The following is a 57671-nucleotide window of genomic DNA, read 5'->3' as shown; positions in this document are numbered from 1 at the left end:
TCGGCCACCCTGTAGCATCGCAGTACTGCATCGTGAAGCAGATCGGCTCCCAGACCTTTTCCCCGGAAAGAAAGGTCCACTGCCAGACGCGCAAGTATAATAACGGGTATTGGGTCCGGCATATTACGACGAAGACCACCCGTAGCTTCGGTATGGTTGACACTTCCAGTTGCCAGTGAGTAAAAGCCCGCTACTTGTTTCGATTCCTTCTTACAAATGACAAACGTCCTTGCAGCTCCGTAAGCGTGGTTTTTTAACCCTCTTTGCTTTAACCAATCATCAAGAACTGACTCTCCACTCACGAATTCCGCTAGCTGATGAGAACTTGTCAGAGGCTCAGGAGCTGTTACTAGTCCCACTGAGGCTTCCTTGCGAGTAATTTCTTAACGGCTGGGTCATCTGAAAGCGGAGCATCAAGCATATCTATGAACTCAGCGTATTGTTCGTCATTAAAATTGAATACACGTCGATCAAGTATCACATTCTCTGCCGCCTGACAGGCCATTTCCAATATAAAGTCTGTTCGCGATTTATGGAGGATCTCGGCGGCTGCATCAATGAGCGCCCGCTGGGATTCCTTAGCTCTAAGGTTGAGTTGAACATCTGATTTCATATAAAAACTCCATGTGTGGTGATTACTTTATCAGCATAACACAAGAGCAATGTATAGCAATTGCTATACATGTAAGTTGGCAGAATACCAGTGCTTCATCTGAGCTCGCATGAATCAAGATAATTACTTATTTTTGAAAGATAAAATCCAAATTTAGCTGCCCACCTAAGGCAGGCAGCTTTTCCACACTTTTGAGAGTTAAAATACTTTTGATGAAAAATCGGATTTCACTTCACTTTCTATATAAGTGTTCAGGCCCCAACCAGCACGCGCCAACTCTTTCATCTTCTCCAGGCGCTCGGGTCCAGGGTGGCGAAGATCGTAGAGATACACATGATTATTTTTGAAGCGCACTTTAATTGAGTTGGCATCAATCTGGAAACTGACAACCTGTGAGTCACCACTTATGTTCGCGTAATTTTCCATACTGCATCCTGTTGGCTAAAGCGCCTGAACTTGGCGAGTTACCTATTAACCACGTTCCGCGTTGTTTTACAGGGTGATAGCTCACGATTTGGTGAGAAGCCCGTTGAAGTGACTAACTCAACGCCACTATCTCTTCATATAACGCCAGCGGCAACTCCACACCGAACTGCTCACTGTGTTGACGCGCTTTAAAACGCCGCTCGCCTGGGATTCTGGCTCCTTGTGCGGCCATATCGTTAAAGAGAACTTCTGCTCGGGCTAAATGCATCTCTTTATCCGCACCCAGAAAACGCTCAGGATCCATGGCAATAATCAGTTCTCCGCCATAAGGCGAAGAACCGCTCTGTTGGTCGTATGCCAAAGATTCTTTACTGGTCATATCACCAATCAATGGCCCGGCAATCAGTTCGACCATCGCCGCCAATGCCGAGCCTTTATGCCCCCCAAATGTCAGCATGGCACCTTGCAGCACACTGGCGGCGTCGGTAGACGGTTGTCCATGGCTGTCGATTCCCCAGCCTTCAGGTAACGGTTTATTCGCCCGGCGATGCAGTTCAATTTCACCGCGTGCGGCAGCGCTGGTCGCCATATCAAACACAAACGGTGCTTTACCCTGGCGTGGCCAACCAAAAGCTATCGGGTTGGTGCCAAATAGCGGTTGGTTCCCGCCAGCGGGTGTAACCCAGGCATGGCTTGGGGTGCAGGCCAGCGCCACCAATCCTTGCTCGGTCAGCGGCTCAATGTCTGCCCACAGCGCAGAAAAATGAACGCAATGGTTGATAGCCAGCGCAGCAATACCGCAGTGACGTACTTTATCGATAAATACAGGCAATACCGCTTGATAAGCCAGCAACGAGAAACCACCCTGCGCATCGACACGTAAAATCGCTGGCGCGTTGTCGATGAGGGTCGACTCCGCATCTGCTGCTACCTTCCCTGCTTTCAATGAGCGAACGCATCCCAGCACCCGATACAAACCATGAGAATGGCAGCCATCGCGCTCTCCGGCGGTGACGTTCTTTGCCACCGCGTCGGCATGTGCGGCGCTGAAACCATTACGCAGCAAAGCTTGATACGCCAGTTGATAAGCCTCTACCAGAGTCAATTTAACGGTTGATGTCATTGCCCTTTCCTCCCTTAGCATCACTCTTCTTCATCCCCGACGAAATTCGCCTTAGGCAAACAAGTGTAAGCACCCCAGTAATAAATCAGCAGTGCGATGCCCGCCACCAGTAAGGTATCCCACGGGTGACCAATCGCATTAATGCCGCCAAAACTGCCCAGATAAGAAGCCACAATGATCAACGCGTAGAACGCGATCAACCACAGTGAGGACCAGACCTGCTGCTTAAGGCTAACGTTATGAGTCGGCACTTTATTTTTAAACAGAATATAGACAAAGAACATCACGATTTGCAGGCCAAGCAGCCAGGACACGGTATTCCAGCCAGACCAGTAAACGATCAATGCCGAAATGATGAACGACACCGGCCCTAATACACAAAAGCCTCTGACAAAGAACGGACGCGGCATATCCGGCGCATTGCGGCGCAAACCAGCGGCGGTAACCGGAGCAATGGCATAGCTCAGAACCAGTGCGGCAGAAACGACGCCAATTAACTTTTCCCATGACGGGAACGGCAACGTCCAGAAGATAGAAAGCCCGAACGTTAACCACAGCGCCGGACGCGGAATACCCGACTCGCCATCAACACGGGTGAAAACTTTGAAGAATGTCCCTGCCCGCGCCCAGCCATAGATCACGCGCGGCGTGGCATTCATATAGATGTTGCCAGTACCGCTTGGCGAAACAATCGCGTCGCTCACCACCAGGAAGGCCAACCACCCCATCCCTAGCGTCACGGCAATATCACGGTACGGCAGCGAAAAGTGCTGGCTGATACCTTGCCAGCCACCACTCAGCAAATCGGCAGGAATACTGCCGAGGAAGGCCAGTTGCAACAGCACATAGATAATCGTGGAAAGCACCACCGACAAAATCAGAGCGATCGGGATAGTTTTCTGCGGGTTTTGTACTTCGCTGGCCACCGAAATAATCGGCGTCAGCCCCAGATACGCGAAGATGATGCCACCGGCAGAAATTGCCGCTTCCACTCCGGCCGAACCAAATGGCGCAAAGCCCTGGCTGTGTAAGTTTTCAGGTTTGAAGAATGTGAACAGCACCACGATCACCAGTACCGGCACAATGAACTTGAGGATGCTGATCAGGTTATTGGATTTAGCAAAGGTTTTGACACTGTAGTAATTCAGCACAAAGAAAATACACAGCAAGATGAATTGCGCCACCCAACCGATCATTGTGGGGTCACCGGAACCAGGCTTACTTAGCGACGGGAACCAGGCCGCGGCATATTGCCGGGCGGCAACGATCTCTATCGAGATCAGGCTGGAAAATGCAATCAGGGTGATAAACCCCAACAAATACCCCATCAGTTCCCCGTGGGAAAATACCGGATAACGAATGATGCCACCGGCGCGAGGAAGTGCAGCACCCAGTTCGCAATAAACAATGCCGAGTAACAGCACGGCCACGCCGCCAATCAACCACGAATAGATCCCTGCCGGCCCCGCGATGGAAGCAACATGACTGGCGGCGAACAACCATCCGGAACCAAAAATTGCACCCAAACCGATAAACGTCAGATCGGTAAGGGTCAGCTGCTTTTTAAATTTGCCCTGTGTTGTCATGGTAGTACCTTTCCAATGATTTATTGACCGGCAGGCGAATGGAGGGCTGCGCGAGTGTATTCACCGTTAACTAAGCGCAGCAGATTCAGCGGATTGCTGTCCTGCAATGCTGGCGGTAACAGTGCGGCCGGGTAGTTTTGCAGGCAGACCGGGCGCAAAAAACGCTCGATGGCCAGGGTTCCGACCGAGGTACCACGCGCATCGCTAGTCGCCGGATAGGGGCCGCCGTGCACCATGGCTTCACAGACTTCCACACCGGTTGGGTAGCCGTTAAACAACACTCGCCCCGCTTTACGGGTGAGTAATTGCGCCAGTGAACTCGCCTCAGCCAGGTCTTCTTCATCGGCCAATAACGTGGCGGTCAGTTGCCCTTGCAGGTTATCCAGCGCGGCAAGCAACTGCTGCCGGTCGGCAACTTCCACCACTATGGCCACCGGGCCAAAGACTTCTTGCTGCAACAAAGGGTCGGCGTTGAGAAGCAAATTGCTTTCGGCCTGATACAACTGAGCGACCGCCAGATGGGCTTGTTCTTCCCGGCTCCCTGCCAAATGCCGAAGCTGCGGATGCCTTTCTAATGCTTGCAAACCACTCAGATAATGGTCGCGGGTACCGGCATTCAACATTGGTTGTGGTGAGCAAGCACTAACATGGTTTTGCAAATCGGCGATCAACTGGCTGAAGGCCGCGCTGCGCTGGCCAATAATTAGCCCTGGCTTAGTGCAGAACTGGCCGCAGCCCAGCGTGAAAGAGGCAACCAACTCCTGGGCTATCTGTTTGCCACGCTGAGCCAGCGCTTGTGGCATAACCACCACGGGGTTGATGCTCGACATTTCGGCAAACACCGGAATCGGTTGTGGGCGCTGCATCGCTAAATCAAATAATGCCCTGCCACCTTGCAATGAACCGGTAAAACCCACCGCCTGGATTGCCGGGTGTTTCACTAAGTCTGCGCCGATACTGCCGCCGAATACCATGTTGAAAACGCCCGCTGGCATCTGCTGTTTTTGCACTGCACGCTCAATCGCTTGCGCGGTCAACTCAGCGGTGATCATATGGCCGCTATGTGCCTTGAACACCACCGGGCAACCGGCAGCCAACGCAGCAGCGGTATCGCCACCGGCGGTAGAAAACGCCAGCGGGAAGTTGCTGGCACCAAACACTGCAACTGGGCCAAGTGCAATGCGGTACTGCCGTAAATCAGGTCGCGGCAACGGAGTTCGGTTTGGTAATGCGCAATCAATCCTTGCCGCGTGCACGCGGCCACTGCGCAACAGTTCGGCAAACAAACGCATCTGCCCGCTGGTTCTGCCGCGCTCACCGTTCAGACGAGCGAGAGGCAAAGCGGTTTCCTGTGCGGCAAAAGCAAAAAAGTCTTCTCCCAACGCATCCAGCTCATCGGCGATAGCCGCCAGAAAATCAGCGCGCTGCTCGGCACTGGTTTGTGAATAAATATTGAATGCCTGGGCAGCAGCTTGTGCTGCGGCATCCACCTCTGCCGGGCTGGCTTGATAAAAACGATAACCAGTTGGTTGATTATTATCGGCCCGCAGGCTGATGAGTTCGGCGTCACCACTGGCTATCCGCTGCCCGGCAATAAACTGTTTACCGCTAAGGTTGTAAGTGCTGTGAGTCGGCATCGGTTTCCCCTGTTCGATTGCCCGATAAAGCCCGGTGAAATGCCGGGCCGTCATGGAGGATTACAGGCCGACGTCAGGCAGAGTCGGACGGTTAGCCAGAGCGGCGTCGATAATTGCCGTCACCTCTTGCAGAGTTTCACCCTGCAATGCCAAACGTGGTGGGCGGGTCACCGCGCTGCCACGGCCCACGCGCTCTTCGCACAGTTTGATACACTGCACCAGGTCCGGACGGGCATCCAAATGCAGTAACGGCATAAACCAGCTATACAGTGCCAGGGCTTCTTCGAAGCGTTTTTGCTTCGCCAGGCGGAACAAGGTTTCCCCTTCGCGTGGGAAAGCATTCGACATGCCAGAGATCCACCCTTCTGCACCCACGGCAAGGCTTTCCAGTACCACATCGTCCAGTCCGGCGAATAGCACGAAGCGGTCACCTACCGCATTGCGTAAATCGATAAAGCGGCGGGTATCGCCAGAGGAGTCTTTGAAACAGACGATGTTGTCGCAATCGACCAGCGTGGTCAGGATGTCTGGCGTGACATCGTTTTTATAAATTGGCGGGTTGTTGTAAACCATGATCGGCAGGTTGGTGGCACTGGCTACACTGCGGAAATGTGCGGCGGTTTCGTGTGGTTTGGATGAATAAACCAGTGCTGGCATCACCATGACGCCGTCGACACCGGCTTTTTCTGCTTCACGCGCCATATTCTGTGCAAAGGCAGTGGTGAATTCGGCAATCCCTGCAATAACAGGCACTTTGCCTTGTGCGGCGTCTTTCGCCACCTCGATCACTGCCAGTTTTTCCTGCATCGTCATGGAGGTGTTCTCACCGACAGTGCCGCAAACCACCAGGCCAGACACACCGTCTTTGACCAGGTTTTTAATCACCGCATGGGTGGCATCAAGATCCAGAGAATAATCGTTACGAAATTGAGTACTGACCGCAGGGAACACACCGCTCCAGTTAATCGCTTTATGGCTCATCGTGTTTGTCCTTTCGCCTGAATTGTTAATTGATGGTTAATATTTGGTGAAATTCGAGAACAGATTGACCTGATTTCTCAGTAGCGGCTTGACGGTTTTCACCGAATGCGAGGACGAAATTGGCACAATGCTAGCGGGCTGCGCGCAGCAAAAGCACTGACGCAGCCACATCATAAAAGTATTAACTTCAGGGGATTAGGGAACTAACGTGGCACGAAAATCGCGAGGGGTGGAGCCGGTCATGGCTTTAAACTGGCGGCTGAAGGCGCTGTGATCGGTATAACCGCACTGGATAGCGATATCGGTAATCGGCAGATCGCTGGCTAACAGTTCGGTGGCCTTCTCCAGCCGGACTTTGTGGATCATCTGGCGCGGCGTCAGGTGGAAAATACGTTTGCAGTAACGCTCAATTTGCGCAACCGAAAGACCGGTCAGCGCCCTTAACTCATCCATTGCGATTGGCCGGTCATAATGCTGGCGGATATAGACATCCAGTGCCGCCAGGCGTTGATAAGCCGGGTGATTGGCCTTCGCTTCCTGCAAGTCGTGTGAAATCCCGGCCATGCCGATAATCTTGCCCTGCCGGTCATACAGCGCCAGCTTTTGCGTCAGACACCAGCCGGTTTCACGGCCACTGTACAGGTGCATTTCAAGCTGATCCTGAATCTGCACACCGTGATGTAATACCCGAAGATCTTGCTCGGTATAGCCTGAACCTAACTGGGTCGGGAAAACATCTGCCGACGTTTTACCTAATAGCGGTGTCACCGTTTTAAAACCACAACGTTTGGCTAATGTGAGGTTCGCCAGCAAATAGCGCGCCTGCTTGTCTTTAATAAAGAACACCACATTGGGAATAGCGTTTAGCAGCGGGGCAATCAATGCCAGTGAATTCAACATACTACGTAACGAACTGGGGCGCTGCTGTGCCAGTCCATCACAGAGCAATTTGAGTTGATCGACAGCAAAGCACTCTTCCGCTTCTGGCTCAGGAAGACAGGGAGCCTGCGGAGGAGCCTTCAAACCAGGGATTAATTGCATCGCAATACCTTTTCCCGCGAGTGGTTGCAGTGGGTTATTTTTAACTCCATTGGATCAATATTAACTTTTCTTTAACTTATCAAGCGCGTTATAGCGAATATGCGGATTGCCACAAACTTTTGTTCTTTCAATGGTGAGTTACGTGATGTGGGCTTAGGCCATTTTGCATTGTGCTGATTTCGGCATCGCCGTTGCCGAAAAAGGTCAAGCCGTGATGGCGGGATTCGGTCAGTCTTAATCTATTAGTAACATTTAATTAACCATTGAGAGACACCCATGACACCTGCATCCCCTTTCATCGCATTACGCGCGATTGACTCCCACACCGGTGGTGAACCTACCAGGTTGATTATCGATGGTTTTCCCGACCTGGGCCGTGGCAGCATGGCTGAGCGTAAAGCGCTTTTCGCTGAACATTATGATGACTGGCGTAGTGCTATCATTCTGGAACCGCGTGGCAACGATGTATTAGTGGGCGCGTTGCTCTGCCAGCCCTGCTCTCCACACGCCGCCGCCGGGGTGATCTTCTTCAATAATAGCGGCTATCTCGGCATGTGCGGCCACGGCACCATTGGGCTCATCACCTCTCTGGCGTATCTTGGTCACATTGCTGTGGGCGAACACCAGATTGAAACCCCGGTTGGCACGGTGAGCGCAACGTTGCATGAAGATGGCAGTGTAACTATCGAAAATGTCCCCGCTTATCGTTACCGCCAGCAAGTCGCCGTGTCTGTTGAAGGCTATGGCGAAGTTACCGGAGATATTGCCTGGGGGGGAAACTGGTTCTTCCTCATCAGCGACCATCACTTGAGCATCGCCACTAACAATATTGAAGCCCTAACCGCCTTCAGTTGGACGGTACGCCAGGCGCTAGAAAACGCGGGGATTTACGGGGAAGACGGCGGAGTTATCGATCATATTGAACTCTTCTGCGACGACGAACAGGCCGACAGCCGCAATTTTGTTTTATGCCCTGGCAAAGCGTATGACCGCTCGCCGTGTGGCACCGGAACCAGTGCCAAACTGGCTTGCCTGGCCGCAGATGGCAAATTATTACCAGGTGAAATCTGGCGCCAGGCCAGCGTGATCGGCAGTGAGTTCAGCGGTTATTACCAGCCCAATGCCGGAAACACAGTGACACCGTTTATTCGCGGGCAAGCTTTTGTCTGTGCCGATAGCCAATTGTTACTGGATGAACGCGACCCGTTTGCCTGGGGGATACGTTAATGGCGACCGCCGATGCGATTGTCATTGGCGCGGGTATTATCGGTACGGCCTGCGCATGGCAGTTAGCACAACAAGGGTTACGGGTGTTGCTGGTTGACGACCAACGCCCTGGCGCGACCGCTGCTGGCATGGGGCATTTGGTGTGTATGGATGACAACCCCGCTGAACTTGCGCTGAGTAGTTATTCGTTGAATTTGTGGCGCAGCGTGGTCGACCGTATGCCGGAAGACTGCGCCTGGCGCGACTGCGGTACCTTGTGGCTGGCAGAAAAGCCCGAAGAAATGGCGATTGCGGAAGTTAAACAGCAACGGATGGCCGCATTTGGCGTGAACAGTGAACTTCTGACCCCACAACAGGTGGCACAACTTGAACCGATGCTACGTGGCGGATTAGCCGGTGGTTTGCGCGTGCCGGGAGATGGCATTATTTACGCCCCGAATGCGGCCCGTTGGTTGGTTGACGATGCGGGGCAAGCCGTCCAGCGGATTTACGGTGAAGTCGTAGCACTGGAACAGCAGTCGGTGGTTTTGGCGAGTGGGCAGCGATTTAGCGCACCGGTTATCACCTTAGCCTGTGGTTTACAGGCCGACAAACTGCTGGCAACGCCGCTACTGCGAGCCAAAAAAGGCCAACTGGCGATCACCGACCGCTATCCACACACGGTAAAACACCAACTGGTGGATCTAGGTTATGGAGCCAGTGCGCATGCTTCCGACGGCACATCCGTGGCCTTTAACGTGCAGGCTCGCCCAACCGGCCAATTGCTGATTGGTTCCTCACGCCAGTTTGACACCCTCAACCCAGCCATCGACATGCCTTTGCTCGCCACCATGCTTAAACGCGCTACAGACTACCTGCCCGAGCTGGCAAAAATGAACATCATCCGCTGCTGGGCGGGGTTTAGGGCAGCGTCGGCCGATGGCCTTCCCTTGCTTGGTCCCCATCCGGATTATTCATGGCTGTGGTTGGCGCTCGGACATGAAGGTCTTGGCGTCACCACGGCGATGGGCAGTGCGGCATTGATTGCCGCGCAAATCCAACAACAGCGCACCGCCATTGATGACACTCCTTATCTGGCTGCGCGTATGTTCGCCACAGACGAGTGCCTCTTATGAAACTGATCTCCTTAACCCTCGCCGGACAACCTTATCAGGTACCAGAAGGCATCACCGTGGCGGCAGCACTCAGCTTAAGCGGGCAAGATTACTGCCGAATTTCCGTCAGCCAACAACCGCGAGCGGCTTTCTGTGGCATGGGTGTGTGTCAGGAATGCCGGGTCATCATTGATGGTGTGCAACGACTGGCCTGCCAAACTTTGTGCCAGCCCGAGATGAGAATCGAACGGAGTGGGAATAAATGAATAACCTGCAATGCGACGTGTTGATTATCGGCGCTGGCCCTGCCGGAATGGCCGCTGCGCTGGCGGCAGGTGAAAGCCAGCAACGAATCGTGATGCTTGATGATAATCCGCGTCCTGGCGGGCAAATCTGGCGCGATGGGCCTGAAGTCGAGTTACCCGCTCTCGCCCGCCAATATCGGCAAGCCATTGATGCGTTAGAACACTTTACCCTGCTCAACGGCAGCAAAGTGGTGGCGCAAAGCGGGCCACAGCAACTGTTGTACGAAAATGACAAAGGTTGCGGGACTATCGACTACCAACGGTTAATTTTATGCTGTGGCGCGCGCGAACTGTTACTGCCCTTCCCTGGCTGGACTTTACCGGGCGTGACAGGTGCCGGTGGCTTACAGGCACAAATCAAAAACGGCTTATCGTTGCGTGGCGAACGGGTGGTGATAGCCGGAAGCGGGCCGTTGCTACTGGCGGTTGCCGACAGCGTCAGTAAAGCGGGCGGTAAAGTCACGTTGCTGGCCGAACAAGCCGCGATGAGCAGACTCGTCACATTCGCCAAAGGGCTGTGGCAGTGGCCTGCGAAAGTGCGGCAGTCATTAGGTTTAATTAACCGATGCTATCGCCCAAACAGTTATGTGCTGGAAGCGCAAGGCCAGCAGCGGCTTGCCGCCGTTCGTGTCCAACAAGGTGGACAAATTCGAACCATAGCTTGTGATCGTTTAGCCTGCGGATTTGGGCTGGTAGCCAATATCGAATTAGCCATGTTGTTGGGGTGCCGGATAGAAAATGCAGCCATTTCCGTTGATGAATGGCAGCAAACCAGTATTGCCAACCTGTATGCGGCTGGTGAATGCACCGGTGTGGGTGGAAGTGAACTCGCTTTGGTGGAAGGCACAATTGCCGGATATGCTGCCAATGGTAATACAGCGGCTGCGCAAGCATTGCTGGCAAAACGCAGCAAATGGCAACGTTTTGCCACCGCAGTCAGCCAAACCTTTTTGCTAAATCCGGCACTTAAAACTCTGGGTGCCGCAGACACTTTTATGTGCCGCTGTGAAGATGTGACGCTGGGGCAAATCAATACCCAGGCCGGTTGGACTGCCTGCAAACTCAATAGCCGCTGTGGGATGGGGTCGTGCCAGGGGAAAATCTGCGCCACCGCCGCCCGTTACCTGCTTGACTGGCCGATACCGCAGCCGAGAGTGCCGTTAACACCAGTGCGGCTTGAAACACTGGCGGTACTCACTCCCCGGCAGGCTGATGATGTTGAATAATTGAATGTTTCATTTCCCTGTCCGGAAAACTGGAACGTTATTCAGGGGGCTCAATATCCACCCCCTATTTTTCTATTTTAAAAATACGACCAATACCCTTTTATGGTTATTCTGGTTATAGGTTATTAATAAAGCAGCGTACAAAAAACAAACTTTAAGTTAAATGCGAATGTAAAGAAATGAAAAGCCCTTCTTTTTCACAGCGAATGAGACTCTTTCCTATTTGGGTTTTCAATGAATGATGATATTTATTAAGACCAGTTGGTAAAAACAATAACCAATAAAAATCAATGTGATAGATTAAATATTAATTAGCCATCACCCCTGTTTTATTTAAATAACGTCCTCTTAGCATCGACCTCGCTGATACTAAAAAAACCTTTCGTGTAAGCTGTGTGACAAAATAATTACAGATTTAATTATTTGTAATAAAAAAGTATGAGAGACGTAATTCAAAGAAAAACCATAGTTATAATTATAAAAAAATGTAACGTGAGATTGAAATCTCAATACGCCATCAAGCTCGGTAATGTTTATCTTTATAAATCCAATCGCTTTGAATTCATTTGCAGATTCAAAGGGCTGAAGCCGCCTGGAACTTGCCTGAATGCTTGTCGTAAATGGATGAAATAAACTTACCGCGCTAAGTATTATACAAGGAGAATTACTCAAAACAGGTCGTCGATATTCTAAATTAAATAAAAAGGAATTTAGCCAATTTATTACACACAGCTAATTTGTTTTATGAATACGGTTCATTCATCTGTCAATTTTCAAACATGGCGGAAACGAGTGATGATAGCTTATAAAAGGTAAACATAGGGGTAATTATCTATGGCCTCACAATATGACTTTACTGTCACACTTCACGATCTTGCTTTTATCCTTAAGCAGATAAAAATATCTGAAGCCGCGACAAACCCAGATGGCACTATCAATGGTGATGTACTACGCGATGCTGTTTCCAGCCCATTATTGCCGTATGGATTGCGCACCGTCGATGGTTCCTGGAATAACCTTCTGCCAGGTCAGGAGCTCTACGGTTCCGCCGACCAAACCATGCCAAGATTAACCGCGTTAAACTGGCAAGATGCGGATGCGTCAACCAGTTATACCCAAATCGGAGGCATGGTTGTCGATGCAGACCCACGTATTATCAGTAACTTAATATCCGATCAAACCAATTCAAACCCCGCAGCAGTCGAAGCACACGAAGGTCTAGCTGATGCCCCAGGGGGTGGTACAGAATCCGATAATGGCAGCTTGTCGATTCCTAACTTGTCTCCCGATGTCGGGCTATCCCCCGCTTTTAATGGCTGGATGACCTTCTTCGGCCAGTTCTTTGACCACGGTTTGGATCTGATACCCAAAGGAGGAAACGGAATTGTCTTTATTCCGTTACAACCTGATGACCCTTTATGGGTTAAAGACTCACCCACTAATTTCATGATATTAACCCGGGCAGAAGTTGATGCTAATCATGAAACGAAAAACCTCACTACCCCATTCATCGATCAAAACCAAACTTACACTTCCCACCCTTCACATCAAATATTCATCCGCGAATATCTATTAATTGATGGTAAGCCTGAGCCTACCGGTAATTTATTAGGTGGTGTTAATGGCGGACTGGCAACCTGGGCTGATGTAAAATTCCAGGCTGAACATATTCTCGGTATTAAACTCACCGATCAAGACGTGTTTAATGTTCCGCTGCTGGCAACCGACCGCTACGGTAATTTGATCCTAAGTGAAAACGGTAAAGTGCAGATTGTCACCACCGCTGGGTTGGTTGAAGCCAACGGTGAGGCTTTATCCGCGAATACCTTCCGTACCGGACACGCGTTTCTTGATGACATTGCCCACACGGCGACGCCAAAAGGACTGGTGGCTGATGACGACAATGTGATTGGTGGCGAGCAGGCTGCGGGCACCTACGATAATGAACTGCTCGACCGACACTTTATAACTGGTGACGGGCGCGGCAATGAAAACATTGGTTTAACCGCAGTACACGCGGTATTCCACAGCGAACATAACCGCCTGGTGGAAGAGTATAAAACCACGATTCTGGGAACCGGCGATATTGACCTTATCAACCAATGGTTAATGCCGTCACACCAGATAACTGAGTTGCCAGCCGATACCGGCACCCTGGTGTGGAACGGCGAATACTTATTCCAGGCGGGTCGTTTCACCACAGAAATGCAGTATCAGCATTTGGTCTTCGAAGAGTTTGCGCGTACTGTGCAACCCGCCGTTGACCCGTTTGTCTTCTCCAACAGTGCGGATATTAACCCAGCTATCTTTGCTGAGTTTGCTCACGTGGTTTACCGCTTTGGCCACTCAATGCTGACAGAAACCGTCGCGCGTACCGATATCGCTATGCAAGATGGTGATATTGGCCTGATTGAAGCGTTCCTCAACCCGCTGGCCTTTAATCAGATCAACAGCGAAGCGGTTTCTGATGAACAGGCGATTGGCGCGATTGTGCGCGGTATGACGCGGCAAGTTGGTAACGAAATTGATGAATTTATTACCGATGCCCTGCGTAATAACCTGATTGGCCTGCCGCTTGATTTAGGCGCACTGAACATTGCCCGAGGCCGTGATACGGCGATGCCGACCCTGAATCAGGCTCGCGCACAATTCTTTGAATTAAGCGCTAACAGTGAATTACGGCCTTATACCAGCTGGGCTGATTTTACCACTTACCTGAAAAATCCGGCTTCCATCATCAACTTTATGGCCGCTTACGGGCAGCATGAGTTGATTCTGAGTGCCACCACCATCGAAGGCAAACGTGCCGCGGTGAACTTCCTGCTGTTCGGCGATGGACCGAACACCCCACCACCTGCTGATGCGATGGATTTCTTCAACAGTACCGGTGCCTGGGCGACCAAAGAATCCGGCCTGAATATGGTCGACTTCTGGATTGGCGGGCTAGCGGAGCGCAAAAATGAGTTTGGCGGGATGCTCGGCTCAACCTTCAACTTTGTCTTTGAAACGCAAATGGAATTGCTGCAAGACGGCGACCGCTTCTACTACCTGAGCCGTGCTCAGGGGCTGAACATGCTCAATGAGCTGGAAGCCAACTCGTTTTCCGCACTGGTGATGCGCAACAGCGATCTGGGCGAAATCGGTTCATCTCACCTGCCCGCTAACCTGTTCCAGACCCCAGACCATATTTTCGAAGTGAACCAGGCGCTGCAAACCGAAGCCGACCCAACCTGGGGTAACCCGCTTAAAGACTTGTTGACGCCGCTGATGACACGGCGCGCTGCCTCTCAGGATGTGGACGGTGATGGTGCGGCTGACGGCGGTTATCTTAAATACACTGGTGATGGGCACGTGGTACTAGGAGGGTCCGCGGGCAACGATACGTTAATCGGCGGTAAAGGCATCGACAGCCTGTGGGGTGACGCTGGTGATGACCGGCTTGATGGTGGCGATGAAGCCGACGTAGTTCACGGCGGTGACGGTGATGACATTATTACCGACACTGGCACACCTGTGGGTGATGCCGACTTCCTGCATGGCGATGGCGGCCACGATGTGATCTTCTCCGGTAACGGCAACGATCTGGTCTTCGGCGGCAGCGGCAGTGATTTTGTGGTGGTAGGCGAAGATGCACAGGAAGTGTTTGCTGGCCGGGATAATGACTTTGTGCTCGGTGGTTCGGGCGGTGATGCGCTGCTGGGTAACGAAGGCGATGACTGGCTCGAAGGCGGTGACGGGTTTGACTCGCTAACCGGTGAAAACTCCGAACTGTTCTTCAACAGCACGATTATCGGCCACGACGTACTGAACGGCCAGGGTAACGACACTGACTACGATGGCGAAGCCGGCGACGACATCATGGTTCAAGGTGCGGGGATTCAGCGCAACAATGGCATGGCCGGTTTCGACTGGGCAATCCATAAAGGCGACACGAACGGCGCAAACTCTGACCTCGGTATTCCAATTTTCGTCAACCAACAAGAGTTTATTCTGCGCGACCGTTTCGACCTGGTTGAAGGGTTATCGGGATGGAAACATGACGATGTCTTAGTCGGGACAGAACGCCCTATCGGCACCGCGCCAGTTCAGGGCGCCCCGCTCTCCAATAATCTGACCCAGGAAGGTGCAGACAGGATCACCGGGCTACAGAGCATTCTTGGTGTTGAACACTCCGCTGACCCCAATGCGGTGCTGTTTAACCCTGATGATGGCAGCGATATTTTACTCGGTGGCGGCGGTAGCGACCGCATGACGGGTAAAGAAGGTAACGACATCATTGATGGTGATGCGTGGCTGAACGTGCGAATCGCAGTCAGCGGGATGCCGGGTGTGACCAGTGCCGACAGCATGAACGAGCTGAAATCCTACATGCTCAACGGTACCTTAAAGCCCGACCAGCTCTCGATTGTGCGCGAAATCCTCCAAGAAGGTGATGGCAGTGAAACTGATGTTGCGGTGTACCGCGATGTCAGCAGCAACTACGCCTTTACCCGCATGGCGGATGGCAGCCTCAGAGTCGACCACGCCACCCCGAATGCCGCATTGAATCTCAATGATGGTATTGACCGCCTGCTGAACATCGAAAAACTGGAGTTTGGTAACGGTGAGCAGTTATGGGTCACGGCGCAACAGGGCGTCGGCGATCTCACCATCAGCAGTGCTACGCCACAGGTGGGCGATCTGCTGCGGGTTAACGTCGCTAACTTGCAGGATGGCAACGGTCTGGCGGCGAATGTGGCGATGACGTTGACATGGCAGGCATTTGTCGGTGGCACATGGCTGAATCAGGCAGTTGGCGCAGAGTTCAGAGTTCCTGGAACCATTCAGGGTGCGCCACTGCGCGTGGTTGCCAGTTTCAACGACCGAATGGGCGATGCTGAAACCTTAGTGTCCGGGCAAACACAGGCTGTGATGCCACGAGATCAAGCAACCACCGGTACTCCGGTTATCAACGACCTAACGCCAACAGAGAGCATAACGCTGACCGCCGTTGTCTCCGGTATTGCTGATGCTGACGGCCTGAGCGGCGGTAACTTTAGCTACCAATGGCGAATGAGTAACGGGAACGGCTTTACCAATATTGCCGGTGCCACTGCCGCGACTTACACGCCAGGCCAGGGGATGGTTGGCCGGACTTTGCAGGTGGTGGTGACCGTGGTTGATGATGAAGGCAACGCCCCTGTTGTCCTGACCTCTTCCACCACCCAGCCTATTGGCGACCTTATTGTTGGCACGAATACCGGGAACACCCTCGTCGGAACCGCGTGGAGCGATATCCTGCGTGGTGAAGGTGGCAACGACACCTTGCAAGGTCGTGCAGGCGACGATCTGTTAGCCGGCGGTGTGGGTAACGACAGTCTTGATGGCGGCCTGGGTGCCGATAGCCTGGCTGGCGGTGCCGGAAACGACACTTATATCGTGGATGATGCTGGCGACATGGTCATTGAAGAGGTGAATGGCGGAACGGACGTCGTCCAGACCAACCTTGGCAGCTACGACTTAACCGATAACGTTGAAGATCTGACATTCACCGGGCAAGGCAGTTTCATCGGCACCGGGAACGCCCTTTCCAACACTATCACCGGTGGCAACGGCAACGACTTCTTGTTCGGCATGGGCGGAAACGACCAGTTGCTGGGCGGGCAAGGAAATGACTTCCTCGATGGTGGTGACGGTGTCGACAACCTACAAGGCGGCAATGGCAACGACGTCATGATTGGCGGCGCGGGTGCTGATGTGCTGGCTGGCGGCGTCGGCAACGACATCCTTAATGGTCAGGCTGGCAATGACAACATGGACGGCGGTACGGGTGACGACATCTTCGCCTTCAGCGCAAGCTTCGGGCAAGACCGTATTACCGGTTTCGACAGTAATGCCAATGGCGGGCAGGATTACCTCGACCTGAGTTTGCTGGGCATCACTTCCGATACTTTTGCCGGCAGCGTGGTCATTAACGGAAGCAATGGCAACACCATTGTGACCGTTGGTACTGATGCCATCACGTTAGTTGGCATCAACGCCACCACCGTCAATATTGGTGATTTTATCCTGGAATTACCGAACACCTTTGCCGCAAACAACGGCAATAACTCACTGATCGCGTAAGGAGAAGACTATGTCGCGCCAGCATACGCCAACAGAACTGAAGAATGCGTTAAAGGGAACGAAGCCCACATTTATTACGCTGCTGTTTTTTAGTTGTGTGATTAATATGCTTATGCTGGCGCCGGCAATCTATATGTTGCAGGTTTATGACCGTGTTCTGGTGAGTAAAAACACCACAACCTTACTGATGTTAACGTTATTGATTGTCGGCTTATATATCGTGATTGCGTTAATTGAGTCTGCCCGTTCCAGTGTGATGGTCCGGTTGGGCAACAGACTTGATGTAAAATTAAGCCAGTTAGTCTTTAATGCGGCGTTTAAACGCAAAGTCGCAACCGGCGAAAATAACCCTGCGCAAGCGTTGGCAGAATTAGACCAAATTCGTCAGTTTCTTTCCGGTAACAGCTTATTTGCGCTACTGGATATTCCATGGACTCCGGTTTATTTGTTTATCGCGTTTATTGTCCACCCACTGCTGGGGTACCTGGCGCTGGGCGGGATACTGATATTATTTATCCTCACCTTAGTGTCTGAATTTTCCACTAAGCGCCCTATTCAGCAAGCCCATTCATTGACCATCAATAATGCCAGCCGACTCAATAAGCAATTACAAAACTCCGATAGCATTGAAGCGATGGGCATGCTCGCTACGCTGAAACTCAACTGGCAGGAACAACACAGCAAAGTCCTGGTACTGCAAACGCAGATTGCCGATAAAACCGTCAACTTAAACAGTTTGAGCCGCTTTGTTCGCGTGTTGCTGCAATCCGTGGCGCTGGGAGCCGGTGCCTTACTGGTGATTGGGGGTCAAATTACCCCAGGGCTGATGATTGCCGCCTCCATCATTCTTGGCCGCGTCCTCAACCCGGTGGAACAAATCATCGGTAGCTGGAAACAGTTTGTGCAATTTCGCAGTGCGTGGCAGCAGCTATCGACATTGCTGAAGGAATACCCGGCACCGAAGGAAATTCTCACGTTGCCACGCCCAAAGGGCAATATCAGCGTCGAAGCGTTGTTTGCCGCAGCACCTGGTCAACGTAGCCCTCTGCTGCGTAACATCTCATTTCAACTCGAACAAGGTGAAGTGCTGGGCATCATTGGCCCTTCCGCATCAGGGAAAACCTCGCTGGCTAAGCTGTTAGTCGGCGTCTGGAAGCCGCTCTCCGGTAAGGTTCGCCTGGATGGCGCGGATATTTGCCAGTGGGATAAAGAGTTACTTGGCCCGTCAATCGGCTACCTCCCGCAAGATGTTGAATTGTTTGACGGCAGCATCGCGCAAAACATCGCGCGTTTTACCAAAAGCGACAGCGAACTTATCGTGGCCGCCGCCGTTCTGGCGGGTGTTCACGAAATGATTTTGCGCCTTCCGCAAGGCTACGACACGCCGCTGGGCGCGGGCGGGCACCAGTTGTCCGGTGGGCAACGGCAGCGTATTGGGCTGGCGCGCGCGGTCTATAACAACCCCGCTTTCCTCGTGCTGGATGAACCGAACGCTAATCTGGATGACGCGGGTGAATTCGCGCTGGTGAAAGCGATTAATACCCTGCGAACCCAGGGGCAAACCACCGTAATTATCTCGCATCGTCCGACGCTGCTTGGCGTCGTAAATAAAGTCTTACTGCTCAATGAAGGAGCGGTGCAGGAGTTCGGCACCCGCGACCAGGTCTTTGCCAATCTACGCCAGGCCAACGTTTTAAAACCGGTGGCAACCTCTGGCTCATCGAATAACGAACAGCAACGAGAGGCCTGAAGATGAAAAAGATTAAAAGCGAAATTCTGGGTTCTGGCAGCGTAGATACGCAAATTTGGCCGCCGATCCTGCGGGGGATCGTCGTCATTATGCTTGGCGTCGGTGGCTTCTTATTGTGGGCGGTACAGGCTCCTTTAGATGCGGGTGTGGTGGCTGACGGTACAGTCACGGTTTCCAGCAACCGCAAAACCATTCAACATCTGAGCGGTGGACGCGTTACCGATATTTTTATCAGAGAAGGCGATATTGTTAAAAAGAACCAGATATTAGTGCGGCTGGATAAAATGCAGCTCGACATGCGTTACAGCGCATTAAACGCACAATATATCTCAGCCAAAAGTAATGAAGATCGTTTATTGGCCGAAAGAGATGGCCTGGAAACCATTGCCTTCGACAAAGTGCTGACACAACAGTTTTCAACCAACAAACGCCTGATAGAAGTGAGAAACCTGCAAGAAAAATTATTTGATACGCGCCGCAAAAATATCCAGGACGAAGTGTCGATGATTCAGGAAACACTCGTTGGCCTTGTCGAGCAGACTGATAATTTAAATAAAATAAAGAGCTATCGCGATCATCAGTCTAATCTGATCAACCGTGAATTGGGTGCTATTCGCGCACTCAGTGAGAAGAACTACTACCCCAAAGCGCAATTACTGGTACTTGAACGCGAAGCTGCGGAAATATCCGGCAGTGTCTCGGAAGATATTCTGAATATTGCCAGACTCAAATCGCAACAAAATGAATTGAAAATAAAGGCCTATCAAGTGCGCCATCAATACCTGCGCGAAGTGGAATCTGAATTAACAGAAAAACAAAAAGAAGTGGCGATGCTGGAAGATGAACTGGTGTCAACCCGCCATGAGCTGGATAATACGGAAATCCGCTCGCCGATTGATGGCATCGTTCTGGATGTCAAAGTCAGCACCGTGGGCGGCGTTATTCAGCCTGGTGAACATTTAATGGATATTGTCGCGGCCGGACAACCTCTGCAAATTGATGCCAAAATCCCGGTGCATGCCATTGATAAACTGACCCCGGGGCTGATGGTTGATGTGTTATTCCCGGCTCTTAACCATGCTTTACTGCCATCGGTTCCTGCGCATGTGTTGACTATTTCAGCCGACCGTTTGATCGATGAAACTACCCAGCAGCCCTATTATCTTGCCGAAGTACAAGTCTCGACAGAAGGCGTGCATTTACTGGGAGATTACAAAATTAAAGCCGGTATGCCCGCCAGCGTGACAATAAAAACCGGCGAGCGGACATTCCTGAGCTACCTGTTTAAACCTTTGCTCGCCCGCCTGGAACTGGCCTTTAAGGAATACTGACACTCTGTTTGTTTACTGATAATCTTGCTAGCTCCAGATTTCTGACGCCATAAAAGAGCGAACACACGATGATGCCACACGTTAAACGAACAGGAGCGCTCGTTGCGTTTGCTCTTTTACTTGCAAGTTGTTCATCTAAACCCCCACAGTCTTTAGTCACGCCGCTCCAGCCGGGGGTTAAAAATTCACTACCTGGAAAATCGAAAAGCCAGGAACCTGTGCGTGGTGTGTGGCTGGCGACGGTTTCCCGTCTCGACTGGCCTCCAGTGTCATCGGTGAATATCAGCAGCCCAGAGCTGCGTATCAACCAGCAGAAAAAAGCGCTGACCGACAAGCTGGATAATCTGAAAAGTCTCGGGATTAATACCGTCTTTTTCCAGGTTAAACCGGATGGCACCGCCCTTTGGCCGTCAAAAATTTTACCGTGGTCTGACGTGCTTACCGGTAATATTGGTCAAGACCCAGGTTACGACCCGTTGCAATTTATGCTCGATGAATCACACAAGCGCGGCATAAAAGTGCATGCCTGGTTTAACCCCTATCGTGTCTCGACTAACACTACTCCCCGAACCCTTGCGGAACTGAACCAGACATTGTCGTTGAATCCGGCGAGTGTTTACGTCCTGCATCGTGACTGGATTCGTACTGCGGGCGACCGTTACGTGTTGGACCCTGGCATTCCGGAAGCACGCGACTGGATAACCAACATCGTGGCGGAAGTCGTCAAAGGCTATGATATTGATGGTGTCCAGTTTGATGATTACTTCTATACCGAATCACCAGGTTCTGCGCTTAACGATAACCAGACATTCAAAAAGTATGGCCTGGCATTTAACTCAAAAGCTGACTGGCGACGCCACAATACCCAGCAGTTAATCGAACAAGTTTCTCGCACCATTAAACAGCTGAAACCGGGCGTTGAATTCGGCGTTAGCCCTGCGGGCGTATGGCGCAATCGCTCATTCGACCCAATGGGTTCCGATACGCGAGGTGCTGCCGCATACGACGAATCATTTGCTGATACCCGCAAGTGGGTGCAACAAGGGTTGCTGGATTACATTGCGCCGCAGTTGTACTGGCCTTTTGCCCGCGATGCCGCGCGTTATGATGTGCTGGCAAAATGGTGGGCAGATGTGGTGAAGCCAACTAACACCCGTCTTTACATCGGCGTGGCGTTGTACAAAGTGGGCGAACCGTCAAAGAATGAGCCGGACTGGATGGTTCGTGGCGGGGTGCCGGAGCTGAAAAAACAGCTCGATTTGAATGAGTCGACGCCACAAATTAACGGCACGATTTTGTTCAGAGAGAACTACCTCAACCAGCCGCAAACCCAGGAAGCAGTTAACTATCTTAAACAGCGCTGGAACCAATCTTAATTGATTGAATTTAATAGCTTCATGTAAATCTGGCGTTTATATTTATTTAATGACACAGCTATTGTTGATTTTAATACTCATTGTAATAAACGGGTTTTGTAGGGTGGATAAGCGATAGCGTCATCCACCATTTTGAAGTGAACCCCGAAAGATTTCGGGGTTATTTATTCTAATAACGCACACAAATCGATTTTGTTTCCGTATAAGCATCCAGCCAGTCCGGGCCAAAATCTCTGCCTGAACCGGATTGTTTCATGCCGCCAAACGGCAAATTGGCATCAATAAGCGTATGGCTGTTTACCCAAACGGTTCCCGCCTGAATGCGTGAGGTATAACTCATCGCCGCCTGCATGTTGTTGGTCCACAGACTCGCCGTTAAGCCATACTCTGTGTCGTTTGCCAGGCGCAACGCTTCTTCGGCATCTTTGACGCACACCAGGTTTACTACCGGCCCAAACACCTCTTCATGATTCAGGCGCAAATCCGCTGACGGATTCACAACCAGCGTTGGCGTGATGTAATAACCCTCGCCTTTTGGCGCGGTGTTCCCGGTGATCAACTCCGCATGTTTGCGCTGCGCATCATCCAGATAACTGGCGACTTTTTGCTGATGCGCTTTTGAAACCAGTGGGTTGATGTGCGTACCGGTATCCATACCTGCGCCTACAGAGAGTGATTTCACCGCCTGCTCAAAGCCGCTGACTAATGTGTCAAACAGTGGCGATTCAATGTAAATGCGTGAGCTGGCGGCGCAAACCTGCCCCTGGTTCAGGAAACTACCCGCCATCAACCCGCCAATCACCATCTCAGGGTCGGCATCTTTCAGTACGATCGCCGGGTTTTTGCCGCCCAGTTCTAGCGTGACGCGAGTCAGACGATCCGCAGCCGCGCGCGCAATGCCTTTGCCGGTGGCGGTCGAACCGGTAAAGCTGACTTTCGCAACCAATGGATGTTGTGACAGCGCACGCCCACAAACCGCGCCGCTGCCGGTGACAACGTTAAATACGCCATCAGGAATACCGGCTTCGCTGGCTAATTCCGCCACACGTAGCAACGTTAGCGGCGTGGTTTCCGATGGTTTCACCACAATCGAGCAACCTGCCGCCAGTGCGGGCATCACTTTCCACATGCCAATCAGCAGCGGGAAGTTCCACGGCACAATGCCTGCGACCACACCGACCGGCTCTTTGCGGGTCCAGGCCTGGTAACGCGCCCCTTCCGGCATTGGAATCGATACATCCAGCGTGCGTCCGCTGATTTTGGTGGTCAGCCCGGCGGTATAACGCATCCAGTTCAGCGCGCAGCCCACTTCAAAAGCACGGGAAATGTTAATGGATTTACCTTGTTCCAGCGTTTCAAGTTGCGCCAGTTCTTCGGTATTTTGTTCAACCAGGTCAGCAAATTTCAGCAGAATTCTTTCGCGTGCGGCAGGCAACATATTCGCCCACACGCCGCTGGTAAACGCACGCCAGGCCGAAGTGACAGCTTTGTCGACATCGGTTTCACTGGCATCGGCACTGGTGGCAATTTGTTGGCCATCTGCCGGGTTAAAAACACTCAGGCGTGATGAGGAAGCCGACGCATGCCAGCTTCCGTCGATATACAGCCCATGCTGGCGCGCCAGAAAACGTTGAACCGACTCGAGAACAGCAACAGCGTTAGCAGACATAGTTTCTCCTTATCATCGTATTGGCAACAAGCCCTGGTAAGCAGTCTAGGGGCTGGCTGCGTAAAAGGTTTGCCTGTGCCTGACAATTACTTTGTTCCCTGTGACAGCACACGCATTTGGCGACAAAGCTCGCCGTTTTATTGGCCAATTTATCTATAGTGAATTCCTATACCAGACGCGAAGGGCTTCTCCCGTATCGCGCAAGCTGTAACAATGAATTAACACGTGGCACCCCTGGTGCAATTGGTGAGGTGAACAATGGCAGATTCGGCAAATCACGAGCGTTTCGATAGTTGGTTGGATCATATCAACCGTGCCTGCGGGCCTTTCGCCGGGCAAGTCACGGATGGTGGATTCCACGGCAGTTTGCAGGAATATCACGCCAATGCCATGAAGCTGAGCATCGTCGATGCCGCTCATTCACGTCTGTTCCGTACCCAATATGAAGTCGCTCGCAGCAACGACGCCTGGTATTACGCGGTGTTTCAACTCGATGGTGAAACCGTTCTGGAGCAAGGCAACAACCAGGCGGTGATGCACAGCGGTGATATCACGCTGATTGATGCTTCACGCCCGTGCAGCATCAATTACACCCAACAAACCAAACAAATTTCATTGCTGGTTCCGCGCCATATGCTGGAGCAAAACCGTCGTTCAGGTGAACTCCCTTGTGCCTATCGCCTCAACGCCGAAATGCCAGTGGTGAAAATGAGCCAGCGTCTGCTGCATGAAAGCATGAAAAACCCGACGCTTAACGCCTGCGAAAGTGAAGCCGCGCTGGAAGCACTTATTTGCCTGCTGCGCCCGGTATTGCAGGTGCGCGATGCCCTGCCGTCCAAACGTGACAAGCAACTTGAGCGGGTAATGGGGCTGATTGATAACAATATTCAGTCGGAAGATTTACGCCCTGAATGGATTGCCAGTGAAGCGGGAATGTCAGTGCGCAGTCTGTACCGCATGTTTGCCGATAAAGGTCTGGTGGTGGCGCAATACATCAAAAACCGTCGACTGGATTTGTGCGCCCAGGCGCTGCGCACCGTCAGCACGACCGAGAAATTAGCCGGAATTGGTTATAACTGGGGATTCACCGACCATAGCCACTTTTCGACGGCATTTAAGTTGCGCTTCGGTGTTTCGCCTGGGGAATATCGCAAACGCTGGCAGTAAACTAGCGAGGGATAACGCAGCCGCGATTCCCCCACTGGCGCGACTTTTACGCTTTTGGCTGGTGCGCACTAATTATGGTTTTTTCATCGCGATTCGCTTCCACTTCGCGCAACGGTTCCACCTGGTGCATAGTTTGCTGGCAACGGATCACCAGTTCCTGATATTCACGCGTGCCCTGCTTTTTCCACTCAATCTCCTCGGGGCGCAATTCACGCACCAACTTCGCCGGGCTGCCGAGGATCATTTGATTCGCGCCAAACTCGGCGCGCGCTTTCACAAACGCCGTGGCACCGACAATACTGTTTTCGCCAATTTGTGCGCCATCCAGAATCACCGCATTCATACCAACCAGCACATTTTTGCCAATTAAGCAGCCGTGCAAAATAGCGCCGTGACCAATATGACCGTCCTCTTCGACTACGGTATCCTGTTCCGGGAAACCGTGCATCACGCAATTATCCTGCACGTTCGCCCCATCTTTGACGATAATGCGCCCAAAGTCGCCACGTAAGCTGGCATTCGGCCCGATATAAACTCGATGGCCGATAATCACATCGCCAATCAGTACCGCTGTCGGGTGCACGTAGCTGTCTTCCGGCACCACGGGGGTGAGTCCATCAATTTGATACACGGGCATAGTTTCTCCTTACGGGTTCAGATTGATTCCACCAAAACGCTGAAAATAGCCGCTTCCCGGTTGTGGCAAATCACCCACCGAGGTTTCCCCATGCTCGCTGACAAACAGCAGCGCACCGGGCGCAACGCGTTGGTAAATGTTGATGCACAACTGGCGAGCGCTTTGCCCCTGCCAGTGTGGCGGCAGTAACTCATCAGGAAGCAGTGGGTCTTTAAGCACCACGCGACGATAAAAGTGGATAAGCAGAAGTTGGATCTGGAAACAGCGCAGCGGCGTCAGTTCACTTTCATCGGCCTCACGTAATAGCGGCAACAACGGGCGAAACGAGTTAATAAATTCACCGTAGCGGTCGTTTTTATCGGTCAACAACCAGCATTCTTCGACGCGCGCTTTAAGTGCAGTTTTTGATGCCTGCAACGGCGAACTGGCTTCAAAACAGATTACGTTATCGGCAACTCCGGCTTCATGCAGCAGGTTCTGCACGTCCGCCAGATTTTGCGACGGCGACGCCATCAGGCTCGGTGCCAGCGTACCAAACCCTTGCCAGATAAGTTGTTTCTTCACTTGCAGGAGGGTGTTTTTCTCAAGCCCTTCCGAGAGTAACAGCAGCCATTTACCGTCCCATTCTGGTTGCCCGGCACGATAGATTTTGGCTTCTGCGCGGCGCGTCATACGCTGCCCCATTTCGGTGAGACGATAGAAACTGCGTCGCCCGACGCGTTCCACGTCAAGCCAGCCTTCTTTGTTGAGTCGGAATAGCGAGGTACGCACAAAACGTTCGCCAAAGCCTAACGATTCAAGCATCGTCGCCAGGCTTCCCAGCCAGATTTCTCCGCCACGATGCGCCAGCGCATCACCGTACAAAGAGACAATCAGCGACGTTCCGCTAATGGGAACGGCGCTGACCGCCTGCTGAATAAACTGTTCCAGTTTGTTGCTCATCGTCAGACTAAAATTCCGTTTAAAACCGTTAAGACATAAAACATAGCACAACAAAGATAATAAAAATCATGTCATTAACAATGTGATTCACATTTTTCGAAAATACAGATTTCGTAGGTCGGATAAGCGCAGCGTCATCCGACATAACCGTTTTGATTTTAGTTTTGCGAGGCGTTTCCACAATATTAAGTCTCTGTATTGTACTGCCATTTTTTCCCCATCATTCTTCCATTGCATAAAAATCAAACTAATATTATGATTCGGTCATAAGTAAGGATTTTACTCGATGGAAAGAGAAGATTTTGGCTTGCAGTGGTTACTCGAACTTCACGGGGTCTCGGTCCAAATGGACGACGGTTATTGGTGGAAAGCGGAAGTCTGGCAGGTCGCCCCTACGGTCCTTTGCCCACATGGTGTTCGTTATTCGTTAACTTTGCATAACAAGTACAACACACGCATTTTTGGTTATGACAATGCACATGGCATCAGAGCAGCCGGCAAAGGGAAGTTTGGTAGTCGAATCGTCCGTGACCACGTTCACCTTACGGCGTCCGATAAAGGGCATGTATATGAATTTTCCTCTGCGGCACAACTGCTGGAAGATTTTTTTAAACACAGCGAAGAACTAATCAACCGAAGGAAGCAACAATGAAAGCAAGAATCGGCATCATGTCGAATGCACTGGTTCAAAAGTATATGCTGGCTATTGTGTCCGGTAAGTATCTCCGGGCAGAGGATGAACCTAAAATATGGTTCGTCTCAATCAACGCCTTAGGGCAAATATTGAATCCTGAAAACATCGCACTCTTGCGACTCATGGTCGAACATCAACCGGAAACTATCTCCGAACTTGCGGCGCTGTCCAACCGCCAGCTCAGTAACCTGTCTGTCACTTTGCAGGCGCTAAACAGGCACGGATTCGTTGAGCTAATCAAAACCGGTCGCAAAGTAAAACCTAAAGCGCTGTATACCGACTTTGAAATCATTGTCGACAGCGCTTTTGAAGCCCGCATTAACGCAGCCTGAACCGCATGTTAATGCGGGATATTGTTACTGATTCGCCGCTGTGCGCAAATCACACACGCGAATCGCTTTGCCTTCCGAACGTGGCAGGCTACCGCAATTCACAATGCTGATATCGGTAGAAATCCCGACCATCGACTTAATGCGATGACGTAACTGGTGGCACACCGAGCAACGTTGTTCATGGCTCAGATACAAGCTGCTCTCTTTCAGCTCCACCTTGACAGAAAGCGTGTCGAGATGGCCGTCGCGGTGCACTTCCAGTTGGTAATGCGGTGCCAGATGCTCAAATTTCACAATCTCTTCTTCGAGTTGTGACGGGAACACATTCACACCACGGATGATCAACATATCGTCTGAACGGCCGGTAATGCGGTCCATACGGCGCATGGTGCGCGCGGTGCCTGGCAGTAAACGCGTCAGGTCGCGGGTACGGTAACGAATCACCGGCAACGCTTCTTTGGTCAGCGTGGTAAACAGCAGTTCGCCCTGCTCACCATCTTCCAGCGGTACGCCGCTAATTGGGTTAACGATTTCTGGATAGAAATGATCTTCCCAAATCGTTGGCCCGTCCGTGGTTTCCAGGCATTCCATCGCCACACCTGGGCCCATCACTTCCGACAGCCCGTAAATATCCAGTGCTGTAATACCCAGACGGCGTTCGATTTCACGGCGCATGGCGTGGGTCCACGGTTCTGCACCAAACACCCCAACACGCAGCGAGCAATCGCGCGCATCGCCACCCATCTGGCGTTCCAGCTCTTCAATCAGGTTCAGACACCAGGACGGCGTCACCATAATCATATCCGGGCGGAAATCGCGGATTAGCTGTGCCTGTTTCTCGGTTTGCCCGCCAGACATCGGGATAACGGTGGCTCCGAGGCGTTCAGCGCCATAATGCGCACCCAGCCCGCCGGTAAACAGCCCGTAACCATAAGCGACGTGAATTTTATCTTTCGGCGTACCGCCTGCGGCACGCAGCGAACGAGCGACAATATCCGCCCAGGTATCAATATCTTTTTGCGTGTAACCGACCACCGTTGGCTTACCGGTGGTGCCGGATGACGCGTGAATACGCACAACTTGCTCCATTGGCACCGCAAAAGTGTCGAACGGATAGTTGTCGCGCAAATCCTGTTTGGTGGTGCAGGGAAAGAGGCGAATGTCCTTCAGCTCTTTGAAATCGTCAGGGTGTACGCCGACTGCATCGAACTTACGTTTGTACATCGGCACATTGTTATAGGCGTGGTTGAGCGTCCATTTCATACGCTGCGTTTGTAAGGCCTGCAGCTCATCAATTGATGCCGTTTCAATCGGTTCCAGCTTTGTAGTAGAGGTTATCATTATAGGGTACTCGCAGGTTTGATTAGCTCACACGCTCAAGGATCAGGGCAATGCCCTGGCCAACACCGATACACATCGTACACAGGGCATAACGGCCATTGCGGCGATGTAGTTCGTGGCTGGCGGCTAGCGCCAGTCGGGCTCCACTCATTCCCAAAGGATGGCCTAACGCAATCGCGCCGCCGTTGGGATTAACATGTGGGGCGTCGTCAGGCAGCCCCAACTGTCGTAATACCCCCAACGCTTGCGCGGCAAAGGCCTCGTTCAGTTCGATAACATCCATATCGTTGATGGAGAGTCCTGCAAGCTCCAGCGCCTTGCGGGTCGCAGGTACTGGTCCAAGCCCCATCAGACGCGGTTCAACGCCAGCGGTTGCCATCGCCACAATACGGGCTTTTGGCGTTAAACCATGGCGCTGTGCCGCAGATGCGCTGGCAATAATCAATGCTGCCGCACCATCGTTGACACCGGAAGCGTTACCGGCGGTGATCACCCCGTTTTTGCGGAATGGCGCTTTTAAGGCGTTGAGTTGTTGCAAAGTTGTTTCATGGCGCGGGTGTTCGTCTTCGCGAACCTCAGTCACCGCTCCTTTTTTCCCTTGCAACACCACCGGCACGATCTCCTGTGCCAGTACGCCATTGATGCGCGCTTGCTCTGCACGTTGCTGGCTACGCAAGGCAAACGCATCTTGATCCGCCCGGCTTATGCTTAACAACTCCGCTACATTCTCTGCCGTTTCGGGCATGCTGTCAGTACCAAAGTGTTCAGCCATGAGCGGGTTCACAAAACGCCAGCCGATCGTGGTATCAAACAGTTCTGCCTGGCGCTGAAACGGCGTATTTGCCTTGCCCATCACGAACGGCGCACGCGACATCGACTCCACGCCACCGGCAATCATCAGCTCAGCATCACCGGCTCTGATGGCTCGCGCCGCCATGCCTAACGCATCCAGACCGGAGCCGCATAAACGGTTGATGGTGGTACCGGAAAGCGTCTGTGGGAGTCCGGCAAGCAGTGTCGCCATTCGCGCCACGTTACGGTTATCTTCCCCTGCCTGGTTGGCACAACCGAGGATCACGTCATCCACCGCGTTCCAGTCCAGATTCGGGTACCGCGCCATCAGCTCTTTGAGCGGGATTGCGGCCAGGTCATCGGCTCGCACTGAAGAAAGTGCGCCGCCGTAACGGCCAATTGGCGTGCGGACACCATCACAGATAAAGGCGTCTTTCATAGTTTGGCTCCAGAGAGAGTGGTTCCGATACGGTGCGAACGCCCGCGAAACAGTGCGATGGTTTTCTCATCCTGATTGATAATTTCAATGTCATAGACGCCCGTCTGCCGCCCCTGAGTGCGCACCTGGGCAATCGCTGTCAGCGTGTCCCCCGCTTTACCCGGACGCACAAAATCGATACTGCAACCGGAAGCCACCGCCGCCAGCCCCTGGCTGTTACAGGCATAAGCAAATGCGGTATCCGCGAGGGTAAAGAGTTGCCCGCCGTGGCAGGTTTGATGGCCGTTGAGCATCGCGGTGGTAATGGTCATGGTTAAGCGCGCAAAGCCTTCACCCATTTCCTGAATTTCAATTCCCATCTGCTGCGCGCAGTTGTCGCGAGCGTACATTTCGCGGGCATTCGCCCAGGCATTAGTGCTCATGTTGAGTCTCCAGAAGCGTGCGTTGACGCAGCAGCGAGGTCGGGCGATAACGCTCCTCACCATAATGTTGTTGCAGGTTTTCCAGCAGACGCAGCACATTTTGCCAGCCCAGCTCCGCGCCCCACGCCAGCGGGCCACGCGGGTAATTCACGCCCAGGCGCATCGCGGTGTCGATGTCCTGCTCGCTGGCGACCCCTTTTTGCAGCGCGTCTGCTGCTTCATTGGCCAGCATCGCCACGGTGCGCCACACCAACAGGCCAGGGTAATCGCGGATCTCCAGCACCTGTTTGCCTTGTTGCTGGAAAAAATGAATCGCTTTGGCGGTTTGTTCTGGCGTATTGCCAGCGGCGGCAGCCAGCACAACCAATGGCGATGACTGCCAGTTGTTAATCAAATCAATCAGCACCACCGGGCAATTCAGCCGTTTTGCTAATTGAGTTGCTGTTTCGCCTTGCGTGACTTCAACCCGCACTTCGTCCAGTTGTAACCATGAATCCGTGACACTGTCACCGAAATTACTATTATTTAGCCAGCCCGCACGCCCGTGGCGCTCAATCAGCTGTGCACCCGCGCTGGCAGGCAGCGCGGCCAGATAAGGCAATTCTTCATTGATTGGCCAACGATAGACACCCTGCCCGGTTTTCTTACCCAAACGTTTACCGAGTACCAGTTCTTGCTGAATCAGCGACGGCAGAAAACGGCGCTCCTGCCAGAAACCGTTGAACACCGAACAGGTCACCGCAAAATTGACGTCCTGGCCGATTAAATCGGTCAGCGCCAGCGGCCCCATCGGGAAACCGCCGCAATCACGCAAGGCCGCATCAATCACGCCCGCAGGGGCAATTTGTTCTTCCAGTGCGCGCCAGGCTTCCGAATAAAACGGACGCGCCACGCGGTTGACGATAAAGCCAGGCGTTGAGTGGCAACGCACCGGTTGTTTCCCCCAACGCAGCGCCAGACTGGTTAGGCTCTCCAGCACAGCGGGCGCGGTTTCCAGCCCGCTCACCACCTCCACTAGTTTCATCACTGGAGCCGGATTAAAGAAATGCAGCCCCGCCACACGCTGTGGATGTGGCACACCGCTGGCAATCGCGGTAATCGAAATTGACGAGGTGTTACTGGCAAAAATAGTTTCTGCTGAACAGACGGTCGCCAGGTCGCGGAAAATCGCCTGTTTGATGTCGATTTGCTCGGCTGCCGCTTCAATCACTAATGCAGCATCCGCCAGTTCATTCAATTCTTGTGCGGCGGTTAAGCGGTTAACCACGGCATTTTTCTCAGACTCGGTGAGTTTGCCTTTTGCTACGCGGGCGCTCAGTGCGGTGGCGATGCCATCGATAGCACGAACGGCGGCATCCGGCTGGATGTCATAAATTTTAACCGGATGCCCGGCTTGCGCGGCAACCTGGGCAATGCCCGCGCCCATGGTGCCGCTGCCAATCACCGCGATAATCGATTGTGGAGTCAGCATCATCATTTCCCCTTAAACACCGCAGGGCGTTTGGCGAGGAAGGCCGACACACCTTCGCGATAATCTTCACTTCTGCCTGCCATACGCTGGTAATCGCGCTCCAGATCGAGCTGCGCATCCAGCGTGTTAGTTTCTGAGGCATACAGCGCTTTCTTCACCAAACCAAGGCCGAAGGTTGGCTGGCTGGCAAAATGCGTGGCAAGCTGGCGGGCGGTATCGTTTAACGCTTCGTCGTCAACCACTTGCCAGATCATCCCCCACTGTAGTGCCTGTTCTGCGCTCAGTTTGTCGCCCATTAATGCCAGCCCCATCGCCCGAGCATGCCCGGCAAGACGTGGCAGATACCAGGTGCCGCCGCAATCCGGTACCAGACCTAGTTTGCTGAAAGACATCACAAAATTGACCGAACGTGCTGCAATCACGATGTCGCAACCCAGCGCCAGCGTGGCTCCGGCACCGGCGGCAACACCATTTACCGCCGCGATCACCGGCTTGGGTAATTTTGCCAGGCGCTTAACCAGCGGGTTGTAGAAGTTTTCCACCGACGCACCTAAATCCGGTGCGTCGCCGCTTGGGTCGACGTTGCGGTCGTTGAGATCCTGCCCGGCACAAAACCCGCGCCCGGCACCGGTAATCAGCAGGCAGCGAATGGACTCGTCGCGCTCGGCCTGCGTCAGCACTTCTGCCAACTGGCGGTGCATTTCGTCGTTAAAGCTGTTCAGGCGTTCAGGGCGATTGAGAGTCAGCGTCATCACGCCGTTTTGCACATCACTAAGAATGAAATTCATGGTTATCGTCCTTTAAACGCAGCGGGTCGTTTTTCAAGAAATGCGGCAATGCCTTCCTGCCGGTCTTCAGTGGCGGCCAGTAGCGTGAAAAGCTGGCGCTCATGTTGTAATCCCTGGCTGAGTGAAAGCTCATGCGCCTGGCGCAGTGCTGTTTTCGCCGCCTGCAACGCCAGTGGCGCATGTTGTGCGATGCGTGCCGCCAGTTTTTTGGTGTATTCCAGCGTCAGGGCTTGTGGACAAACCTCTGCCACCAGTCCGGCAAGCTGTGCCTGTTCGGCGCTAATCGCTTCGCCCGTGAGTACCATTTTGTAGGCCAGCGCTTTGCCAACACTGCGAATCAGTCGTTGTGTGCCGCCCGCCCCAGGCATAATGCCGAGCGTGATTTCCGGCAGGCCAAAGCGTGCGTTGTCACCCGCCAGCACGATGTCGCACAGCATCGCCAGCTCGCAGCCTGCGCCCAGTGCATAACCGTTTACCGCCGCCAGCAATGGCTTGTTAAAGCGTTCGATACGCGCCCAAAGCTGTGGACGAGGATCGTTGAGCGTGGCGGGCATATCGCGGTTCGCCATCTCTTTTAAATCAGCACCTGCGGCAAAAAAACGCTCGTTGCCGGTAAGCACCACAGCACCAACGTTTTCATCGTGTTGCGCACTTTCCAGCGCCTGCGCAATGTCTTCGAGCAGCGCGTTGTTTAACGCGTTACGCGCTTGCGGGCGGTTAAGCGTCAGGGTTAGCACGCGGTCATTCTGGCTAATCAGTAGCTCGTTCATTAAAGCCCCTGCGCATCAAAGTCGATGACCACGTTGTCGCCTTTCGGTAAGGCCTGGCAACTGAGGATGTAGCCCGCCGCCAGTTGGTCTGGCTCGAGGCTGTAGTTAACGCCCATTTCTACTTCACCGCTGACCACTTTGCAGCGGCAAGTGGCACACACCCCGCCTTTGCAGGCGTAAGGTAAATCCGCACCCTGGCGCAAGGCCGCATCGAGAATGCTTTCGTCATGGGAATCGAGGATGATTTTGCGGTCGCGTCCGTCCTGGCGCAGCGTCACCACTTTGCCTGCCGCTTGCTCACGTCGGCGCAGGCTTGGCGCGCTGCCAGGCGTGTTGAAGTGTTCAATAAAGATGTTTTGCTGTGCGACACCCATCGTCAGTAAAGCCGCTTCTGATTCCTGCATCATGCTTTGCGGACCGCAGATAAAGGTGCGGTCAAAGCCTTTCAAGTCGAGCAGATTGTCACCCAGCGCTTTGAGTTTCGCGCCATCAAGACGCCCGCTCAGCAACTCGCTTTCTTGTACTTCCTGGCTGAACAGGTAAATCAGTTGCAGGCGTTGCGGATAGCGGTCTTTTAAGTCGGCCAGTGCCTGGCGGAACATCATGCTGCGGCTGCTGCGATTGCCGTAAACCAGAGTGACGCGGCTGTCAGATTCAGTCGCTAATGTGGCGCTAACAATCGCTAACATCGGCGTGATGCCGGAACCGACCGCCAGCGCCAGATAGTTGCCTGCGGTGTCGTGCTGCGGCTGGTAACCAAATGTCCCCTGCGGGATCATCACGTCCATCGCCATTCCCGCCGCTAAATCGCTCACCGCGTACTGCGAAAAACGCCCGCCTTCGATGGCTTTCACCGCCACACAAATTTCACCGGGCTGTTCGGCGCGGCAAATGGAGTAGCAGCGGCGTAACTCTTCGCCACCGAGACGTGTTTTCAGCGTCAAATGCTGGCCAGGTTTAAAGGCGTAATGTGTCTGCAATTCGGCAGGCACGGCAAAAGTGATGGCAACCGCTTCAGGAGTTTCCTGCTCAATGCGCGCCACCGTTAGCGAATGAAACGTTGTCATGGCAACCTCAAATACATTTAAAGTAATCAAAGGGTTCGCGGCAGCTATCACAGCGGTATAACGCTTTGCAGGCCGTAGAACCGAATTCGCTAATCAGCGAGGTGTGCAAACTGCCACAGCGTGGGCAACTCACTTCCACCGCAGCTGATGTGGCGTGGCAAGCATGCCCTTGTGGCGGGCTGATGCCGTATTCACGCAGCCGAGTTTTGGCGGTTGGCGTCATCCAGTCGGTGGTCCACGCCGGGTGCAACATCTGTTCGATGTGCACCGGTTGGTGCCCTGCTTTTTCCATCGCTTCACGAATCGCCGCCAGCAGAAAATCTGTCGCCGGGCAGCCGGAATAGGTTGGCGTGAAACCGATGTGCCAGCCGTCATCACGATGGTGAACACTGCGTACCATGCCGAGATCGGTGATGGTCAGTACCGGGATTTCAGGGTCGCTGATTTGCCCGAGAATGCGCCAGACCTCGCGGGTTTGCGCCGGTTCCACCACATCGAGAGTTTGCATCTTTACCTCACTACCATTGCTGATTGGGGTACGCGCGTTGCAGGTACTGCATATCTGCCAGCAACGGGCCGAGATGTTCGGTATGCAGCCCCTGTTTGCCGCCGGTGCGATATTGCGCTTCCTGTGGTTTGACGAGTGTGGCCGCCAGCAACGTGCCGAACACTTCCTCTTCCCAGGCCGTACGCAGCGTGCGCGGGTCGACCGCAATCCCAAGTTGTGCGAGTTCGATTTCCAGCTCGTCGGCTTCAAACATTTCGCCGCTAAAACGCCACAGTTTGTTCAGTGAATGCTGCATTTTTTGCTGCGAAAACTCCGTGCCGTTGCCCAGACGCACCAACCAACCGCGGCTGAAGCGCAGGTGGTAACGCACTTCTTTGATAGCTTTCGCGGCAATCGCCGCCAGTTGTGCATCGCGGCTCAGCGCCAGGCGCTCAAACAGCACCACATGCCAGGCATCCAGCAGGTACTGGCGCATCAGGGTGTCAGCGAAATCACCGTTCGGCTGCTCAGCCAGCAACACATTGCGGTATTCGCGCTCGTCACGGCCAAATGCCAGTTTGTCTTCATCAAACTCGGCACCCTGAAGTTCAGCGGCATAGCTCAGGAAGTTGCGCGCCTGGCCGAGTAAATCGAGGCCGATGTTAGCCAGCGCCAGGTCAATCTCCAGCTCCGGCGCGTGTCCACACCACGCCGTTAAGCGCTGTGCCAGCACCAGACAGGTATCACCGAGGCGCAGGGTGTAAGTGGTTAACGGGGAATAAGTCATTTCACGCCTCACATGTGCTCGATGCCATCAGGGATGGTGTAGAACGTCGGGTGGCGATAAATTTTGGTTTCCGCCGGGTCAAAAAACGCACCGCGTTCTTCAGATTGTGAAGCAATGATTTCGCTCGCCTTCACCACCCAAATTGAGCAGCCTTCGCTGCGGCGGGTGTAGGCATCGCGGGCGTTTTCCAGCGCCATTTGTTCGTCGGCGGCGTGCAGGCTACCCACATGGCGATGGGATAAACCTTGTTTACTGCGAATAAATACTTCGTATAACGGCCAGTGAACTTTGCTCATGTGTTTTTCCTTCAAATTCGGGTGTCAATGGTGGCATTCCCTCTCCCTGGGGAGAGGGGGGCTACAAATTCTGTTTTGCGGCATACGCCAGCGCGGCTTCGCGCACCCATGTGCCCTCTTCCCAGGCTTTGCGTTTGGCGGCTAAGCGCTCTTCGTTGCATAGCCCACGTCCGGCGACCACTTCATTAAATTCGTGCCAGTCAATTTCGCTGAATTGGTAATGCCCGCTGGCTTCGTTCCAGTGCAGCCCTTCATCCGGCACAGTCATACCCAGCATTTCAACTTGTGGCACGGTGTTGTCGACAAAACGCTGGCGTAATTCGTCATTACCAAAACGTTTGATTTTCCACGCCAGGCTTTGCGCGCTGTTGGGTGAGTTGTCGTCGTTCGGGCCAAACATCATCAGTGCTGGCCACCAGAAACGGTTTATCGCGTCCTGCAACATCTGGCGCTGTTCTTCGCTGCCCTGCGCCAGCACCATGCAGGCTTCAAAACCCTGACGCTGATGGAAGCTCTCTTCTTTACAGATTTTCACCATCGCACGGGCATAAGGGCCGTATGAAGTGCGGCACAGTGCCACCTGGTTCACGATCGCGGCACCATCAACCAGCCAGCCAATCACGCCAATGTCGGCCCAGTTCAGCGTCGGATAATTGAAGATGGAGGAATACTTCATCTTGCCGTCGAGCATCTTTTGGTAGATGTCTTCCCGTGCACAGCCCAGCGTTTCTGCCGCGCTATACAGATAAAGCCCGTGTCCGGCTTCGTCCTGCACTTTCGCTAACAAAATGGCTTTGCGCTTTAAGCTCGGTGCGCGGGTCAGCCAGTTGCCTTCTGGCAGCATGCCAACGATCTCGGAATGCGCGTGCTGACCTATCTGACGAATCAACGTCTTACGGTATTCCTCAGGCATCCAGTCTTGCGGTTCAATCGCGATTTCCTGTGCGATTCGCTCATCAAAACGCTGTTGTTCAGTCACGTCGTCACCTTTTATGATTCAAACTAAATTCACAAATCGGGTTTATGTGAATCACTTAATGATTAAAAGTTACAGATAAGTTAACCAAAACACCAAAATTAACACGCGCGGTTTGTGAGCTTTATCACGATAAATTTCAAATATTCTTTATTATTTATGTATATAAGCAAATCACCAAAACTACGCGTAATCACATTGTTAATAAATTATTAAATTACATCTTGATTTTTATGATTCACAAATCAACCATTGATGCAATTAAACGTAATACTTAGTGGGGTATGCGATGCAGCAGTTAACAAGTTATCTGTCAGGTCAGTGGGCGATGGGCCATGGCAAAGAACGCACGATAAATCATGCAATTAGCGGCGAAGCGCTGTATCAGGTCACCAGTGAAGGGCTGGATATGGCGCAGGCGCGCCGTTACGCCATCGACCACGGCGGCACCGCTTTAAGCGCGATGACCTTTGTTCAACGCGCCGCCATGATTAAAGCGGTGGCAAAACATCTGCTGGCAAATAAAGAAGCGTTTTATGCGATTTCTTACCAGACAGGAGCCACCCGCGCAGATAGCTGGGTGGATATTGAAGGCGGTATCGGCACCCTGTTCGCTTATGCCGGGATGGGCAACCGCGAATTACCAGACGATGTATTGTGGCCAGAAGACGAAATGATCCCGCTGTCTAAACAAGGCGGATTTGCCGCTCGCCATGTGCTGACGTCAAAATCGGGCGTGGCACTGCACATCAACGCGTTTAACTTCCCTTGCTGGGGCATGTTAGAAAAACTGGCTCCAACCTGGCTTGCCGGTATGCCGGCGATTATCAAGCCCGGTACTGCCAGCGCGCAGTTGACCCATGCGATGGTGAAATCAATTGTTGATTCAGGGCTGGTACCAAATGGTGCAATCAGCCTGATTTGCGGTGGCGTCGCTAACCTGTTTGATTTGCTCGATGAGCAAGACGTAGTGACCTTTACCGGCTCCGCCAGCACTGGACAAAAGTTACGTTGTCACTCAAATATTGTCGCCCGATCAGTACCCTTCACGATGGAAGCCGACTCGCTGAACTGCTGCGTGCTGGGCGAAGATGTGACGCCGGAACAACCTGAATTTGCGCTGTTTATCCGTGAAGTGGTGCGCGAGATGACCGCTAAAGCCGGGCAAAAATGTACCGCGATCCGCCGTATTTTGGTTCCACAAGCGCAACTTGAAAACGTGGTGCAGGCGCTAAAAGGCAAACTGGAGAAAATCCAGCCCGGCGATCCGGCGCAGGAAGGCGTAAAAATGGGTGCGCTGGTCAGCCTTGAGCAGCGCGACGATGTGCAAAGCAAAGTGAACCAGCTGGTTGCCGCAGGCTGCCAGGTAGTGGTCGGCGGCCACGCCGATACTGCCCTTGCGGGCGCGTTCTTCCCACCAACGTTGTTACTGTGCCAGCAGCCTGATGAAACCCCAGCGGTGCATGAACTCGAAGCGTTTGGCCCGGTTGCCACCGTAATGCCTTATCAGAATGCGCAACATGCGATGGCGCTGGCACGTGCGGGCCAGGGGAGCCTTGCAGGAACGCTGGTCACGGCGAGTGGCGATATTGCCCGCCAGTTTGTGCTGGGTGCCGCGCGTGCTCACGGGCGAATTCAGGTGCTGAACCAGGAATCATCGGTGGAATCCACCGGCCATGGTTCGCCATTACCAATGCTGGTTCACGGCGGCCCAGGCCGAGCGGGTGGCGGTGAGGAATTGGGTGGCTTGCGCGCAGTAAAACATTACATGCAACGCACCGCGATTCAGGGCAGCCCATCAATGCTGGCGGCGGTTAGCCAACAATGGAGCCATGGTGCGGCAGTGAAAGAAGATGCGGTGCACCCGTTCCGCAAACACTTTGACGACCTGCAAATTGGTGAAAGTTTGCTGACAGCTCGTCGCACCATTACCGAGGCCGATATTGTCAATTTCGCCAATCTCAGCGGCGACCATTTTTATGCCCACGTCGACAAAATTGGTGCGGCAGAATCATTCTTTGGCGAACGCGTCGCTCACGGCTATTTCGTGGTTTCTGCCGCTGCAGGGCTATTTGTTGACCCAGGTGTCGGGCCGGTTATCGCCAACTACGGTATGGAAAACCTGCGCTTTATCGAGCCGGTAAAAATCGGCGATACCCTGCAAGTGCGCCTGACCTGTAAGCGTAAGACCGCCAAGCCGCAGAAAACCACCGAAGATAAACCGGTTGGCGTGGTGGAATGGGCAGTAGAAGTGATGAACCAGGATAAACAGGCCGTGGCTTTATATTCCATTTTGACGCTGGTAGCGCGTAAGAGTTAATACATTTTGTCGGATGACGCTGCGCTTATCCGACCTACGAAAGGCCGTTGTAGGGGGGATAAGCGCAGCGTCATCCACCATTATTTTGATTTTGGCAAACCCAGCAAAATGGTTGGCAAGCAGCGCAATATATCTTGCCTGAGAAGTTGTTATGTTGAATTCATGCCCGTTTATAAAAAACATACGCTAAAAGTGAGAATTTCATGAATTTAATAACTGGAAAGAAAACCCTGGCTTTAGCAATCGCACTTCTGACTTCCCCGGGTGTATTCGCTCACGGCAGCGAAGCGCATATGGTGCCGATGGAGAAAACACTGACTGAATTCGGTGCTGATGTGCAATGGGATGATTACGCGCAGATGTTCACCATCGTGAAAGACGGTGCGTTTGTGAAAGTAAAACCTAATAGCAAATCGGCCATCGTCAACGGCAAAACATTGCAATTACAAGTGCCGGTGATTTTTAAAAAGAAAACCGCTTATATTTCCGAAGACTTTATTAACGAAGTTTTCCAGTCCGGCCTTGATCAAACTTTCGCGGTCGAGAAAAAACCTCATCCACTTAATTCACTGACTGCGGATGAAATAAACCAGGCGGTCAAAATTGTTCAGGGCGCGCCAGATTTTAAACCGGGTATTCGCTTTACTGAAATATCGCTGCATGAACCGCCGAAAGATCAGGTCTGGCAATTCGTTATGACAGGCCAGGAGGTCACTGCCCCGCGTCAGGCCGATGTGATTATGCTCGACGGCATTCATATTGTGGAAGGCGTGGTGGATTTAAGCGCCGGTAAAGTGGTGTCGTGGAAACCGATTGAAGGCGCACATGGCATGGTGCTGATTGATGATTTCATCAGCGTGCAGACCATTATCAACGGCAGCAAAGAGTACGCCGAGGCGCTGAAAAAACACGGTGTCGACGACCCAACTAAAGTGATCACCACCCCGCTCACCGTCGGCTATTTTGACGGGAAAGATGGCCTGGAACAGAACCAGCGCCTGCTCAAAGTGGTGAGCTATCTTGATACTGGCGATGGCAACTACTGGGCTCACCCAATTGAAAACCTGGTGGCAGTCGTCGATCTTGAGCAGAAGAAAATCATCAAGATTGAAGAAGGCCAGGTCGTTCCGGTGCCGATGAATCCACGTCCGTTTGATGGCCGTGACCGCGTAGCACCCGAAGTTAAACCGCTGGAAATCATCGAGCCGGAAGGTAAAAACTACACCATTACTGGCGATACTATTCACTGGCAGAACTGGGATTTCCACCTGCGCCTGAATTCCCGCGTCGGGCCGATTCTCTCTACCGTGACCTATAACGACAACGGTAACAAACGCAAAGTGATGTATGAAGGCTCGCTCGGCGGTATGATCGTGCCTTACGGCGACCCTGATGTTGGCTGGTATTTCAAAGCTTATCTGGATGCTGGTGATTACGGCATGGGTACGCTGACTTCCCCGCTAGCTCGCGGCAAAGATGCCCCAACAAACGCGGTGATGCTGGATGAAACTATTGCTGATTACACCGGCAAACCGACCACTATCCCACGTGCGGTAGCGGTATTTGAACGCTACGCCGGGCCTGAATATAAGCACCAGGAAATGGGCCAGCCGAATATCAGCACCGAGCGCCGCGAGTTAGTGGTGCGCTGGATCAGTACCGTCGGCAACTACGACTATATTTTTGACTGGGTATTCCACCAGAACGGCACCATCGGCATTGATGCAGGCGCGACCGGCATTGAAGCGGTTAAAGGTGTGAAAGCCAAAACCATGCACGATGAAACCGCCAAAGATGACACTAAATACGGCACGCTTATCGACCACAATATCGTCGGCACCACGCACCAACACATCTACAACTTCCGCCTCGATATGGACGTGGATGGTGAGAACAACAAACTGGTGGCGCTCGACCCTGAAGTGAAACCGAATACCGCTGGTGGCCCGCGCACCAGTACCATGCAGATCAACCAGCATGATATTAATACCGAACAAGAAGCGGCACAGAAGTTTGACCCAGGCACTATTCGCTTGCTGAGTAATACCAGCAAAGAGAACAAAATGGGTAACCCGGTTTCTTATCAAATTATCCCTTATGCAGGTGGCACCCATCCGGTAGCGACCGGTGCGAAATTTGCACCAGACGAATGGATTTATCACCGCCTGAGCTTTATGGATAAGCAACTGTGGGTGACGCGTTACAACCCGGAAGAACGTTATCCGGAAGGGAAATATCCAAACCGTTCGGCGCACGACACGGGTCTGGGCGAGTACAGCAAAGACAATCAATCACTGGATAACCAGGATGATGTGGTGTGGATGACCACCGGCACCACACACGTGGCTCGCGCTGAAGAGTGGCCAATCATGCCAACGGAATGGGTGCACACGCTGCTGAAACCGTGGAACTTCTTCGATGAAACGCCAACGCTGAATCTGGCGGGGAAAAAAGAGCAGAAGTAACCTGGGCTGGGATGTCGTTGTTTTGTCGGATGACGCTGGCGCTTATCCGACCTACGAAAACGTCGACATCCCTCACCGTACGCGCCACGCTTATCCTACCTACAGAACCTGCGAAAGCGTTGGGTTTTGTAGGGTGGATAAGCGCCAGCGTCATCCACCGATAATGTAAATATATCAATACACTTCGCGTAACCCCTGTTTGACGCCATAGCCATAATCCCTTAATCTGCGCGGCACAATGTCGTTATAACAAGCGTAAATTCAGAGGGAAGCGTGAAGAATCGCACTCTTGGCAGTATCTTTATCGTCGCTGGCACCACAATTGGCGCAGGAATGTTGGCAATGCCACTGGCTTCGGCGGGTGTTGGGTTCGGGGTGACGTTTGTGTTGCTGGTCAGTCTGTGGGGGTTGATGTGCTACACAGCCTTGTTGCTGGTTGAAGTTTATCAGCACGTTTCCGCTGATACCGGGCTGGGTACGCTGGCGCGCCGCTATCTTGGCAAACCAGGGCAATGGTTGACGGGGTTTAGCATGTTATTCCTGATGTACGCGTTAACCGCCGCGTATATCAGTGGCGCGGGCGAACTGCTGGCCGCAAGCCTGAGCCAATGGTTTTCTACCACTATTTCGGTCACCAGCGGCGTGTTGCTGTTCACTCTTGTTGCCGGAGGCGTGGTCTGCATCGGCACCCATATGGTGGATATGTTTAACCGCGTGTTGTTCAGCGCCAAGATCGTCATGTTGGTGGTGATGCTGACGCTGATGATGCCACATATCCATCACACCAATCTGCTGACTCTGCCGCTGGAAAAAGGCCTCGCACTTTCGGCGATCCCGGTGATTTTCACTTCGTTCGGTTTTCATGGCAGCGTACCCAGTATTGTCAGTTATCTGGACGGCAATCTGCGCAAGTTACGCTGGGTGTTTATCATTGGCAGCGCCATTCCGTTAGTGGCTTATATTTTCTGGCAAGTGGCGACACTAGGCGCGATTGATTCAGGCGTGTTCAGCGGATTACTGGCTAATCATTCCGGTCTGAATGGCTTGTTGCAGGCGGTTCGTGAAGTGGTGGCATCAACACATGTTGAGCTGGCGGTTCATCTGTTTGCCGATCTCGCGCTGGCAACCTCGTTCCTCGGCGTGTCGTTAGGGTTATTCGATTACCTTGGCGATTTGTTCAACCGTAATCGTAAAGCGTCAGGCCGTATGCAAACAGGGCTAATGACCTTCGTGCCACCGCTGATCTTTGCCCTGTTCTATCCGCAAGGTTTCGTGATGGCGCTGGGTTACGCCGGTGTGGCGCTGGCGATTCTGGCGTTGATCATCCCTTCACTTTTAGTGTGGAAAAGCCGCCAGATGCAGAAAGAAGCGGGCTACCGCGTTGCAGGCGGCAAGCCGTTGCTGATTGTGGTGTTTGCTTGCGGTATCGCCGTGATTGTTATCCAGGCATTGATTGCCACAGGCGCATTGCCTGAGGTCGGTTAATCCACCAGCCCGGTATTCACACGTTTGCCTATCTCTTTAAGCTGCGAGTATTTCTCCAGCAGAGATGGGCCGTCATCAAGGCTCATGGCAAACATCCACATGTACGTCATGACCGAGTAAATATGCCCGGCGTTCCCGACCCCTTTCACGGTCATCAACATGATGGTCATAGCGAACAGGAACGCTGCGGCAATACCAATTGCCAGATAACCGTAAGCTTCACGGTCAGACAACCGAATACGCACCTGTGCCAAAAAGTTGTAGTGCTTGTTGAGCGTGTTTTCACTGGCATATCCAACAAACCCCACCTCTTTTTCCAGCCTGTCGTTCAGTTTCTCGTACAGCATTTCGTTCTTGCGCGTATAGCTCGGCAGGAACAGCGCAAAGAAAACCAGCACCACCATGCAAGCCACACCAGCCCAGAACTCGATGGTTAACAGCATGACAACTGCGCCGATTATCGACGCCAGTGAAGTAATCAGCAGCGGCAGATGCGTTTCGAAGAAATTGACAAATTCGCGTGACAACGTCACACGTGCTGCAATCGTTGAGTGGCTATGATCATCTTTACGTTGTGCGAGGATCACCGGCACCGCGAGGCCAGCGTAGATTCTGGCGAAAGTGCGGGTGTCCATGCTGCGGCGCGCAGCACCTATCGCCCACATAATAAAAACCACCAGCGCATACAACAACGCATGCAGGGATTGCCCTTTGATGATGGCATTAATGGCAAAGCCCGCCATTAACGGATATAGCAAGTAAACGACGTTCTCGGCGACCACCAGCAGCAGAGTAACAATGAGCTTTTTACTGTGGAGTTTTGCGAGTTTTTTTAAGGTATTCAATGCACCGCGCGATGGTTTAAGCTGAGCGGTTTGCTGACAAGTAGACATGACTTTATATTCTTAGATTGTTATTCTTGAGCGGTTGCTCAAGAATGAAAAGATTCTATTTGAGCACTTGCTCAAAGTCAACGAAGGTACCGTGATGAAAGAAAAAACGTCTGTTCTAAAAGAAAATATTCTTGATGCCGCGATCGGGCTGTTCACGGATAAAGGGGTAGAAAAAGTGACGACCCGCGAGCTAACCGAACAAGTCGGTATCGCCCGTAGCCATATTTATCACTATTTCCCCGACTGGCAGACGTTGTGTATCGCAGCGTTTGAACGCTTTATGTATGCGGAGCTGGAAGCTTTTAGCCAAAAGACGCGCGCCCAGTCACCTGCGCAAGGTTTGAATGTTTTCATCGAAGATTATCTACCTGACCGCGCCGATGCCGTTTGGGAGTTGTACGGCTCGTTGTGGCGGCTGGCGGTGCATAACAAGGTGTACGCCGATCTTGCCCTGACGCTGACCGAAAAGTGGGATGCGTTGCTGGCGAGCATTATTGAAAGCGGCATTGAGAGTGGCGTGTTTCGCCAAACCGATGTCGGGCGGGTGACTCGCCAGCTTAGCGCGTTGCTAAACGGCTATTCGGATCAACTGATTATCGACAATGCGCCGCTTGCCCGCCAACAGGCGCTGGACGATATTCATGGGTTTATAAGCCAGGTCCTTTTGGCTTAACCGGAAATCGCTACGGATAGGTAATCCCTTGCGGATTCACCTCAGACGTCGCCACTTCTTCGCCCTTTTCTCCCCATCGCGCCAACACTTGCTGGTATTCACCACGTTTCGCTGCACCATCCAGTGCAGCTTGCAGTGCATAAACCAGCCCATTACCTTTTTTGGTGGTGGTGGCAACATAGGCTTTCTTCGGCCCTAATCCAACAACCCGCGTGGTGCCAGTGAGTGCCGCTTTATAGGCCGCCACACTTTGCGGGCCGAAAGTGGCGTCCGCCCGCCCAGCCTGAATATACAAATTGCCGGAAGCGTCATCGGTCAGATAAATCGGTTGGGCTGCCTTGCGCCCTTCGCGCTCATTGATTTCATTCCAGCCCAGGAGAATTTTTTCCTGATTGGTCCCCGAACCTAAAATGATGCGTAAACCGGCAACATCTGCTGGGCCAGTGATTTTTTGAATTGGGCTGTCTGATTTGACCGCAAACGCCAGCGAATCGACCCGATAAGTCGCGAAATCGAACTTCGTTTTACGCTGCTCGGTCACCGCAATATTCACCAGTGCGACGTCATAGCGACCCGACGTAATCCCCAGTGGCCAGTCTTCCCACGCGGTCGGCACTAGTTTGAGCTTCAGCCCTAGGCTATCGGCCAGCAAACGGGCAATATCCGGATCGCTGCCGATCCTCGTGCGGTTATCACTTGCCAGCAACGCCAACGGCGGAGAGTTGAGCGCGGATATCGCCACCGTCAGGGTTCCCGGTTCCACAAACTTATAGCCCTGCGGAATTTTGCTGATAGCCAGCGGGTCTTTAGCGGTATGAATCGGTTGTTCATTGGCCTTAAGATCAAGACTCCCTTGGGCATACAGCGTGGTACTGATCATCAATAGCGCCAGTGGGACAAATTTCATGCCTGCTCCTTATAGAACCTTAGATAAAAACTGACGCGTTCGTGAATGTTGCGGATGGTTGAGCACCTCGTCGCTGCTGCCTTGCTCAACGATTTTGCCGTCGACCATAAACACCACGTTATCTGCCACTTCGCGGGCAAAGCCGATTTCATGAGTCACCACCACCAGCGTGGTGCCCGAACGGGCTAATTTCTTAATCACATCCAGCACTTCCCCCACCAGTTCCGGGTCGAGTGCCGAAGTCGGTTCATCGAACAACATTACCCGTGGACGCAAAGCCAGCGCGCGCGCAATGGCGATACGTTGCTGCTGGCCGCCGGAAAGATGGCGCGACCAGGCATCGGCTTTATTGCGCAGCCCCACCACATCCAGCAATTGATAAGCCTGCTCAATGGCTTGTTTGCGGTTGAGCTGCTTATGGGCAATTGGCGCTTCAATCAGGTTTTCCAGCACCGTGAGATGCGGGAACAAATTGAAATTCTGGAACACATAGCCGACGTTCACGCGCTGGCGCAGGATCTCCTTTTCCTTCAGCTCATACAGTTTGTCGCCCGCCAGGCGATAGCCAATGTAATCGCCATCAATCTGGATAAACCCCTCGTCGACACGTTCCAGATGGTTTATCGCCCGTAGCAAAGTGGATTTACCGGAACCCGACGGCCCAAGGATCACCGTTACCGAGCCAGGTTCCAGCTCAAGCGAAATGTTATCCAGCGCTTTATGGCGGCCAAAATATTTGCTGACGCCCGTAATCGAGATATGACCAGTGGGATTATTGGACAGGTGCATGAGCCGTCTCCTGAGTTTGCAGCGCTGGCTGGCGTGATACATTCCGCGCCGGACTTTGTTGATTAATCGCTGAGCGTCTTTCACTGCGTGCCAGCCAGCGTTCAACCAGATGCTGAATCAGCGACAGGACACTGGTGATCACCAGATACCAGACCGCGCCCACCATCAATAACGGGATCACTTCCTGGGTGCGGTTGTAGATCATCTGAATGGTGTAGAACAGCTCCGGCATTGCCAGCACGTAAACCATCGACGTCCCTTTCGCGAGGCTGATAATTTCATTGAAGCCGGACGGTAAAATGGTGCGCAAAGCCTGTGGCAAAATAATGCGCGCCGTGCGCCGCCAGGCCGGTAAACCTAAGGCCGCCGCCGCTTCATACTGCCCATGATCGACACCCAAAAAACCACCGCGAATAATCTCTGCGGTATACGCGCTTTGTACCAGTGTCAGCCCGACCACGGCGGTAGAAAACTGCCCCAACACGTTAATCGTCTGGTAACTTCCCCAGCTTATTTGGGTGAACGGAATGCCAATCGACAACGTGTCGTACAGATAGGAAAAGTTATAGAGAATAATCAGCACCACAATCAGCGGTAACGAGCGGAACAGCCAGATATAGCTCCACGCCAGGCTGTTGAGCAGCCATGAAGAGGAAAGCCGCGCCAGCGCCAGTAACCCGCCAAATATCACACTCAGTACCGTGCCAATCAGAGTCAGCAATAATGTTTGCACCAGCCCCTCAAGGATAACCGGGTCGAAGAACCAGCGGGCAAATACGCTCCACTCCCAGCGCGGGTTAAACGCCACCGACTGAACCACAATCGCCAGCACAAACAACGCGACAAAAGCCCCCAGAGTGCGCAGCGGATAACGCGCCGGAACCACTTTAATTGTTGATGGTGTCGTCATCATGATTCCTCAGGCCGTTTTGCGCTGTGTGACAGCAAGCGTTTTGGTAAACCGCAAGCGCCCATCGAATGGTGCAACGCTGTATTCTTCCGGGTTGCGATGAATATCAAACTGCGGCTGATAACCCAGACTCAGATAGAGTTTTACCGCTTCCGGCTGGCGAAAACCGGTGGTCAGGAAGATATGGCTATAACCGGCAAGCTGCGCGCGGCTTTCCAGCTCACGCATCACTCGTTGAGCCACGCCCTGTTTGCGCAAAGACGAGTGCGTCCAGATGCGTTTGATCTCAGCGGTATATTCATCGAAGGGCTTATACGCTCCGGTTGCAATAATCTCCCCGTCACGCTCCAGCACGATGAATAACCCTTGTGGCGGCAGGTACCATTCGGTTAGTTCTACTTCGGCATCACGGGAAAAGTAGTCCCCGTAACGCGCTTCATACTCACCAAACAGCCCGCTGATAATCGGCTGAAGCTCTGCCGCTTCTGGTGAAACATCCCGGAATTGTTCGCGCATTTGCAGCTCCTTAATCGCCAAGACCGGCAGGGTTAATTTCGGACGCCGGAATTTGCTCGACGCCTTCCCCCCAACGGTTCAGCACTTTGTTGTAATCGCCGTTTTTGATAACGCCATTAAGCGCGGTTTGCACCGGGTCGACCAGGCCACTGCCTTTCTTCAATGTGACGGCGATATGCGCCGCTTTCGGCCAGCCACCATCGACTACACCGACCAGCTGAGTTTTCTGCGTCAGGGCAGCTTTCCATGCGCCGGTCACATTCGGGCCAAAAAACGCATCAGCGCGGCCAGACTGCAATGCCAGGGTTTGTGCGGCATCGTCTTTGGTGTAAACCGGCGTGAAAGGCTTAAGCCCTTTCTTCAGGTTTTCCTCGTTCCAGGACAGCAAGATAGATTCCTGGTTGGTTCCTGAGCCGACAATAATGCGCAATCCGGCGATGTCTTCGGCCTTCTCAATCTTCTTAATTGGGCTATCAGATTTCACATAGAAGCCGAGGGAATCTTTGCGGTAAGTGGCAAAGTCGAATTTCTGTTTGCGGTCTTTAGTGACGGTGATATTGCTGATTGCCGCATCGTATTTGCCCGATGTCACGCCCAGCGGCCAGTCTTCCCATGAGGTTGGCACCACATTCAGCTCAAGCCCCAGGCTGTCCGCCACCAGGCGAGCGATGTCCACTTCGCTGCCGAGCAGCGTTTTGTTATCTTCCGCAAACACCGTTAACGGCGGCGAATTGAGTGCCGCGACTGCAACGGTAAATTTACCGGGAACCGCAAAGCGATAATCTTTGGGTAACTGGGCGACAGCCGCCGGATTAACGACAGTATTAATAGGTGTTTTATTAGCTTCCAGGCTGACGCCGGTGCCATTAATGGTGACTTCTTGCGCCAGGGTTTGTGCAGACGAAAGTGCCAGAGCGATAGCCAGAATGAGCGATGTTTTTTGCATAGTGTGTTCTCTTAGTTATTGTGATGTTTGTTGTTTTTGTCGGATGACGCTGCGCTTATCCGACCTGTGAATTGGTTTTGTAGGGTGGATAAGCGCAGCGTCATCCACCGTTTTCACCCATCGTCCAGGTTACGAAAACTGATTCACGGGTTCTGCCAACCCTAAATTTTCACGCAATGTGGTGCCGGGATATTCCGTGCGGAATAAACCTCGTGCCTGCAACACCGGAACCACTTCATCAACAAAACGCGGGAAGGTATCTGGAGTGCCGCCCTGAATAATAAAACCGTCGGCGGCGTGGCTTTCGAACCACTGCTGCAATCCGTCTGCCACTTGTTGGGCGGTGCCAGCAAAACGTGGGCGCGGCGATGCGGCTTCTAGCGCGACCTGGCGCAGCGTCAGATGGCGTTCGTGGGCATTGCGTTTGATTTCATCGGTGGTACTGCGGAAGCTGTTTTGGCCGAGATCGCCAATATCGGGGAATGGCTCATCGAGCGGATACTGGCTGAAATCATGATGTTCAAAATAGCGGCCCAGATAATTCAGTGCATCGGTGACTGACACCAGTGCCGCAGTGGCTTGATACTGGTTTTCTACGTCATCGGCATCTTTGCCAACAATCACGCTCACGCCCTGGAATATTTTTAAATCATCGTCATTACGGCCATGATTTTTAAGTTGGCTCTTAACATCACGATAAAAATACTGAGCTTCTTCGAGCGTATCGTGATGAGTAAAAATAGCATCAGCGTGGCGTGCGGCTAATTTCTTACCGTCATCCGAGGCACCCGCCTGGAATACAATCGGTCTGCCTTGTGGCGTGCGTGAAATATTAAGTGGCCCGGCGACTTTAAAGAAATCACCATGATGATTCAGCGTGTGTAATTTTTCTGGGTCAAAAAATTGCCCGCTGGCTTTATCACGAATAAACGCACCGTCTTCCCAGGAATCCCACAGACCTTTCACCACATCGAGATATTCATCAGCAATGCGATAACGCAGCGCATGTTCAGGATGTTGCTCACGCGAGAAGTTCTTTGCCGAACCTTCCAGTGGTGAAGTCACCACGTTCCAGCCCGCGCGCCCTTTGCTTAAATGGTCAAGGCTGGCGAACTGACGTGCCACCGTGAACGGTTCGCTATACGAGGTCGACAACGTGCCGACCAGCCCTAAGTGTGTGGTCACGCTGGCTAACGCCGACAACACCGTCAGCGGTTCAAAACGATTCAAAAAATGCGGGATAGATTTTTCATTTATATATAAACCGTCAGCAACAAATAAAAAGTCCAGCTTGCCCTGCTCGGCTTTTAACGCAGTCTCTTTGACGAAATCAAAATTAATACTGGCATCGGCAATCGCTGCCGGATGCCGCCATGCGGACATATTCCCCGAAGCACCATGTAAGATTGTTCCAAGGCGCAGTTGTCGATTATCAGACATATTCGATCCTCATTTTCAGGCTGCACGCATCCTGGGGAGTTGACCCCTGCGTATTAGAAGTAATTACTTTTCCAGTAGTGCTTGTTCCGCCAGCGTGGCGAAATAACGCGCCGCATCTTCAATTAATGCTTCATCCGGATTAAAGGCCGAATGATGTAAACCGTATTCGCTGGCGCTGCCAATACTGACGAACGCGCCGGGAATGGTTTGCAAATAAACCGCGAAGTCTTCGCCGCCCATATGCAGTTCAGAGGTTTGTGTGCGATAACCCACTCGTTGTGCGAGCTGCATCGCAAATGCCGCCCATTTATCATCGTTGATCAATGTTATTGGCCCGTTAAACCATTCCACCTCAATGTGCGCACCAAACGCACTGGCTAAACCGGCTGCAATCTCACTGATCCGTTTCTCGACCTGCTGCTGAATTTCGTTGCGATGAGTGCGCACGGTTCCTTCCAGCTCGACACTTTCCGGCAACACATTCCAGGTATTTCCCCCTTGTATGCGCGTGACACTGACGATGACAGAATCCAGCGTATCCACGTTACGGCTGGCGATAGTTTGCAATGCCAGTACCAGTTGGCTGGCAATCACAATGGCGTCTTTACCTTCATGTGGACGGGCGGCATGTGCGCCTTTGCCCCGCACCCGTAAAACAAAACGATCGACGTTGGCATAGAATGCGCCACCTCGGGTGGCGAAAGTGCCAACCGGTAAACCAGGCTCGTTGTGCATGCCAAAAATAGCGGACACGTTTTCCAGTGCTCCGGCCTTTATCAGTGCCTTCGCACCAGTAAAGTTTTCCTCCGCTGGCTGAAACAGCAAACGTACACGACCGGATAAATGCGCCTCGCGCTCTTTTAATAACAAGGCCGCACCCAGAATCACGCTGCTATGAACGTCATGCCCGCAGGCGTGCATCACGCCATCATTGTGTGAGCTAAACGCAACACCGCTGGTTTCCTGAATCGGCAGTGCGTCAATGTCAGCTCGCAGCGCAATGACCTTTTCCCCTTGCCCGACTTCCGCCACCACACCGGTGGCAAGCGGATAAGGCAACAAACGTAAACCTGCGGATTCCAGCCAGTGACGAATTCGCGTGGTGGTCGCCACTTCCTGGCCAGATAACTCCGGGTTCTGGTGTAGCTCGCGCCGCCAGTTGATAAGTTGCTCTGCGAATGTCATCGGCTTCCCCTTACCAGGCTTCATGTTCGGCGGTAAATTCAGATACCGACGCCGCCTGCTGCACGCCAGCCAACAAACGAAGCGACTGAAAACGTGCCGCAGGGTCACTCACTGGCGTATCAATAATGAATTCGTCGATGGCAAATTCCTGGCTCAGTGCCGCAAGCCCGGCTTGAACTGTCTCGGCGGTGCCTTGCAGCAACGAAGGTTCACGGCGTTCAATCCGTTTGATGGCACTCCCAGCCTGGCGAGCAAATGCGTAAGCCTGGGCTTCGCTGGCGACACTGACCCGCTGGCTGTTTTCCAGCTCAACGCTCCAGATTTCCACAAGGTTCGCCAGCTCAGCCGCTTTTTGTGCGTCCTGCGCAACAATCACCTGTACCGCCACCACCGTTTCACGCTGGCTTCTGCTGCGCCACGCACCGAGTACCTCACGCATCAGATTTTTATCGCCATTCAAGTGGGCGGCATAAACGAAGTTCCAGTCGAGATTTGCGGCGAGCTTCGCACTTTCGAGGCTGGCACCCAGCAGAAAACGCGCGGCACTGTGCGTCGGAAGCGGCGTGGCGCGTAAAGTTTCTACATCTTCATCTTCGTGGAATGCGGGCAAGGAAAGCCAGTTATCCAGTTCTGTGAGTTTGTCGGCAAACGAGGCGTTATCTTGCCCGCCACGCTGTAACGCCTGGGTAGATAACGGTAAGCCGCCAGGCGCTTTGCCCACGCCAATATCAATGCGGCCCGGTGAGAGATTTGCCAGCAGATTGAAGTTTTCTGCCACTTTATAAGGGCTGTAATGTTGCAGCATCACCCCACCGGAACCGACACGAATGCGGCGGGTTTGCCCGACAATCCAGGCAATCAGCAACTCTGGTGATGGGCTTGCCAGCCGCGAAGTGTTGTGGTGCTCGGCAATCCAGAAGCGGTGATAACCCCAGGCTTCCGCCTGTTGTGCCAGATGCAGCGTGTGTTTCAGGGCGTCGGCAGGCGTTTCGTCCTGAGCGACCGGGCTTTTATCCAACAGGCTGATTCGATATGACATGCAGCAAACTCGCGTTGATTAACATGCCTTCATTAATAAGGTTTCCACTCAATCGAGTGAAACAATTAATTTACATTTCGTTAGCAATAAACTGGATAAGCCAGGGTGCAACACTGCCATATAGCTTATATATGGACTGGAATCATTAAATAATCCTATAAATATACTATTTATGAACCCTGAAATTGACAAAAGACCGTAAATGAACCATCTTTGGTTAATAATTAAAGTAAGGGTCATTTATGATACATTCCGATATCATAAGACCATTAACAACCCTTTTTAATACAAAAATTCACATTTAAGGTCACGCATGAACTACGACAATGCCACGCTCGCAGACAAACTGCATGCCATGAGCGAATTATTGAATGACGTTAAAAAAGCCGTGACGCTGCGTGTGCAAGAATCGGAACTCATTATTGACGAACAAGTGATCACGTACTGCGCGCAACTGGGGCAAAAACTGAACCAGCGCCGCAAAGAGCTGGATATCGACCTTGCCACCCTTGAGCTACAAACCGGCGTGTCCGCCTCAACGCTCAAACGGCTGTTTAAAGATCCGGAACAGGTCAAATTTGGCACGGTGTTACGCGTCGCTGAAGCACTGGGTGTGAAGTTATGCGCCGCCGTGTAGAGGTGTGGTTATATGGCGAACCGGTCGGCGAACTGCGCCAGCATGATGACGGCTTCGAATTTAGTTATCGCGCTGACTACATCGGCCCGCCGCTGTCGCTAAGTTTGCCGGTGCGTGTCGGCCACTTTCGCAGCCAGACACTGCCGCCCTTTTTTGCCTCGCTGGCACCAGAAGGCTGGCTGAAAAAGCGCTACAGCCAACTACAACAACGCGACGAGCACGACCTACTCGGAATGCTTATCGATAACGGCAAAAACCTGATTGGCGCGGTACAACTGGTCAGCATGCAGGAGGATTAACCATGCGTTGCCACATTCTTTTAACTCCATTGCTCCAGGCCAAAGAGCAAGAGTCGGGCTATTCATCCAAAGGCCTGAAACAGCTGACGGGTTCGGGCAAGGTGAACCCGCAACTGAGTTTTACCCGTGATGACTTTATTCATGAATTGCCGAAAGCGCAGCGTGGCATGAGTATTTCCGGCTACCAGCCGAAACTGCAAATGGTGGTGCGCGCCGGCGAATTTGCGGTGGTTGAACATCAGGGCGAATACATCCTCAAGCCTTCTCCGGCGGAATTCCCCCATCTGGCAGAAAACGAACACGCCACCATGACGTTAATGGCGCGACTGGGGTTTGATGTGCCGCCACACGGGCTGGTGAGCTTTGCCGCTGTTGATAACGAAGCGGAGCGCGAGTTGGCATTTGTTATCCGTCGTTTCGACCGGGATATTCAAACCGGAGCGGCCATTCATCAGGAACAGCTTGATGCCGCGATGAACGTCGGCGAAAAGTACGGGAAGACGGGCAGTGACGGAAAGCAGTATGTCAGTTATCAGCAACTGGCTGAGTTCCTGACACAACATGTGAATAGCAACATCGCCTTTAAAATCGATTTGTTCCGGCGCATTGCCTACGCGTATTTGTTGGGGAATAACGATATGCACTTGCGCAATTTCGGGCTGATTCATCCACGTATTGGCGAACCAACGCTGTCGCCAGTGTATGACTTTGTGTCGGTTGCGCCCTATCCCGCCATTTTTAGCTCCGGTTTTATGGCGCTGCCGCTATTAAGATGTGAAGAAGGCGACCGCGAATTAGCGCCAGGTTTTAAGACCGCTTACGGCGAATATCTTGGTATGGATTTTCAGGCGTTGGGTTTGAGTATGGGGATGACGGAGAAACTTATTGTTAAATTGCTCAACGATATACGCAAAGAAAGCCGCATCGTAGATGCCGTTTATCGAGATTCGTTTATGCCCGCAAAAGACGTGGAAGCGACGTTGCGTTGTTACCACCAGCGCCTGGATCGTTTAATGCGCTTAGATGAAGCGGAGTTGTAATGGTGGTGGATAAGCGCAAGCGCCATCCACCACATTCATTTCACCGAAATCAGAAGGTTTCCCAATTTTCGTTAGACTCGCTGACTGCCGCTTTGCGCGGTGTCATTGGCGTAATCGTTACTTTGGGTTCAGTGCTTCGAACTGCGGCTTTGGCATCCTGGTTAATACGAAACACCGCCACGGCCTGAGTCAGACGGCTGGCTTGCTCTTCAAGTGCTGAAGCGGCGGCAGCAGACTCTTCAACCAATGCGGCGTTTTGCTGCGTAACACGGTCCATTTCAGAAACCGCCAACCCAACCTGGTCGATACCACGGCTTTGCTCGTCAGATGCCGAGGCAATTTCGCCCATGATATCGGTCACGCGGGTCACCGCATTGACAATTTCACCCATGGTTTCGCCAGCACTTTCCACCAATGTAGAACCGGTATCCACTTTGCTGACGGAATCTTCGATCAGGCCTTTGATCTCTTTGGCCGCCTGTGCACTGCGTTGTGCCAGATTGCGTACTTCACCGGCAACCACTGCGAAACCACGCCCTTGTTCACCCGCACGTGCAGCTTCAACGGCGGCGTTAAGTGCCAGAATGTTGGTCTGGAAGGCAATGCCGTCAATCACGCTGGTAATGTCGGCAATTTTCTTCGAACTGCTGGCGATGTCGTTCATGGTGCGCACCACGTTATCCACCACTTTTCCGCCCTTCTGTGCGGTTTCAGAGGCACTCAATGCCAGTTGGCTTGCCTGACGGGCATTTTCCGCATTCTGTTTAACGGTGGCAGTTAACTCTTCCATGCTGGCAGCGGTTTCTTCAAGCGAGGCTGCTTGCTGCTCGGTGCGTGAAGAGAGATCGTTATTGCCGATGGAGATTTCGCTGGCGCCGCTATAAATCGCGTTCGCGCCGTTACGCACATCACTCACCGTACTCATCAACTCTGACTGCATATGACGCAGACTGGACGCCAGTTGCCCCATTTCGTTGGTGCCTTCCACATCAATAGAACGCACAAGGTCACCGCTTGCGATGTGACGAATGCTTTCAATCAGGCGATGCAGCGGTTCAATCAGGGTTTTCTTGATGCCCAGCCAGACGGTAACAATCGCCGCAGCAACCAGTGCCAGAATCACGATCAGGATCCAAATGGCCTGCGAGTAAGACTGATTATTGTCGTCCACCGCTTGTTGGTACAGATGGTCGTTTTGTTGCAGATAATTGATGTACTCTTTTTCAAAACCGTCCTGATATTTCTGCGTAGGCTGGTCGAAGAATTCGTTAATTTTCCCCGCACCCAGTAACTGGATTAGCTCCGCCAGCGCACCATGGTAAATCGCATAGTTACGCTTGATTTCATTGGTAGACTCTTCGCTCTGGCGTGGGTCGCGTGGCAAGGCTTCATATTCAGCCCACTCTTTTTCCGCCTGCTTTAACGACTGGCTGGCGATCAGCATCAGCTCATTAACCGTCGCGCCGCTGCCGATATTGTTGGTATCCATCATATGACGGATGCCCGCACGGTTTAGCGTGTTACGGGTTTGCAGCAGGGCAACCCAACTGCCATTAAGGGTAGATTGCTGCTGGCGAATGGTTTGCAGCACGGTGAAGTTTTCTTTGTCGTTTTTCAGCGCGTTGAAGAACAACCCGCCGGAGGTCATTTGTAAAAGGCCAAATAACCCCAGCACAAACAGAAGACTGGTTACTACTTTTATGCGATTTAACATGCTTTTGCGTTCTCATGACAACAGAAGCATATAGTTTCGGCAGAACTCGTCGAAACTTTATGCTTCATTGCACAGAAATAGCAAAATTAACTCCGCTCAATATCCTTAGCGGCCTGATCTAAAGTATCGATGATTTTATACAGCGTCTCTTTTGGCAAATCGCTTTGCCCAAGTTTGGTATTAAGTGCCATTTTAAAGTTATGAATAGCACGCTGAATTTCAGGTAGACGGCGGTTATCGCCTAATACCCCTAACGATTCGAGCTTAGCGATGATATGGCCAAGGTGGTCTTGTTGTAGTACGAGTTCAGCATGGCCTTCGGTAGTAAGCGTCCACGCCTTTTTACTGCTGTCGCTTTGCACGGCAGTAATCAAGCCCATCTCCTCAAGCAAAGAGAGGTTAGGGTAAATAATCCCCGGGCTTGGGACATATTCGCCTTTGGCGATGGCCTCGATGGATTTGATCAACTCATAACCGTGCGCATTGTTGCTTGAAAGGAAATGCAGGATCAGCAAACGAATGTCGTTGGCATCAAACATGCGTTCACGGCGCATGCGCCCTTTACCTTCCATACCGCCATGTTCGTGATGATTATGGCCGCCGTGCAAACCGTGTCTTTCGTGACGTTCATGTTTGGCGCAAAGACGATGGTGTAGATGATGGATTCTCATGTTCGTTTCCTTATTTATGATGCCAGTAAGCCACAGCGCGCACGTAATCGGCGTCCAGAGCGTGGGTTTCCAGCAGTTCATCATTGAGTTTTTTGACGTCGCGACCTTCTCCGGTAATCCAGACAAAATAGTCGCTCTCCGGGAATTCAAGAGTGCTTAAGTGCTTAGCGATAGATTCGCTATCAAGCCAGTGAATATCCGCCTGTTTGAACTCACTCAGATACTCGCGGCTTTGTGCGTGTTGGCTGTTTACCAGCACAGTGGGGACAATATGTCCGGGCAGAGAGAGCAGACGGCGGCGAATGGCAGGTAAACCGCTTTCATCACAGACATAGAGTTGGCATGAATAGTCGCAAGGAACGACCAGCGATCCACGTGGCCCGCCTATCAGTAACGTATCGCCAGCCGTGGCAATTTCCGCCCACTGACTGGCAACGCCGCCGTCATGAATATAGAAGTCCAGCGTCAGTTCGTTACGCGCGGCGTCAAATTCCAGCGGGGTGTAATCACGCGAAATGGGACGCGGACCCTCCCCCCAGACAATGCCGTCGTCAGTGACTGACGGGCGAGCAAACTCACCACTTTCTGGCGGGAAAAACACTTTCACATGGTCATCAAACCCCCGCGAGGTGAAACCTGCTAATTCTGGGCTGCTAAAAACAATGCGATAAAAACAACCCGCAACGGTTTCTTTGCTTTTTACGGTTAACTGACGAAATTTAAGCTCGTTTTTGACGCGTTGTGGAAGATTAGGTTTGGTTTGTAAGGTCATCTGTTTCTCATTTTTGAATACATAAGATATATCATAGATATGTTTTAGCACACAGAAATAAGATTGTCGTTA

Annotated in this window: 50 protein-coding genes and 2 pseudogenes (1 of these 52 running past the window's edge); 18 read left to right on the top strand and 34 right to left on the bottom strand. The window is 52.5% G+C overall.

The genetic code is table 11. The features are described from left to right. The 8 genes from MNO13_RS12525 to MNO13_RS12490 all read right to left on the bottom strand — a co-directional run. On the bottom strand, nt 1–359 hold the 5' portion of the coding sequence (locus MNO13_RS12525) for a GNAT family N-acetyltransferase (RefSeq protein ID WP_232885866.1). The gene continues 142 nt to the left of window position 1, outside the view; the window shows 359 of its 501 coding nt (coding positions 1–359); it begins with the start codon at nt 357–359; its stop codon lies off the left edge, out of view. Continuing rightward, nucleotides 350–613 carry a type II toxin-antitoxin system TacA family antitoxin gene (locus MNO13_RS12520; RefSeq protein WP_237931104.1) on the bottom strand — a complete coding sequence of 88 codons (264 nt, stop codon included), beginning with the start codon at nt 611–613 and terminating at the stop codon, nt 350–352. Before MNO13_RS12520 ends, MNO13_RS12525 begins: the two co-directional genes overlap by 10 nt. A 198-nt stretch (nt 614–811) precedes the next feature. Further along, complete coding sequence (locus MNO13_RS12515) at nt 812–1039, bottom strand: hypothetical protein (RefSeq protein ID WP_064546700.1); 228 nt, start codon at nt 1037–1039, stop codon at nt 812–814. A 112-nt stretch (nt 1040–1151) separates the two neighbouring features. After that, nucleotides 1152–2162 (bottom strand): Ldh family oxidoreductase, encoded by a 1011-nt coding sequence (locus tag MNO13_RS12510; RefSeq protein WP_241938800.1) that lies wholly within the window; start codon nt 2160–2162, stop codon nt 1152–1154. Nucleotides 2163–2182: 20 nt separating this feature from the next. Then, a complete protein-coding gene (locus MNO13_RS12505; protein ID WP_064546695.1) occupies nt 2183–3748 on the bottom strand; it encodes an APC family permease in 1566 nt (521 codons plus the stop codon). Nucleotides 3749–3768: 20 nt separating this feature from the next. Continuing rightward, complete coding sequence (locus MNO13_RS12500; RefSeq protein ID WP_241938799.1) at nt 3769–5385, bottom strand: aldehyde dehydrogenase (NADP(+)); 1617 nt, start codon at nt 5383–5385, stop codon at nt 3769–3771. Between the two features lie 60 nt (nt 5386–5445). Then, a complete protein-coding gene (locus MNO13_RS12495) occupies nt 5446–6366 on the bottom strand; it encodes a dihydrodipicolinate synthase family protein (protein ID WP_064546691.1) in 921 nt (306 codons plus the stop codon). Nucleotides 6367–6561: 195 nt separating this feature from the next. Continuing rightward, nucleotides 6562–7407, bottom strand: a complete 846-nt coding sequence (locus MNO13_RS12490) for an AraC family transcriptional regulator (protein ID WP_064546689.1) — start codon at nt 7405–7407, stop codon at nt 6562–6564. A gap of 276 nt (nt 7408–7683) precedes the next feature. Here MNO13_RS12490 and MNO13_RS12485 point away from each other — a divergent pair, with 276 nt between their 5' ends. The 8 genes from MNO13_RS12485 (at nt 7684) to MNO13_RS12450 (ending at nt 21821) form a co-directional block, all read left to right on the top strand. Then, nucleotides 7684–8634 (top strand): 4-hydroxyproline epimerase, encoded by a 951-nt coding sequence (locus MNO13_RS12485; RefSeq protein WP_133521484.1) that lies wholly within the window; start codon nt 7684–7686, stop codon nt 8632–8634. Further along, entirely contained in the window at nt 8634–9749 is a 1116-nt protein-coding gene (locus MNO13_RS12480; RefSeq protein ID WP_121813496.1) for an NAD(P)/FAD-dependent oxidoreductase, read from the top strand. Before MNO13_RS12485 ends, MNO13_RS12480 begins: the two co-directional genes overlap by 1 nt. Beyond that, a complete protein-coding gene (locus MNO13_RS12475) occupies nt 9746–9994 on the top strand; it encodes a (2Fe-2S)-binding protein (protein WP_121813497.1) in 249 nt (82 codons plus the stop codon). Before MNO13_RS12480 ends, MNO13_RS12475 begins: the two co-directional genes overlap by 4 nt. Beyond that, nucleotides 9991–11259, top strand: coding sequence for an FAD-dependent oxidoreductase (locus tag MNO13_RS12470; protein WP_241938798.1), 1269 nt, complete (start codon nt 9991–9993; stop codon nt 11257–11259). Before MNO13_RS12475 ends, MNO13_RS12470 begins: the two co-directional genes overlap by 4 nt. A gap of 834 nt (nt 11260–12093) precedes the next feature. Next, nucleotides 12094–17364: a peroxidase family protein gene (locus tag MNO13_RS12465; protein WP_241938797.1), complete on the top strand. Its 5271-nt coding sequence runs from the start codon at nt 12094–12096 to the stop codon at nt 17362–17364. Nucleotides 17365–17374: 10 nt separating this feature from the next. After that, on the top strand, nt 17375–19114 hold the full coding sequence (locus MNO13_RS12460) for a type I secretion system permease/ATPase (RefSeq protein ID WP_241938796.1): 1740 nt from the start codon (nt 17375–17377) through the stop codon (nt 19112–19114). Nucleotides 19115–19116: 2 nt separating this feature from the next. After that, complete coding sequence (locus MNO13_RS12455) at nt 19117–20445, top strand: HlyD family type I secretion periplasmic adaptor subunit (RefSeq protein ID WP_064546675.1); 1329 nt, start codon at nt 19117–19119, stop codon at nt 20443–20445. Between the two features lie 68 nt (nt 20446–20513). Beyond that, on the top strand, nt 20514–21821 hold the full coding sequence (locus tag MNO13_RS12450) for a glycoside hydrolase family 10-like protein (RefSeq protein ID WP_133521486.1): 1308 nt from the start codon (nt 20514–20516) through the stop codon (nt 21819–21821). A gap of 169 nt (nt 21822–21990) precedes the next feature. Here MNO13_RS12450 and MNO13_RS12445 read toward each other — a convergent pair whose 3' ends face one another. Continuing rightward, nucleotides 21991–23490 (bottom strand): aldehyde dehydrogenase family protein, encoded by a 1500-nt coding sequence (locus MNO13_RS12445; protein WP_121813500.1) that lies wholly within the window; start codon nt 23488–23490, stop codon nt 21991–21993. Between the two features lie 258 nt (nt 23491–23748). On the opposite strand from MNO13_RS12445, the gene feaR reads away from it, so the two are divergent. Beyond that, nucleotides 23749–24657: a transcriptional regulator FeaR gene (gene feaR / locus MNO13_RS12440; protein ID WP_064546668.1), complete on the top strand. Its 909-nt coding sequence runs from the start codon at nt 23749–23751 to the stop codon at nt 24655–24657. 46 nt (nt 24658–24703) lie between these two features. Here the strand turns inward: feaR and paaY are convergent, their stop codons facing one another. After that, nucleotides 24704–25294: a phenylacetic acid degradation protein PaaY gene (gene paaY / locus MNO13_RS12435; protein ID WP_237932392.1), complete on the bottom strand. Its 591-nt coding sequence runs from the start codon at nt 25292–25294 to the stop codon at nt 24704–24706. A gap of 9 nt (nt 25295–25303) precedes the next feature. Continuing rightward, the gene (paaX, locus tag MNO13_RS12430) at nt 25304–26236 is read right to left on the bottom strand and encodes a phenylacetic acid degradation operon negative regulatory protein PaaX (RefSeq protein ID WP_121813502.1); all 933 of its coding nucleotides are present in this window, start codon (nt 26234–26236) and stop codon (nt 25304–25306) included. A 286-nt stretch (nt 26237–26522) separates the two neighbouring features. Between paaX and MNO13_RS12425 the strand changes: the two genes are divergently transcribed. Both MNO13_RS12425 and MNO13_RS12420 read left to right on the top strand, forming a co-directional pair. Then, complete coding sequence (locus MNO13_RS12425) at nt 26523–26888, top strand: toxin-antitoxin system TumE family protein (RefSeq protein WP_064546661.1); 366 nt, start codon at nt 26523–26525, stop codon at nt 26886–26888. After that, a complete protein-coding gene (locus MNO13_RS12420) occupies nt 26885–27262 on the top strand; it encodes an HVO_A0114 family putative DNA-binding protein (RefSeq protein WP_064546659.1) in 378 nt (125 codons plus the stop codon). The genes MNO13_RS12425 and MNO13_RS12420 overlap by 4 nt, the downstream gene beginning before the upstream one ends. A gap of 24 nt (nt 27263–27286) precedes the next feature. Here MNO13_RS12420 and paaK read toward each other — a convergent pair whose 3' ends face one another. The 11 genes from paaK to paaA all read right to left on the bottom strand — a co-directional run bounded on the left by paaK (nt 27287) and on the right by paaA (nt 36901). Continuing rightward, on the bottom strand, nt 27287–28603 hold the full coding sequence (paaK, locus tag MNO13_RS12415) for a phenylacetate--CoA ligase PaaK (protein WP_121813504.1): 1317 nt from the start codon (nt 28601–28603) through the stop codon (nt 27287–27289). Between the two features lie 22 nt (nt 28604–28625). Continuing rightward, nucleotides 28626–29834, bottom strand: a complete 1209-nt coding sequence (gene pcaF, locus MNO13_RS12410) for a 3-oxoadipyl-CoA thiolase (protein ID WP_241938795.1) — start codon at nt 29832–29834, stop codon at nt 28626–28628. Next, nucleotides 29831–30256 (bottom strand): hydroxyphenylacetyl-CoA thioesterase PaaI, encoded by a 426-nt coding sequence (gene paaI, locus MNO13_RS12405; RefSeq protein WP_064546655.1) that lies wholly within the window; start codon nt 30254–30256, stop codon nt 29831–29833. The genes pcaF and paaI overlap by 4 nt, the downstream gene beginning before the upstream one ends. After that, nucleotides 30246–31727, bottom strand: coding sequence for a 3-hydroxyacyl-CoA dehydrogenase PaaH (paaH, locus tag MNO13_RS12400; RefSeq protein WP_157092954.1), 1482 nt, complete (start codon nt 31725–31727; stop codon nt 30246–30248). The genes paaI and paaH overlap by 11 nt, the downstream gene beginning before the upstream one ends. Before the next feature lie 2 nt (nt 31728–31729). Beyond that, entirely contained in the window at nt 31730–32515 is a 786-nt protein-coding gene (paaG, locus tag MNO13_RS12395) for a 2-(1,2-epoxy-1,2-dihydrophenyl)acetyl-CoA isomerase PaaG (RefSeq protein ID WP_064546651.1), read from the bottom strand. A 2-nt stretch (nt 32516–32517) separates the two neighbouring features. Next, nucleotides 32518–33285 (bottom strand): 2,3-dehydroadipyl-CoA hydratase PaaF, encoded by a 768-nt coding sequence (gene paaF, locus MNO13_RS12390; protein ID WP_064546649.1) that lies wholly within the window; start codon nt 33283–33285, stop codon nt 32518–32520. After that, entirely contained in the window at nt 33285–34352 is a 1068-nt protein-coding gene (gene paaE / locus MNO13_RS12385) for a 1,2-phenylacetyl-CoA epoxidase subunit PaaE (protein WP_241938794.1), read from the bottom strand. Before paaE ends, paaF begins: the two co-directional genes overlap by 1 nt. Nucleotides 34353–34359: 7 nt before the next feature. Then, complete coding sequence (gene paaD, locus MNO13_RS12380) at nt 34360–34860, bottom strand: 1,2-phenylacetyl-CoA epoxidase subunit PaaD (protein WP_064546645.1); 501 nt, start codon at nt 34858–34860, stop codon at nt 34360–34362. A 10-nt stretch (nt 34861–34870) separates the two neighbouring features. After that, on the bottom strand, nt 34871–35626 hold the full coding sequence (paaC, locus tag MNO13_RS12375) for a 1,2-phenylacetyl-CoA epoxidase subunit PaaC (protein ID WP_121813510.1): 756 nt from the start codon (nt 35624–35626) through the stop codon (nt 34871–34873). An 8-nt stretch (nt 35627–35634) separates the two neighbouring features. Then, nucleotides 35635–35922, bottom strand: a complete 288-nt coding sequence (gene paaB, locus MNO13_RS12370; protein WP_241938793.1) for a 1,2-phenylacetyl-CoA epoxidase subunit PaaB — start codon at nt 35920–35922, stop codon at nt 35635–35637. Nucleotides 35923–35983: 61 nt separating this feature from the next. Continuing rightward, nucleotides 35984–36901, bottom strand: coding sequence for a 1,2-phenylacetyl-CoA epoxidase subunit PaaA (gene paaA / locus MNO13_RS12365; protein WP_064546639.1), 918 nt, complete (start codon nt 36899–36901; stop codon nt 35984–35986). 286 nt (nt 36902–37187) lie between these two features. Here paaA and paaZ point away from each other — a divergent pair, with 286 nt between their 5' ends. From paaZ to tyrP, 3 genes are all read left to right on the top strand, one after another. Further along, nucleotides 37188–39218: a phenylacetic acid degradation bifunctional protein PaaZ gene (gene paaZ / locus MNO13_RS12360; RefSeq protein WP_241938792.1), complete on the top strand. Its 2031-nt coding sequence runs from the start codon at nt 37188–37190 to the stop codon at nt 39216–39218. Nucleotides 39219–39421: 203 nt separating this feature from the next. Further along, complete coding sequence (gene tynA / locus MNO13_RS12355; protein WP_241938791.1) at nt 39422–41683, top strand: primary-amine oxidase; 2262 nt, start codon at nt 39422–39424, stop codon at nt 41681–41683. A 273-nt stretch (nt 41684–41956) separates the two neighbouring features. Further along, complete coding sequence (gene tyrP, locus MNO13_RS12350) at nt 41957–43168, top strand: tyrosine transporter TyrP (protein WP_064546633.1); 1212 nt, start codon at nt 41957–41959, stop codon at nt 43166–43168. Here the strand turns inward: tyrP and MNO13_RS12345 are convergent. Next, nucleotides 43165–44061 carry an ABC transporter six-transmembrane domain-containing protein gene (locus MNO13_RS12345; RefSeq protein WP_064546631.1) on the bottom strand — a complete coding sequence of 299 codons (897 nt, stop codon included), beginning with the start codon at nt 44059–44061 and terminating at the stop codon, nt 43165–43167. The genes tyrP and MNO13_RS12345 overlap by 4 nt on opposite strands. A 94-nt stretch (nt 44062–44155) precedes the next feature. Here MNO13_RS12345 and MNO13_RS12340 point away from each other — a divergent pair, with 94 nt between their 5' ends. Then, the gene (locus tag MNO13_RS12340; RefSeq protein WP_237931527.1) at nt 44156–44734 is read left to right on the top strand and encodes a TetR/AcrR family transcriptional regulator; all 579 of its coding nucleotides are present in this window, start codon (nt 44156–44158) and stop codon (nt 44732–44734) included. Between the two features lie 10 nt (nt 44735–44744). Here the strand turns inward: MNO13_RS12340 and MNO13_RS12335 are convergent, their stop codons facing one another. From MNO13_RS12335 to MNO13_RS12300, 8 genes and pseudogenes are all read right to left on the bottom strand, one after another. Then, a complete protein-coding gene (locus MNO13_RS12335; RefSeq protein WP_422387193.1) occupies nt 44745–45641 on the bottom strand; it encodes a transporter substrate-binding domain-containing protein in 897 nt (298 codons plus the stop codon). 9 nt (nt 45642–45650) lie between these two features. Continuing rightward, the gene (locus MNO13_RS12330) at nt 45651–46430 is read right to left on the bottom strand and encodes an amino acid ABC transporter ATP-binding protein (RefSeq protein ID WP_064546625.1); all 780 of its coding nucleotides are present in this window, start codon (nt 46428–46430) and stop codon (nt 45651–45653) included. Continuing rightward, nucleotides 46414–47340, bottom strand: coding sequence for an amino acid ABC transporter permease (locus MNO13_RS12325; RefSeq protein WP_241938790.1), 927 nt, complete (start codon nt 47338–47340; stop codon nt 46414–46416). Before MNO13_RS12325 ends, MNO13_RS12330 begins: the two co-directional genes overlap by 17 nt. 9 nt (nt 47341–47349) lie before the next feature. Next, nucleotides 47350–47856: a GNAT family N-acetyltransferase gene (locus MNO13_RS12320; RefSeq protein WP_064546621.1), complete on the bottom strand. Its 507-nt coding sequence runs from the start codon at nt 47854–47856 to the stop codon at nt 47350–47352. 10 nt (nt 47857–47866) lie between these two features. Further along, nucleotides 47867–48808 (bottom strand): annotated as a pseudogene (locus MNO13_RS12315) (ABC transporter substrate-binding protein); the annotation flags it as partial. A gap of 131 nt (nt 48809–48939) precedes the next feature. Then, nucleotides 48940–50242 (bottom strand): annotated as a pseudogene (locus MNO13_RS12310) (LLM class flavin-dependent oxidoreductase); the annotation flags it as partial. 63 nt (nt 50243–50305) lie between these two features. Further along, nucleotides 50306–51427, bottom strand: a complete 1122-nt coding sequence (locus MNO13_RS12305) for an amidohydrolase (RefSeq protein WP_064546614.1) — start codon at nt 51425–51427, stop codon at nt 50306–50308. Between the two features lie 10 nt (nt 51428–51437). After that, complete coding sequence (locus tag MNO13_RS12300) at nt 51438–52466, bottom strand: MsnO8 family LLM class oxidoreductase (RefSeq protein ID WP_241938789.1); 1029 nt, start codon at nt 52464–52466, stop codon at nt 51438–51440. Nucleotides 52467–52779: 313 nt separating this feature from the next. Here MNO13_RS12300 and MNO13_RS12295 point away from each other — a divergent pair, with 313 nt between their 5' ends. Genes MNO13_RS12295 through MNO13_RS12285 form a run of 3 tightly spaced genes read left to right on the top strand, consistent with a single transcriptional unit; the run spans nt 52780 to nt 54442 of the window. Further along, nucleotides 52780–53103 (top strand): helix-turn-helix domain-containing protein, encoded by a 324-nt coding sequence (locus tag MNO13_RS12295; RefSeq protein WP_241938788.1) that lies wholly within the window; start codon nt 52780–52782, stop codon nt 53101–53103. Beyond that, nucleotides 53088–53402, top strand: coding sequence for a HipA N-terminal domain-containing protein (locus MNO13_RS12290; RefSeq protein WP_064546608.1), 315 nt, complete (start codon nt 53088–53090; stop codon nt 53400–53402). Before MNO13_RS12295 ends, MNO13_RS12290 begins: the two co-directional genes overlap by 16 nt. Before the next feature lie 2 nt (nt 53403–53404). After that, nucleotides 53405–54442, top strand: coding sequence for a type II toxin-antitoxin system HipA family toxin (locus tag MNO13_RS12285; protein ID WP_241938787.1), 1038 nt, complete (start codon nt 53405–53407; stop codon nt 54440–54442). Between the two features lie 49 nt (nt 54443–54491). Here the strand turns inward: MNO13_RS12285 and tsr are convergent, their stop codons facing one another. From tsr to MNO13_RS12270, 3 genes are all read right to left on the bottom strand, one after another. After that, nucleotides 54492–56156 carry a methyl-accepting chemotaxis protein gene (gene tsr, locus MNO13_RS12280; RefSeq protein ID WP_241938786.1) on the bottom strand — a complete coding sequence of 555 codons (1665 nt, stop codon included), beginning with the start codon at nt 56154–56156 and terminating at the stop codon, nt 54492–54494. A gap of 86 nt (nt 56157–56242) precedes the next feature. After that, complete coding sequence (locus MNO13_RS12275; RefSeq protein ID WP_083963375.1) at nt 56243–56827, bottom strand: PadR family transcriptional regulator; 585 nt, start codon at nt 56825–56827, stop codon at nt 56243–56245. Between the two features lie 10 nt (nt 56828–56837). After that, nucleotides 56838–57599, bottom strand: coding sequence for a siderophore-interacting protein (locus tag MNO13_RS12270; RefSeq protein WP_232885839.1), 762 nt, complete (start codon nt 57597–57599; stop codon nt 56838–56840). Nucleotides 57600–57671 lie beyond the last annotated feature (72 nt).

It is taken from the genome of Buttiauxella ferragutiae, assembly GCF_022637515.1.
Classification (GTDB): Bacteria; Pseudomonadota; Gammaproteobacteria; order Enterobacterales; family Enterobacteriaceae; genus Buttiauxella; species Buttiauxella ferragutiae.
Note: the sequence above shows the minus strand (reverse complement) of the source record. Positions and strands in the feature narration are given on the sequence as shown.

What these genes read in the sequence shown, in the direction of transcription:
- MNO13_RS12325 (WP_241938790.1), bottom strand. Translation starts at nt 47,340, where the DNA reads ATGACGACACCATCAACAATTAAAGTGGTTCCGGCGCGTTATCCGCTG.
- MNO13_RS12500 (WP_241938799.1), bottom strand. Translation starts at nt 5,385, where the DNA reads ATGCCGACTCACAGCACTTACAACCTTAGCGGTAAACAGTTTATTGCC.
- feaR (WP_064546668.1), top strand. Translation starts at nt 23,749, where the DNA reads ATGGCAGATTCGGCAAATCACGAGCGTTTCGATAGTTGGTTGGATCAT.
- MNO13_RS12420 (WP_064546659.1), top strand. Translation starts at nt 26,885, where the DNA reads ATGAAAGCAAGAATCGGCATCATGTCGAATGCACTGGTTCAAAAGTAT.
- MNO13_RS12295 (WP_241938788.1), top strand. Translation starts at nt 52,780, where the DNA reads ATGAACTACGACAATGCCACGCTCGCAGACAAACTGCATGCCATGAGC.
- MNO13_RS12490 (WP_064546689.1), bottom strand. Translation starts at nt 7,407, where the DNA reads ATGCAATTAATCCCTGGTTTGAAGGCTCCTCCGCAGGCTCCCTGTCTT.
- paaE (WP_241938794.1), bottom strand. Translation starts at nt 34,352, where the DNA reads ATGACAACGTTTCATTCGCTAACGGTGGCGCGCATTGAGCAGGAAACT.
- MNO13_RS12300 (WP_241938789.1), bottom strand. Translation starts at nt 52,466, where the DNA reads ATGTCATATCGAATCAGCCTGTTGGATAAAAGCCCGGTCGCTCAGGAC.
- MNO13_RS12475 (WP_121813497.1), top strand. Translation starts at nt 9,746, where the DNA reads ATGAAACTGATCTCCTTAACCCTCGCCGGACAACCTTATCAGGTACCA.
- MNO13_RS12345 (WP_064546631.1), bottom strand. Translation starts at nt 44,061, where the DNA reads ATGTCTACTTGTCAGCAAACCGCTCAGCTTAAACCATCGCGCGGTGCA.
- MNO13_RS12305 (WP_064546614.1), bottom strand. Translation starts at nt 51,427, where the DNA reads ATGACATTCGCAGAGCAACTTATCAACTGGCGGCGCGAGCTACACCAG.
- paaH (WP_157092954.1), bottom strand. Translation starts at nt 31,727, where the DNA reads ATGCTGACTCCACAATCGATTATCGCGGTGATTGGCAGCGGCACCATG.
- MNO13_RS12485 (WP_133521484.1), top strand. Translation starts at nt 7,684, where the DNA reads ATGACACCTGCATCCCCTTTCATCGCATTACGCGCGATTGACTCCCAC.
- MNO13_RS12505 (WP_064546695.1), bottom strand. Translation starts at nt 3,748, where the DNA reads ATGACAACACAGGGCAAATTTAAAAAGCAGCTGACCCTTACCGATCTG.
- paaZ (WP_241938792.1), top strand. Translation starts at nt 37,188, where the DNA reads ATGCAGCAGTTAACAAGTTATCTGTCAGGTCAGTGGGCGATGGGCCAT.
- pcaF (WP_241938795.1), bottom strand. Translation starts at nt 29,834, where the DNA reads ATGAAAGACGCCTTTATCTGTGATGGTGTCCGCACGCCAATTGGCCGT.
- MNO13_RS12425 (WP_064546661.1), top strand. Translation starts at nt 26,523, where the DNA reads ATGGAAAGAGAAGATTTTGGCTTGCAGTGGTTACTCGAACTTCACGGG.
- paaB (WP_241938793.1), bottom strand. Translation starts at nt 35,922, where the DNA reads ATGAGCAAAGTTCACTGGCCGTTATACGAAGTATTTATTCGCAGTAAA.
- paaD (WP_064546645.1), bottom strand. Translation starts at nt 34,860, where the DNA reads ATGCAAACTCTCGATGTGGTGGAACCGGCGCAAACCCGCGAGGTCTGG.
- MNO13_RS12515 (WP_064546700.1), bottom strand. Translation starts at nt 1,039, where the DNA reads ATGGAAAATTACGCGAACATAAGTGGTGACTCACAGGTTGTCAGTTTC.
- MNO13_RS12470 (WP_241938798.1), top strand. Translation starts at nt 9,991, where the DNA reads ATGAATAACCTGCAATGCGACGTGTTGATTATCGGCGCTGGCCCTGCC.
- MNO13_RS12290 (WP_064546608.1), top strand. Translation starts at nt 53,088, where the DNA reads ATGCGCCGCCGTGTAGAGGTGTGGTTATATGGCGAACCGGTCGGCGAA.
- MNO13_RS12285 (WP_241938787.1), top strand. Translation starts at nt 53,405, where the DNA reads ATGCGTTGCCACATTCTTTTAACTCCATTGCTCCAGGCCAAAGAGCAA.
- MNO13_RS12445 (WP_121813500.1), bottom strand. Translation starts at nt 23,490, where the DNA reads ATGTCTGCTAACGCTGTTGCTGTTCTCGAGTCGGTTCAACGTTTTCTG.
- MNO13_RS12340 (WP_237931527.1), top strand. Translation starts at nt 44,156, where the DNA reads ATGAAAGAAAAAACGTCTGTTCTAAAAGAAAATATTCTTGATGCCGCG.
- MNO13_RS12510 (WP_241938800.1), bottom strand. Translation starts at nt 2,162, where the DNA reads ATGACATCAACCGTTAAATTGACTCTGGTAGAGGCTTATCAACTGGCG.
- MNO13_RS12335 (WP_422387193.1), bottom strand. Translation starts at nt 45,641, where the DNA reads ATGAAATTTGTCCCACTGGCGCTATTGATGATCAGTACCACGCTGTAT.
- paaC (WP_121813510.1), bottom strand. Translation starts at nt 35,626, where the DNA reads ATGACTTATTCCCCGTTAACCACTTACACCCTGCGCCTCGGTGATACC.
- tsr (WP_241938786.1), bottom strand. Translation starts at nt 56,156, where the DNA reads ATGTTAAATCGCATAAAAGTAGTAACCAGTCTTCTGTTTGTGCTGGGG.
- MNO13_RS12460 (WP_241938796.1), top strand. Translation starts at nt 17,375, where the DNA reads ATGTCGCGCCAGCATACGCCAACAGAACTGAAGAATGCGTTAAAGGGA.
- MNO13_RS12480 (WP_121813496.1), top strand. Translation starts at nt 8,634, where the DNA reads ATGGCGACCGCCGATGCGATTGTCATTGGCGCGGGTATTATCGGTACG.
- paaF (WP_064546649.1), bottom strand. Translation starts at nt 33,285, where the DNA reads ATGAACGAGCTACTGATTAGCCAGAATGACCGCGTGCTAACCCTGACG.
- paaG (WP_064546651.1), bottom strand. Translation starts at nt 32,515, where the DNA reads ATGAATTTCATTCTTAGTGATGTGCAAAACGGCGTGATGACGCTGACT.
- tynA (WP_241938791.1), top strand. Translation starts at nt 39,422, where the DNA reads ATGAATTTAATAACTGGAAAGAAAACCCTGGCTTTAGCAATCGCACTT.
- MNO13_RS12320 (WP_064546621.1), bottom strand. Translation starts at nt 47,856, where the DNA reads ATGCGCGAACAATTCCGGGATGTTTCACCAGAAGCGGCAGAGCTTCAG.
- paaX (WP_121813502.1), bottom strand. Translation starts at nt 26,236, where the DNA reads ATGAGCAACAAACTGGAACAGTTTATTCAGCAGGCGGTCAGCGCCGTT.
- MNO13_RS12270 (WP_232885839.1), bottom strand. Translation starts at nt 57,599, where the DNA reads ATGACCTTACAAACCAAACCTAATCTTCCACAACGCGTCAAAAACGAG.
- paaI (WP_064546655.1), bottom strand. Translation starts at nt 30,256, where the DNA reads ATGAGCACTAATGCCTGGGCGAATGCCCGCGAAATGTACGCTCGCGAC.
- MNO13_RS12465 (WP_241938797.1), top strand. Translation starts at nt 12,094, where the DNA reads ATGGCCTCACAATATGACTTTACTGTCACACTTCACGATCTTGCTTTT.
- MNO13_RS12495 (WP_064546691.1), bottom strand. Translation starts at nt 6,366, where the DNA reads ATGAGCCATAAAGCGATTAACTGGAGCGGTGTGTTCCCTGCGGTCAGT.
- paaY (WP_237932392.1), bottom strand. Translation starts at nt 25,294, where the DNA reads ATGCCCGTGTATCAAATTGATGGACTCACCCCCGTGGTGCCGGAAGAC.
- MNO13_RS12455 (WP_064546675.1), top strand. Translation starts at nt 19,117, where the DNA reads ATGAAAAAGATTAAAAGCGAAATTCTGGGTTCTGGCAGCGTAGATACG.
- MNO13_RS12450 (WP_133521486.1), top strand. Translation starts at nt 20,514, where the DNA reads ATGATGCCACACGTTAAACGAACAGGAGCGCTCGTTGCGTTTGCTCTT.
- MNO13_RS12520 (WP_237931104.1), bottom strand. Translation starts at nt 613, where the DNA reads ATGAAATCAGATGTTCAACTCAACCTTAGAGCTAAGGAATCCCAGCGG.
- MNO13_RS12330 (WP_064546625.1), bottom strand. Translation starts at nt 46,430, where the DNA reads ATGCACCTGTCCAATAATCCCACTGGTCATATCTCGATTACGGGCGTC.
- MNO13_RS12275 (WP_083963375.1), bottom strand. Translation starts at nt 56,827, where the DNA reads ATGAGAATCCATCATCTACACCATCGTCTTTGCGCCAAACATGAACGT.
- paaK (WP_121813504.1), bottom strand. Translation starts at nt 28,603, where the DNA reads ATGATAACCTCTACTACAAAGCTGGAACCGATTGAAACGGCATCAATT.